Source organism: Streptosporangium sp. NPDC000563 (assembly GCF_040299985.1).
Classification (GTDB): Bacteria; Actinomycetota; Actinomycetes; order Streptosporangiales; family Streptosporangiaceae; genus Streptosporangium.
Window position 1 is genome coordinate 115,344 of record NZ_JBEPDA010000008.1, and the last position, 57,671, is coordinate 173,014.

Consider the following 57,671-nt stretch of genomic DNA (forward strand, 5'->3'; position numbering starts at 1 on the left):
CCGCAGCCCCCGTACGAGCGCCCCGCGCTCCCGCCGGCGCCCGCGCACAGTTCCACCGGAGCCCAGGAGGGATACGGCCGGCCGGAGGCGTCCCCCGCGCCGCAGGCCGGTGAGGGATACTCACAGGCCCCCTACCCGCCGCCCGCCGAGAACCAGTCCTACGCCGCCCAGCCCGGCCCCTACGCTCAGCCGTCCCAGCAGCAGGAGCCGCAGGGGTACGCGCAGCAGGAGCAGAACCACCCGCAGCCCGCCTCGCCTGTGGAGAGCTACACCCCGAACCCGTACGTCGCGGCGGACGTCCAGCCCTCGGCCCCTGCCAAGCCGTACGATCCCCCGGCCGCGGCCTACGACCCGCCGATCTACGCCGCCCCGGTGGAGCCGCACGCCCAGACGGAACCCCGTCTGCCGAGCTACCCGCAGTTCCCCGACTCCTCGTCGTACGGTCAGGAGTCGCAGGACTTCGGCAGGCAGGCTGAATCTCCGGCGTCCCCGGCGTTCCCGGAGTCCCCGGCCTCGCCGGTTCCCCCCGCGTACGGCCAGGAGGCGCAGCCGTCGGGATCCGGGCGGCACTCCAGCCCTCGGCTGCCGAGCTACTCCCAGTACTCAGAGCCCTCCCAGTACGCCGAGCCCTCGTCGTCCTCGTCGTACGGTCAGGGGACGCAGGACTTCGGCAGGCAGGCCGACTCGTCCGCGTACGGTCATCAGTCGGACCCGCTGCGCTCCGACTATGGGCAGACCGCTCCTTCCGGACAGTCCGACCCGCTCTTCGGACGCCAGGACGAGCCTCCGACGTCCCCGGTCTCGCCGGTTTCTCCCGCGTACGATCAGGAACCGCGGCAGCCGGGCTACCCGCAGCCCGAGCAGCCGAGCTACTCGCAGCCCGATCCGCAGGGATACCCGCCCGCCGACTCGCAGGGCTACCAGCGGTCCGAGGTCCCGGGCTTCGGCGGGCACCGGGAGTCGCAGTCCTACCCGCAGCCGGAGCCGCAGTCGCCCGGCTACGGGCACCAGCCCGAGCAGCAGGCCGAGGGGCACCAGGGCCGGACGGCGGACAGCCGGCAGCACCCGCCGTTCGACGGCCCGCCGCAGTCCTTCCCGCAGCCGCCGGAGAACTACGGCCAGCCGTTCACCGGTTACTCCGGCGCCGAGTTCGGCCGTCAGGGCGAGCAGAGCCCGGCATACCCGGCGCTCGACCCGGTGGACCTCAGGTCCCAGCAGATGGCTCAGGCGTACCAGCAGGCGGAGAGCTACCAGCAGCAGGCCCAGCAGGGCGGCACCGAGCCGCAGCTGCGCGTTCCCGAGTACGGTTCCCCGGGGTACGAGGGCCCGTTCGGGCACCCGCAGACCCCTGAGGCCCCGCGCCCCTCGCAGAGTCCCCAGCCCTCACAGACCCCTCAGGCTCCGCAGGACTCCCAGGCGCCGTACGGGTCCCACCAGTGGGACCCCCAGTCGGAGACGACGGTCCGGTTCGACCCGAGCGCCTACCAGGGAGACCCGCTGAGCGGTCCCTCGCCCGCGGCCAGGACGTGGGACTCGCAGCCGATAGACCCCACGGCGATCTACAAGCCCGAACAACGCCCAGGTCAGGTCACGGATGAGGAAACCACGGATAGAGAGAGGGTGGGCCCCGGTCAGGATCAGAACATGTCCTGGTACGGTTCCGACCGCCGAGAGCACTGAGCCCCTGGCGGTCGAAGCGATCACCTGGTGCAATTGCCGTCGTGGCAGGCACACGACCCACAACCGGGGAGAGCAGGTCTTTCCCCGGATACCAGCATGCCGCTTGACGCCACACCGAGCACACGCGTGTAATTACACACGTGTTGTTACGCCTTCCTCTGGGTGGGTAAGGGGGAGGCGTTCATAGGGGGGCTCCAATTTTGCGGGCTTGCGGCAGGGAGGTGTGCAGTGGCCGACCTGGTCATCGCACAGGAGAGCATCGCTGAAGAGCAGCTTGGCTGGCAGGAGCGCGCCTTGTGCGCGCAGACCGACCCGGAGGCGTTCTTCCCGGAGAAGGGAGGGTCCACCCGCGAGGCCAAGAAGGTTTGCCGCTCCTGCGAGGTGCGTGCCGAGTGTCTTGAGTACGCACTCGAACACGACGAGCGGTTTGGAATCTGGGGTGGGTTGTCGGAGCGTGAGCGCCGCCGCATCAAGCGTGAGGCGGTCTGAGCCGTCCGGAGACCGGGTGGCCGGAAGGCTTGAGCGCTCTGGCGTCCGGACGCTCTGGACGTCCGGGCACCGGCGAACACTATGAACACGACAAACACCATGAACACCATGAAAACCGATCGAGACCGAGGCGCCGAAGCGGTGGCGAAGAGGCTTGATCGGTCTGGCAGAAGTGCATGACGCCTCTCGGAGGCGTTTGACGAATATGTCCACGGGGTCACGTGACCGTCGGTCACGTGACCCTTTTTTCATGCCCGCGACCAGGTGTAAGACATAGTCCGACAGAGGGTGCCGTATCGTTAGCGCGCCGATTCCCGCCACTCCTGAACACGGGACATATGTCCATCACCGACCCCCCGCACCCCCAGCGCCCCCAGCACACCGTCACCGCGATCGTCGTCTCCCACGACGGTTCCCGCTGGCTGGGGGAGACCCTGGAAGCCCTGCTCAAACAGACCCGCCCGGTGGACCGGGTCGTCGGGGTCGACAACGGCAGCAGGGACGGCAGCGCCGCGCTGCTCACCGCGGCCCTCGGCTCCAGGGCGGTGCTCACCCTGCCGCGCTCGACCGGTTTCGGCGAGGCCGTCGCCGAGGTCCTCGACCGGCTCGGCCCCGGTGGCGGACAGGAGTGGATCTGGCTGCTGCACGACGACTGCGCCCCGGACGTCCACGCCCTGCGGCTCCTGCTGGAGGCCGCGGACGAGGACCCCAAGGCGGCGGTGCTCGGGCCCAAGCTCCGCGACTGGCTCGACCGGCGGCTCCTGCTGGAGGTCGGCGTCACCGTCGACCGTACCGGCCGCAGGGACACCGGGCTGGAGCCCCGCGAGTTCGACCAGGGGCAGTACGACGGGACCAGGGACGTGCTCTCGGTCTCCACCGCGGGCATGCTGGTCCGCAGGGACGTCTGGGAGGAGGTCGGCGGGCTCGATCCCGCCCTGCCGCTGTTCCGCGACGACCTCGACCTGTGCTGGCGCGTCAGGAACGCCGGACACCGCGTGCGGAACGTCACGGGGGCGGTCGCCTGGCACGCGGAGGCGGCCACCCGGCGGCGGCGCCGCATCACCGCGAGCGGGGACCACCCCCGCCGCCTGGACCGCCGCAACGCGCTCTTCGTCGTCATGGCGAACCTGCCCCTGCGCCCGCTGCTGTGGGCACTGGTGCGCAACGCCTTCGGGTCGATCTTCCGTACGGTGCTGTTCCTGGTGGCCAAGCAGCCCGCCAACGCGCTGGACGAGTTTCTCGCGTTCGGCTCGGTGTTCGGTCACCCCATCCGGATGATCAAGGCAAGGCGGGTGCGGGCGAAGGGCCGCAGGCAGGGGTACGCGGCGGTGAGCCGGCTCCTCACCCAGCCGGGCGCCGGTTACCGCCGGCTCGCCGACAGGGCACGGAGCTACCTGGCCGGGGGCGGGTTCGTGGAGTCCGCGGGACGCCACCACGCCATGGCGGCCTCGCCGCACGCGCAGGAGGACGGCGAGGAACTGCTCACCGACGCCGGGGTGATGCAGCGCGTCTTCGGAAACCCCGGCGTCCTGCTCTTCCTGGCGCTCGTCCTGGTGACGCTGGTCGCCGAGCGCGCGGTGACCGGCGGGGCCAGGCTGGGCGGCGGCGCGCTCGTCCCGGTGATCGGCGGGGCCTCCGACCTGTGGGACCTCTACCGCGCGAGCTACCACCAGGTGGGACTGGGCACCGACGCGTGGGCCCCGCCGTACGTGGCGGTGCTGGCCGTGCTCTCCACGCTGATGTTCGGCAAGACGTGGCTCGCGGTGTCGCTGCTGCTGCTCGGCTGCGTGCCGCTGGCGGGGATCTCCGCGTACGCGGCCACCCGGTCGATGATCCCCGGCCGCTGGACCAGGGTCTGGCTCGCCTCCTCGTACGCCCTCCTGCCTGTCGCCACCGGCGCGGTCGCCGCGGGACGGCTCGGCACCGCGGTGGTCTTCGTGCTGCTGCCCGTCTACGCGGCGCTCGCCACCGCCGTCCTCACCGCGGAGCGCCGTCGCGCCCGCCGCGCCGCCTGGGGCCTGGGACTTCTCCTCGCCGTCGGCACGGCCTTCGCCCCGCTGGTCTACCCGCTGACCGCGATCCTCGGCGCGCTGGCGGCGCTCGCCTTCCCGCGCAGGGGCGTCGCGGTCTCGATGCTCGTGGCGTTCGCCGTCCCCGTGGCCCTGCTGTTCCCCTGGCTCCTCCAGGTGGTCGCCGCCCCCGGGCAGCTGCTGCTGGAGGCCGGGCTGCACCAGCCGGAGCTGGTCGACCCCGCGCTGCCCGCCGGGTCGCTGCTGTTGCTCAGCCCCGGCGGTCCCGGCATGCCGCCGCTCTGGGTGACCGGCGGTCTCCTCGCCGCCTGCCTGCTCGCGCTGCTGATGCGCCGCAACCGGATGGTGATCGCGGTCGGCTGGGGCGTCGCGCTCTTCGGGGTGCTGGTGGCGATCCTGGTCAGCAGGACCACCGTCACCTCGATCAACGGCGACGTCGAGGCCCCCGCGTGGCCGGGGGTGCCGCTCGCCTTCGCCGCCACCGGCATGCTCGTGGTGGCCGCGCTCACCGCCGACAGGATCGTGGAGTTCCGGGCCGCGGGGGGAGTGCGCAGGCTCGCCGCGCTCGGTGTCGTGCTGGTCGCGTTCTCCACGCCGCTGCTCGCGGCGGGCATGTGGATCGTGAAGGGCGTGGACGGCCCGCTCCGAGGGACCGTACGCGACGTCATGCCGGCCCTCGCCGCGAACAACTCCTCGGGCGGCGAGCGGACCCTGCTGCTGCGCTCCTCGACGGGCGGTCTGCTCTTCACCGTGCTGCGCGGGCGCACCCCGGTGGTCGGCGAGGCCGACATCCCCGTCCCCGAAGGGCCCAGGGAGCTGGTCCGGCTCGCCGCGGCGGGGCTGGTGTCCGGCAGGGGCGGTGACGACGCCCGGGTCCTCGCGGCCCACGGCGTGCGGTTCGTCGTGGTGACCGCGCCCGTCGATCCGGAGATCAGCCACGCGCTCGACTCGCAGCCCTCGCTGGCGAGGATGAGCCTGTCCCGCTCGGTCGGCGTGTGGCGGCTCACCCAGCCGATCGCCCTTCCGGTGCCCCCGCCGGGAGACCCCTGGCACGGCCGCTGGCTCTGGGCCCAGGCCGCGCTGGTGCTGGTCGTCCTGGTCCTGGCCGCACCCGGGGCGCGTACCGAGTCCGACGAGCCCGCGCTCCCCCAGAACCTGCCCGAACCTCGCAGAGAGCTGGCCGCCCGGTGAAATCCCTGATCGAGAACCGGTTCAGCCTGCTGGTGCTGGTCCTGGTGGCCCTCCTCGCCCTGTACGGGGTGGCCTACGCCACCCAGCCGCAGGCCGTCGTCGTCACCGCCCCGGGGTTCGAGAAGGTGCCCGTCGCCTCGGTGACGGCCGTCTGCCCGGCGCCCGGAGACACCTCCGTCGGGGTGGTCGTCCCGCCGGGCAGCCGGGAGCCGGGCTCCGCGACGCTCGTCACGGGCGACAAGAGCCTCGCCACCGTCGACGTCCCCGGACGTCTCTGGCACGACGAGGTGCCGGCCTCGTCGCCGCCCCTCGTCGTCGCGGCCACCGGGAGCATGGCCGCCGGTCTGGAGATCTCGCAGACCCGCAGGGAGAAGTCGGGCGAGCAGCGAGGACTGGCGGGGACACGCTGCACGGAGCCGACGGCGAGCACCTGGCTGGTCGGGCCGGGGCCGGCCGCGGCGGACGTCACGCTGTACCTGACCAACGCCGATCTCGCCCCGGCCATCGCGGAGATCATGGTCTACACGGGCGAGGGGCCGGTGTTCGACGACTCGGGCGGCGTGTTCACCCTCAAGCCGGGCCAGAGCCGCTCGATCAAGGTCGTGGACATCGCCCCCTCGGCGCTCGTCGTGGCGATCCAGGTCCGTACCAGCGCGGGGCGGGTCACCGCCGCGGCACGGGCGATCATGAACGACGGGCGGGGCGTGGACTGGCTGCCCGCCTCCGCGCCCCCCGCCACCCGCGTCGTCGTGCCGGGCATTCCCGGCGGCGGCGGAAAACGCGAGCTGATCGTCGCCTCCGCAGAGGAGTTCGACACCCTGGTGGAGGTCAAGGCACTCACCCCCGAAGGGACGTACGCGCTCCAGGGCCGCGAACTCGTCGAGGTGCCCGCGGGTTCCGTGACGAGCCTCGACCTGTCCGGCGGGATCGGCGGCCAGCCGTCCGCGCTGGTGCTCACCTCGGACACCCCGATCGTCGCCGGGCTCGTCGCCACCGGCACCGGTTCGAAGACCGATGTGGCCTTCACGGCGGGGGCGGCCCCCATAGACCTGGGCAGCGTCGTCGCCGACAACCGTACGGGCGGCAAGGTGAGCTCCCGGCTGCTGCTGACCGCGCCGGACACGGCCGGCCTGGTGAGCGTGCAGGTGGTCCCGCGCGAGGGCGAGCCGGGCGAGCCGTTCCAGGTGGAGATCCCCGCCGAGCGGACCAAACAGGTCGCGCTCACCAAGGTGAAAGGGCCCTTCGCGGTGGTCGTGCAACCGCTGCCCGGGTCGGGACCGGTCTACGGGGGGCGCGTCCTGGAGGAACGGCTCAAGGGTGGGCCCGCGCTGACCGTGCAGCCGCTCGCCCCCGCCCGCCTGTGGGCGCTGGTCCCGCCGATCGCCGAGTCCGCCGCAACCGTCCTGCCCTGAACCGTCCTGCCCTGAACCGTTCTGCCCTGAACCGTCCTGTCCTGAACGGGGTCCTGCGCCGGAAGGCCACGGGAGCGTCGTGGTCTCCCGTGTCGTGCGGGGTCGGTCGTGGCCGCCTCGGGACACGGCGGGGACGGCCCTCTCCGGCGCGGCGGGTCAGTCGTGATCGTCGAAGCCGGGGTCGACCGACTCCGGGGAGAGCCCGAACAGGCCCGCGACCTGCTCGACCACCGTCTCGTGCACCATCGCGCCCAGGTGGTCGCGGTCGCGCGCCCTGCTCTCCAGCGGGCGACGGTAGATGATCACAACGGCCGGGCGGCTCCCCGCGGCGGGCTCCGAGCGTCCGAAGGGGATGGGGTCGCCGTTCAGCAGTCCGGGACCGTCGCCCAGCTCGCTGATCGGCGGGACCTCCTCGACCGCGAACTCCACGGCGGACAACTGCTTGGCCCACCGGGGCTTGAGCCGGTCGACGGCGTCCAGGACGAGATCGTCGAACCGCTCGCTGCGGGCCTTGGCGATCGGCACGTGCGAGGGCGCCAGCGGGCCGCGCAGGCCGCGACCATGCCTGTCGCGCCTGCGGGGAGGGCGGGGTCTGCCGGGTGCCGGGCTCACGGCCCCAGCTTAGACGTGACCCGGACCAGGGCGGGAGGTGCCGTGACCGGAGTGCGGGCGGACGGAAGGGGTGACGGCGGGGGCGCGGGTGACGGGGGATGCCGAGGAGAGGCGCGCGGACGACAGGAGTGATGTGGCGGAGCGGCAGGGGAGGGGCGCGGGAGGGAGGGGGCGTGCGGGAGATCCTGTCGTTCGCGTCAGGCGCACAGCGGTGGGACGAGAACCCCGTCGGGGAACGCCGCCCGCGGCGGCTCGTTGATCCTCCCGGAGAAACACCGGGAATCGGCGAACGGTTGTAAGCCGTACAGGCAGGTGGAACCCGGGACACGTGTCCGAATTGTGGCGACACGCTCGTTAAGAGCGCTCAGATAGTGGCGCCTCGGACGCTTACCGGATACGGTCCCACCGTGAGCCCCGTCCGCCGCTGTTCCCGCACCGCGTGCAGTCAGCCTGCCGTTTTCACGCTCACGTACGTCTACGCCGATTCGACCGCTGTTCTCGGACCCTTGGCGACGTACGCCGAGCCGCACTGTTACGACCTGTGTGCCGAGCACGCCGAGCGGCTCACCGCCCCCCGAGGCTGGGAGGTGGTGCGCCTGCCGACCGATGGCGCGCCGCCGAGCACGGACGACCTGGAGGCCCTCGCGAACGCGGTCCGCGAGGCGGCCAGGCCCACGCCGAGCGGCGGCACCGAGCCGGTCGGCCAGGGGGTCGAGGTCGGCCGCCGAGGTCACCTGCGAGTGCTTCGCTCCGCACAGCCCCAGCGCGACCGCTGACCCTACTAGGCTGGGAGCACGAGACACGACGCAAGGGGTGGAGCTGGAGTGGGCGACCTCGCCAAGATCTTCAAGGCGTACGACGTCCGTGGCGTCGTGCCGGACGAGCTCGACGAGGAGACCGCGGAGGCGGTCGGCGCGGCCTTCGTGGAGGTGACCGGGGCGAAGACCGCCGTGGTGGCGTACGACATGCGCGAGTCGTCGGTGCCGCTGGCCGCGGCCTTCACCCGGGGGGCGACCTCGCGGGGGGCCGATGTGATCAACGCGGGCCTGGGCTCCACGGACCTGCTCTACTACGCGAGTGGCAGCCTCGGCCTGCCCGGGGTGATGTTCACCGCGAGCCACAACCCGGCCCGCTACAACGGCATGAAGATGTGCAGGGCGGGCGCCGTGCCGATCGGTGGCGCCACCGGGCTCGTCGAGATCCGCGAGCGGGCCGCCGCGATCCTGGCCTCGGGCATCCTCGGCGGCGAGGGGGGCGGGAAGGTCTCCGAGCGCGATCTGCTGCGCGGCTACGCCGACCACCTGCGCACCCTGGTCGACCTGTCGGGCATCCGGCCGCTGCGAGTGGTGGTCGACGCGGGCAACGGGATGGGCGGGCACACGGTCCCGACGGTGTTCGAGGGGCTGCCCGTCGAGCTGACGTCCCTCTACTTCGAGCTCGACGGCACCTTCCCCAACCACGAGGCGAACCCCATCGAGCCCGACAACCTGCGCGACCTGCAGAAGGCCGTGCTCGACGTGGGCGCCGACATCGGGCTCGCCTTCGACGGAGACGCCGACCGCTGCTGGGTCGTCGACGAGCGCGGCGAGTCCGTCTCCCCGTCGACGATCACCGCGCTGGTCGCGGTCCGCGAGCTGGGCAGGCACCCCGGGGCCGCGATCATCCACAACCTGATCACCTCCAGGGGCGTTCCGGAGATCGTCGCCGAGCACGGCGGCCGTCCGGTCCGCACCCGCGTGGGGCACTCGTTCATCAAGGCCGAGATGGCCGCGACCGGCGCGGTCTTCGGCGGCGAGCACTCCGCCCACTACTACTTCAGGGACTTCTGGTTCGCCGACTCCGGCATGCTGGCCGCGCTGCACGTGCTGGCCGCGCTGGGCGAGCAGGAGAAGCCTCTCTCGGAGATCCTCGCCGAATACACTCGGTACGCGGCCTCCGAGGAGATCAACAGCACGGTCGCCGACCAGGATGCGGCGACGAAGCGGGTCCGCGAGATCTTCGCCGCCCGCGCAGGCGTCACCTTCGACGAGCTGGACGGCCTGACCGTCTCCGGCCCCGGATGGTGGTTCAACCTCCGTCCTTCCAACACAGAGCCGCTGCTCAGGCTGAACGCCGAGGCGGCCGACGAGATTCAGATGGCAGCGATCAGGGACGAGGTCCTGGCTGTCGTGAGGAGCTGAACGAGTGAAGATCGACGACTGGCTGCTGGAGATCCTTGCCTGCCCCAACTGCAAGTCCCCCCTGAGGGCCGATCCCAAGGTGGACGAGCTGTCCTGCACCTCCGCCTCGTGCGGCCTGGTCTATCCGGTACGGGACGACATCCCGGTCCTGCTGGTCGACGAGGCCCGGAAGTCGTGAACTGGGAGCCCGATCGGCTCGACGACCAGAAATGGCTGATCGAGGGAGACCCGGCGGGCATGTTACGGGCGGTGGCCGGCTCGGCCGCGCAGGTCCGCACCTCCCGCAGGGCCGCCCTGGAGTCGGGCCTGTCCTCGCTCGCCGAGGACGGCAGGCCCCGGGCGGTCGTGGTCGCCGGTATGGGCTCCTCGGGCATCGCCGGTGACATCCTCGACGTGGTGTGCGGCCACGGCGCCCCGCTGCCGATCGTGACCGTCAGGTCCTACCGGCTGCCCGGCTGGATCGGCGCGACCGACCTGGTGATCGCGGTGTCGCGTTCCGGCAGGACCGAGGAGACGCTCGCGGTCGCCGCCGAGGCCGTACGCAGAGGCTGCCGCCTGCTCGCCGTCGGCGGGCCCGACTCGCCGCTGCACGCGATCGCCAGGCAGGCGGGAGCGCCGTTCGTGCCCGTCGCGGGCGGCGGGCAGGCGCGCGCCGCGGTGTGGGCGGCGTCGGTCCCGCTGATCGTCGCCGCCGCCCGGCTCGGCCTGGTCGAAGCCGGGGAGGAGGTGTTCGAGGAGGTGGCCACGCGCCTTGAGGATCTCGCCCACCGCTGCCGCCCGGCGAGCGAGTCGTTCATCAATCCCGGCAAGTCGCTCGCGATGGAGTTCGCCGAGACCGTGCCGATGATCTGGGGATCCTCCCCGCTGGCCGCCGTCGCGGCCCGCCGGTGGGCCGGTGCGCTCAATACGAACGGTAAATACCCGGCGATGTACGGCGAACTACCCGGGGCCGGTCACGACCAGGTGGCCGTCCTCGACGGCCCGCTCGCCCAGCGGGACATTTTCGCCGACGAGAGCGGCAGATCGCTCCGGCTGTTCGTGCTCCGCGACGTGGAGGAGCACCCCCGGGTCGTACGGCAGCGGGAGGCGTCGGTGCGGCTGGCGGAGGATCGCGGCGTCCCGGTCACGCAGATCGCCGCGGAGGGGACGCATCCGCTGGAGCGGCTCGCGACATTGGTCGCGCTCGGAGATTTCGCGAGTACGTACCTCGCGCTCGGGTACGGGATCGACCCGGCAACTGTGTCGGCCATCACAGGACTCAAGGCCAGGGTTTCGCAATAGGATCCCTTGTCTTGTCTTTCCCTACCAACCAGCTGAGTGGAGGCTGCCGTGAGCGCGGGCGGCGGTACTAAGGCAATCATCGCGGCGTTGGCGGCCAACCTGGCGATCGCCGTGGCCAAATTCGTGGCGTTTCTCTTCACGGGCTCGTCATCGATGATCGCCGAATCGGTTCACTCGGTGGCCGACTCGGGCAACCAGGCGCTGCTGCTCCTGGGCGGCAAGCGCGCGCAGCGGGCGCGTACGCCCCAGCATCCCTTCGGATACGGCAGGGAGCGTTACTTCTACGCGTTCGTGGTGGCGGTGGTGCTGTTCACCATCGGCGCGGTGTTCTCGCTCTACGAGGGCTGGCACAAGATCCACGCTCCCGAGGAGCTCACGTCGCCTCAGTGGGCCTTCGGCGTGCTGATCTTCGCGATCATCGCCGAGGGGTTCTCGTTCAGGACGGCGATCATCGAGTCCAACCACGTCCGTGGAAAGCAGTCGTGGGTGCAGTTCATCCGCCGCTCCAAGGCGCCCGAGCTGCCGGTCATCGTGCTGGAGGACCTGGGCGCGCTGCTCGGCCTGATCTTCGCGCTCTTCGGCGTGACGATGGCCGTGGTGACCGGCGACCCCGTCTGGGACGGCATCGGCACCATGATGATCGGCGCCCTGCTCGCGGTGATCGCGGTGATCCTGGCGATCGAGACCAAGTCGCTGCTGATCGGTGAGAGCGCGGGGCCCGAGGTTCAGACCCGCATCGCGGACGCCCTGGAGAGCGCGCCCGAGGTGACCCGGGTCATCCACATGCGCACGCTCCACCTGGGGCCCGAGGAGATCCTGGTCGCCGCCAAGATCGCGGTGGACCACGACGACACGGCCGCCGAGGTGGCCCGCGGCATCGACGAGGCCGAGCAGCGCATCCGCGCCGCCGTTCCCGAGGCGCGCGTCATCTATCTGGAGCCCGATCTCGACAGGGCCGGCGTCGCCGACCGCGTCTGAGTCTCACCGGACGGTCCGGGGCCGTGAAAGGCTCCGGACCCGTGGGAGTCGTCCGGGATTCGCGGTGTCACCGCTGGGTGCGGCGCTGGAGCAGGCGCAGCGCCTTCTCCTTCTCGAAGTCCAGTGCCCTGCGGGGTGCCTGCAGGCGGCCGATCCGCAGCCCCAGGTCCCGTACGGCCTGTGCGACCGCGGGTTCGCTCAGTGTGCGCAGTGCGAAGGCGAGCTCGGCGGGGGAGACGTCGAACCGTTTCTCCAGCTCGACGCTCTGGGCGACGGCCGAGAGCTCCTCCGGGCCGAACCGCCGGTGCGCGCCCCGGTCCCTGATCGGGGGCAGCAGTCCGAGTGCCTCGCGGTAGCGGAGCATCCGGGGGGACATGCCCAGCTTTCTGGCGGCCTCGGTGATCCGCATGGTGCCCTCTTTCCGGTGATTTCCCAGAAAAGCTTACATTCTTGTGTCAGGTTACCCGCTCAGAGGGTGCGCGGAGCCGTTCCGGCCGCCTAAACTCCCAGACATCGACTGTTCCGATGGAACGGCGGGCCCGGCCCCAGAGCGAAGCACGATCGCGAGACGAGCGCGACGGGCGAGGGTGTGAGGCGAACGCCGCCCATCAACCAGAGGGGTAACCACATGGACTTCAAGGTCGCCGACCTTTCTCTCGCGGCCTTCGGCCGCCGGGAGATCCAGCTCGCCGAGCACGAGATGCCGGGCCTGATGGCCATCCGCAAGGAATACGCCGCGGCCCAGCCGCTGGCCGGTGCGAAGATCATGGGCTCGCTGCACATGACCATCCAGACCGCCGTGCTCATCGAGACCCTGGTCGCGCTCGGCGCCGAGGTCCGCTGGGTGAGCTGCAACATCTTCTCCACCCAGGACCACGCCGCCGCCGCCGTGGTCGTCGGCCCCGAGGGCACCGTGGAGGACCCGCGGGGCGTCCCGGTCTTCGCCTGGAAGGGCGAGACCCTGGAGGAGTACTGGTGGTGCACCGAGCAGGCTCTGACGTGGCCCGGTGACGACGGCCCCAACATGATCCTCGACGACGGTGGCGACGCCACCCTGCTCGTCCACAGGGGGGCCGAGTACGAGAAGGCCGGTGCCGTCCCCAGCGCCGACGAGAACGACCCCGAGGAGTGGAGCGTCATCCTCGACCTGCTCCGCCGCACGGTCACCGACGAGAAGCGCTGGACCAAGGTCGCCTCGCGCATCAAGGGCGTCACCGAGGAGACCACCACCGGTGTGCACCGCCTGTACGAGATGTTCAGGAACGGCACGCTGCTCTTCCCGGCGATCAACGTCAACGACTCGGTGACCAAGTCCAAGTTCGACAACAAGTACGGCTGCCGCCACTCGGTGATCGACGGCCTCAACCGCGCCACCGACGTGCTGATCGGCGGCAAGGTGGCGGTCGTCGCCGGATACGGCGACGTCGGCAAGGGCTGCGCCGACGCGCTCAAGGGCCAGGGCGCCCGCGTCATCATCACCGAGATCGACCCGATCTGCGCGCTGCAGGCCGCGATGGACGGCTTCCAGGTCACCACCCTGGAGGAGGTCGTCGGCATCGCCGACATCTTCGTCACGACGACCGGTAACTTCGACATCATCACGGCCGACCACATGGCCCGGATGAAGCACAACGCGATCGTGTCCAACATCGGTCACTTCGACAACGAGATCGACATGACCGGCCTGGCCCGGATCCCCGGCATCGAGAAGACCGAGGTCAAGCCGCAGGTCCACACCTGGCGCTTCCCCGACGGCAAGCAGATCATCGTGCTCGCCGAGGGCCGTCTGATGAACCTGGGCTGCGCCACCGGCCACCCCTCGTTCGTCATGTCCAACTCCTTCACCAACCAGGTGATCGCGCAGATCGAGCTGTTCACCAAGACCGACGACTACCCGGTCGGCGTCTACGTGCTGCCCAAGCACCTGGACGAGAAGGTCGCGCGCCTCCACCTCGACGCCCTGGGCGTGAAGCTCACCACGCTCACCAAGGCCCAGGCCGAATACATCGGCGTGGACGTCGAGGGCCCCTACAAGTCCGACCACTACCGTTACTGACATCCGCGGTCGAGTTTCGCCGGGCCCCCGCCGCTTCGCGGGGGCCTTCCGGCGATTTCGGGGTTCGGGTAGATCTGGGGAGAGATGTGGACAGCGCTGAGCGCGCCCTGGGGGCCGCGGGGGAGCTGAGGATCGGGTGGGCGGCGCGGGCGATGCCCGTGCTCACCGCCCTTGGCGAGCGGTTCGCCGCGGAGCGGCCCTTCGACGGGCTGCGGATCGCCGCGTGCCTGCACGTCACCGCCGAGACCGCCGTGCTCATGGGCACCCTCAAGGCGGGCGGGGCCGAGATCGCGCTGGCCGCGTCGAACCCCCTGTCCACCCAGGACGACGTCGCCGAGGCGCTCCGTGACTACGGCGTCGTCGTGCACGCGCGGGCCGGGGTGACCATGGACGCCTACTACCGCCACATCCACCAGGCGCTCGACATCGTGCCGGACATCGTCCTGGACGACGGCTGTGACCTCGTCAACATCCTGCACACCGAGCGGACCGAGCTGCTGGAGACGGTCTCCGGGGGGTGCGAGGAGACCACCACCGGGATCATCAGGCTCCGGCGGATGGCCGCGGAGAAGGCGCTCAGGTTTCCCGTGGTGGCGGTCAACGACACGCGGACCAAGCGGATGTTCGACAACCGCTACGGCACCGGTCAGTCGACCATCGACGGGATCATGCGCGCCACGAACACCCTGCTCGCGGGCAAGACCGTGGTGGTCGCCGGATTCGGCTACTGCGGCCGGGGCGTCGCCGAGCGGGCGAGGGGCCTGGGGGCGCGGGTCGTGGTGACCGAGATCGACCCGGTCAAGGCGCTGGACGCCTTACTGCAGGGCTACGACGTACGGTCGATGGCGGCCGCGGCCCGGGTCGGGGACGTGTTCGTCACGGTCACCGGCAACCGTGACGTGATCAGGGGTGAGCACCTGGCGGAGATGAAGGACGGGGCGATCCTGGCCAACGCCGGGCACTTCGACGTCGAGATCGACGTCCGCGCCCTGGACGACCTGGCGCACGCCGTCCACCGGGGGGTCCGCCCCAACACCGACGAGTACGTGCTCGCCGACGGCCGCAGGCTCCTGTTGCTCGCCGAGGGCCGCCTGGTGAACCTCACCGCCGCCGAGGGGCATCCCGCCGCCGTCATGGACATGTCCTTCTCCGCGCAGGTGCTCTCGGTGGCGTGGCTGGTCCGCGAGCGGGCGCGGCTGGAGCCGGGGGTCTACGACGTGCCGGGAGAGGTCGACGTGGAGGTGGCGCGGCTCAAGCTGGCCGCGGCCGGGATCGAGATGGACGATCTCACCGTTGACCAGGAGGAGTACCTCCACTCCTGGCGGCTCGGTTCCTGACCTCCTTTCCCTCGGTCACAGACGGGATACGCCGCGCACGCGGCCTCGGGCCGGGGAGAACCCCCTGCCACGACGATGTCACGATGACTTCTCCGGCTTGTTGCCGTACTGGGCGATCAGCTCGCTCGCCTCGCGCAGGATCGCGGCCTGCTGCTCGCGGCGCTTGCGGCGCCGGGAAAGCAGCGTCCGGGCGACGAGGAAGGCGAGAACGAGGAGGACGAGGAAGACGAGCTGCGGCCACGGCAACGCCCAGAGCGAGGTGTCGACCGTGGTCTGCTGGGCGGCGACGCCCTGGATCGACTCACCCACGACCGTGGGGGTCGCCACGACCTGCGAGGTGATCGGTCCCAGCGGCCAGACGCCGGTCACCTGTACGGTGAACTCGCGCCTGCCGCCCGGCATGACCTCTCTGGTCTTGGCGTCGGAGGTGTCCTTCCATCCGCTTTCGCCGACGAATCCGGACGTCTGGACATTCGTGTCCGCGGCCACCCGGACATTGCCTTCGTTGGTGACGGTGTAGGTCATGTCGATGGACCCCGAGGAGAACGGGTTCCACGATCCCTTGTACTCGGCCCGCAGGCCGGTCACGGCGACCTTGGCCACGTAGTCGCCGGTCACCCGGAGGTTCATCCGGACCCCCACCCGGTTCTGGACCCTGACCTGGCCGGAGATCGTGTCCACGGACGCCGTGACCCCCGCGGGGTGATCACCCGGCGTCGCGTTCTTCGGCACCGAGACCTTGACCGGCACGACGGCGGTGCCACCGGCGGGAATCGTCACCCGCTCGGGAATCTTGATCCATGCCCCGCCGTCGGTCGGCGTGGCGTCCGAGGGCCGCATGTCGAACAGTCCCTTGGCGGTCAGGTAGCCGTCGTTGGCGTCGATCGCGAAGGCGACCTCCTTGGTGGAGCGATTGGTGACCGCGATGTGCTCGGTCACCTCCTGCCCACCGGCGAGCTCGATGTCGATGGCGCTGCGGCCGTCGGGGCCCTTGGCGTCGGCCGGCGCGACCGACCAGGTGATGTCCCCCGGGCCCGCGGCGGCGGCCGGGAGGGCGTATCCCGTCAAGGTGGTCGCGCCGACAGCGCAGAGGGCGGAGAAGAGGGCGAGTGCCCTCCGCGAACTGCTCGTGAACAACGGTGGTATCTCCTGTTTCATGGTGAACATCCGGGACGTGTGGGTTAGGTTCGCACACGTCCCGGACACGCACAGCGGGGGGTGGCGTTCTGCCCCGCCATTGGTTCAGGACCGGTTGAACAAGATGGCGTTCACTGGTCGGCGTCGGGATCGGGTCAGCCGCAGCTGAGCGTGTTGTAGGTGGTGTCGTAGGTGGAGGTGGCCGGCTGGCCGTTGATGGTCGCGGCGCCCGTGACGGTCACGGTGCCGGCGGCGAGTTGCCCGGTCCGGGTGTTGAAGGACTGGTATGCCTGCTTGCCCGGGGCGACGTCGGCGACGGTCTTGGAGCCGTAGGGGGTCGACAGGGTGATGGTGGCGGGTGCGGTTCCGTTGTTGACGGCCGTGACCGCCAGGTGCGCCGTCGTACCCACGCAACGGGACTCCGCCGTCACGGTGAGCGGGAGCGTCGGGGCGACCGGCACCTCGACGGCCTTGATCTCCTCGACGTTCCCGGCCTTGTCGACGGCGCGGTACCGCACCTCGTGCTGCCCCTGCCCCGAGACGATGACCGTCCCGGTGTACGTCGTCCAGGCGCCGCCGTCCAGGGAGTACTCGATCTTCTCCACGCCGGACGTCTCGTCCGTCGCGGAGAGGGTGACCGGCACGCCGCCGTTGTCCTGCGAGCCGACCGCCGAGGTCGTCGTCGGCGCCGTCGCGTCGATCTTGACGGTGAGCGTCATGGTCGCCTCGACGTTGCCCCCCTTGTCGACGGAGCGGTAGGCCAGCTCGTGCGAGCCGTCGCCGGTGATGGCGACCGGCGCGGTGTACGTGGTCCAGGCGCCGCCGTCGAGCTGGTACTCGGTACGGTCGACCTTCTTCCCGTCCTTCCCGGGGGTCGCGGACAGCGTCACCGACACCGGACCGGTGAACCAGCCTCCGGCCGGCTGGGCCGGGGCGACCGTCGCGGTCGTCACCGGCGCCTTGTTGGTGACCTTCACGGTCTGCTTGCCGTAGTTGGCGCCGTTGCCTTCCGGCTTGTAGTTCCTCTCGACGTTGCCGGCGATGTCGACGGAGAACCAGGACACCTCGGTGGTCTTGTCGACCGTGATCTTCTGGGCCGCCTCACGCATGCCCGCCGCCCGCAGTTTCAGCGAGTCGAACGTCGGCCGCGTGCCGTCCAGCGTGTAGTACACGTTGGCGGGCTCGTTCACCTCGAAGGTGAACGTGGTGGAGCCTTCGGTCCTATCGGTGATCTTCAGGCTGGAGGTGGGACGCTTCTGGTCCTCGGCGAAGGCACGGGCGACCTCCAGGATGGCGATCTGACCGTTGGCGAACTCCATCGCCTCCTGGTGCCCCTCGCTGAAGGGCGGCTGGAAACCGACCGCGGTGAAGCGCTGGGTGGCCGGGTCGTAGATGTCCGCGCCGACCTCGAAGTCCCAGCCGATGATGCCCCGGTTGTACCAGTGCTCGTCGGCGCTGTTGCCGGCCGCCGAGTAGAGGACGTCGGTGACGGGACCGGTGCGGCCCGGCCAGATCGCCGTGCCGCGGTGGGTCTGCACCGCGGACAGGATGTGGTCGGAGGCGGACCAGAAGTAGTTCTCGGTACCGAAGTCGACCCGCGGCAGCACCTCGCGTCCGGCGGTCTTGTAGGCGCCGGGAGGCCACATGAAGTAGCCGCCGTAGGAGTGCGTGTTCATCGCGAACTTGATGTTCGGGTACTCGTTGGTGAGCCACACCTCGTTGCGGGCCTCCGGCTCCGAGAGCTTGGCGGGGCCGGCGTAGGTGTCGCTGGTGCAGGTCGCCGAGGCGCCGTTGTATCCGTCGGAGAAGGCGCCGACCGAGAAGTTGCGGTTCAGGTCCACCCCCCAGGAGTTGCGGCGCGCGGGGTCGGACGCGTTGTCGGCGCAGTGGTTGGTCATGTTCCTGCGCTGCATGTTGTAGTCGTACATCGAGTAGTGCGAGCCGTCGGGGTTGGTGGTCGGCAGCACGAAGATGTCGAGGTCGTCCACGAGCTTCTTGGTCTCCCTGTCCTGCGCGTAGTTGCGCAGCAGCCGCTCGGCGGCCTCCAGACAGGTGATCGGGGTGACCCACTCACGAGCGTGTTCCTGGCAGTAGAGGAACACGCCGGTCTTGGAACGGTCCCGCTTCTTGCCGATGCGAAGGACCTTCATCTGGAACGGGTCGCGTGACACGCTCGCCGGCGCCGTGAGGAAGTCGGTGAGCCGTACGGCCGCCGCGGCGGCGACCACGCCCGCGCCCGCGTTGCCGCGGTAGGTGTTCGCCGTCACCAGAGCGGATGCCGCCGAGTTGGCGTTGACGGCGTCCACCACCTGCTTGGCGGTGCTGGTGATCGCGCCGGAGGCGTCCGTGGCCAGGTTGACCACGATGTCCTTGCCGTTGACCGTGACCGAGAGCGGGGAGTCCGCGGCGTTCGGGTTGACGAGCGCCGCGGTGATGTCGTTGCCGCCCTCGCTGCCGTAGCTCTTGGAGTTCAGGTAGACGATGGAGGCCGTGGCCGTGCCGAACTGCGCCTGGGCGGACCGGCGGTAGCCGTTCGTCTTGTAGGGCAGGTCGACGATCTCCGAGATCTTCGGGAACTCGGCGGCGAGGCCGACGATCCGATCGGTGATCTCGGTCGGGTCCATGTAGCGGTCGACGAAGTCGGAGACGTAGTGCGGCTTCGGCGGCTTGCGCGTGGCACCCAGCCACTTGGTCACCTTCGCCGTCACCGAACCGCCGCGGTTGCTGGTGACCGTGACCTTGGACGGCTCCTTGTCGACCGCGAGCGGCGAGGTGAACCGGTGGTACATGTACTGGCCGGCGTCGGTGAAGCGGGACATCGTCGCCGTGCCGCCCGAGTCGGGGGCGGTGTTCTTGCCGCTGTCCCAGGTGGTGGTGAGGACGGTCTGCGCGTCGGTCGCGCTCGACTTCACCTCGACCGACAGGAAGCGCTGGTTGTCCACACTGGTGAACCACTCCGCGCGCAGGACCGTGAGAGTGTCCTCCGCGGCCTCGGCCGCGGTGCTCTTGGCGAGAGCCTTGGACCGCTCGACCTTGTTGGCGGCGAAGTCGCTCTCGTCGGAGATGACGCCGCGAAGGTCGAAGCCCTGGTCCCTGAGGCTGTCGGCCTCCTCGGGGCTGAGGACGGCGTGCACCTCGATGCCGTCGTCCAGGGGCTTCTTGTATTCGGCCAGGTCCACCCCCATGTCGGTCAGCCGGTCCACGTCGGACTGGTCGGGTACGACGATCCTGATCAGGGCGACGCCGTTCTGCTCGGTGGCGGGCAGCCGATCAGGAGCGACGTCGCTCACCGGCGGTCCCGGATCGGCGAGCACCGGGAGCGAGCTGACAGTGATCGCTATGGGTAGTGCGAGTAAGACGAGGGAACGTCGAACTCGTCTGCTGTAGGCAGCGCCTCTCACTGATCCTCCATCTGGCGTGCTGCCAGGTAGGGGGTCGGCCTGGCGGGGCGCACGCAAGTCGAAGGCAGTCTTTTGCAACGTTCCGTTTTTCGTCAAGCGGTCATATAGCCCGAATTTGGACTTTTAGATAACGGTATGGTTTCTAAGGATTTTTCGGTATATAGCGCCCTAAGGCCGTGTCGATGGTGCCGCACGAACCCCCGTGGACATGGGGGATCGAACGGTGCTCCCGGCTGGTGACCATGGAGCGCGCCCGGGGTGCGGACGGTCCGGTGTCAGGAAAGGCGGTGGCGCCGGTGGAACCGGGGGGTTCCACCGGCGCCGAGTCGTGACACGCCCGTCCAGCGGTGTCGTACCTGCCGGAAGGAAGGCCGGCGGGTATCGCGTCGGTTGTCGTCGGTCGTCATGTGACGGTGTGCCGGCGGGTGTGGGGGAGGTGCCGGATTCCCTCTCATGACTCGTCACGACAGTGGACGTGGTCTCGCCGCGGCGGGCGGAAACGGGCTACCCGTCGGCTCAGGACTGGTTGAACAGCGAGAGCGTGAGGGTGGAGTTGTACTCGCCGGCGGTGACGTCGACGGGGGTGCGCAGGGCGAGGTCGGCGTTGACCTCCCAGGTGCCGATCTCGTCGGCGGAGTTGGCGGTGGAGACGAGGAGTTCCTGTCCCTGGAGGCCGACGTTGGGGGCGCCGGTGCCGTCGGAGATGACGCTGGAGACGGGCTCGCCGGCGGCGACGGCTCCGGTTTCGGTTTCGCTGATCAGGCGGGGGGCCCAGCCGAGGTACTCGGGGCCGATGGTGGCGGTGCCGCCGGTGGCGGTGAACTGGCTGGCCTGGCCGACGACGGCCCAGAAGTCCCCGGCGGGGATCTCCGCGGGCAGGCGGGTGTCGGTGACGGTGACGGTGGGCAGGGTGCCGGTGAACTGGCGGGCGGCGGCGTTGGTGCCGTTCTCGGTGAGGGTGACGCCGTTGTTGTCGGCGACGGTCATGGAGACCTCACCGGGGACGCGGATGGGGTCGATGTTGACCGAGACCTCGATGCCCTCGTCGGGGTCGGCGGAGGCCATCGCGGGGGCGGCGGTGGCGGCGAGGGCGAGGCCGAGCAGGGACGCGGCGATGACCCGGGTGGTGCGGGTGGACTTCATGGGCTTGCTCCGTTTATGGGGGGCGGGGCCGGCCGGTCTGTCGGCCGGCCCCGGTTGAAAGTGGCGACGTTCAAGGGGGTGTGCTGTGTCGCCGTTGAGGTCGGGTCAGCAGCTGAGCGTGTTGTAGGCGGTGTTGTGGTCGGCGGTTACCGCCTGGCCGCCGATGGTCGCGGCGCCCGTGGCGGTCGCGGTGCCGGCGGCGAGCTGCGCGGTCCGGGTGTTGAAGGACTGGTAGGCCTGCTTGCCCGGGGCCACGTTGGCGAACGTCTTGGTGCCGTAGGGGGTGGACAGGGCGATGTCGGCGGGCACGGTGCCGTTGTTGACGGCAGTGACCGCCAGGTGCGCCGTGGTACCCACACAACGAGCCTGCGCGGTGAGGGCCATCGAGAGACCGGAGGTGAACTTCGTCTGGTTCTGCGGGTTGATCCTGTCGGTCTTCACGGCGGCCGCGGCGTTGATCTCGGCCTGGGTGAGGGACTCGCTCGGCTTCAGCTTGAAGGTGTCGAAACCGCGCACGATCTCGTTACCGTAGATGTGGCCGTTGTACCAGTAGGCGGACCAGAAGCCACCGGTGACCAGCGAGGTCGGGCTGACCGGGCCGCGGTCGAAGAACGCGATCTCCTTGGGGTTGGCGGAGTCGGTGAAGTCGAACACCGACAGGCCACCCTGGTACCAGGCCTGGACCATGACGTCACGACCCGGGACCGGGATGAGCGACCCGTTGTGCGCGACACAGTTCTCCAGCGTCGTCTGCGGCGCCGGGAGCTTGTAGTAGCTCTTGAAGACGAGCTTGCCGTCGACGATGTCGTAGATCGAGTTCGCACCCCACGACGGCAGGTCGGTGGTCCGGCAGCGCGCACCGGAGCCGCCGCCCCACTCGTCGGTGAAGACGACCTTCGTACCGTCGTTGTTGAAGGTGGCCGAGTGCCAGTACGCGTAGTTGGGGTCGGAGACCGCGTCGAGCCGCTTCGGGTTCGTCGGGTCCGAGATGTCGATCAGGATGCCGTTACCCGCACAGGCGCCGGCGGCGAGACCGATCTCCGGGTACGACGTGATGTCGTGGCATTGGTTGGTGACCGGTGACGGCGACCAGTTGGTGCCGGCCGGGTGCTGCGGGGTGGGCGGCGTGTTCTGCAGCCCGTTGATCGCGCCGGTCTCCTCGTTGGTGAAGATCCGGGGGTTGCTCACGACCGCGGCGTTCTGCGGAGCGGCGAGCGGAACCCGGATGACGTCGATCCGCCACAGCGAGGTGGCCGGGTCGGTCGCCGCCGTGTTGGCGCAGCCCGCGAGTTCCTGGCCGGAGCGCACGCTGGAGGTGCCGGAGACGTAGACGTACAGGTTCTCCGGCTCGTTCTTGCTGGTCACCAGCGAGTGCGTGTGCGAACCACGGCAGGTCTGCACCGCCGCCACCTGCGTCGGGTGCTCGATGTCGCTGATGTCGAAGATACGGACGCCGCGGAACCTGTCGGGGTTGACGGTTCCGGTGGCCCCCTGGGTGCCGCAGTCGATCCGACCGCGGGTCTCCTCGACCGACATGAAGAGCAGGTTCCCCTGCACCGACAGGTCGCCCTGCCCGCCGGGGCAGACCACCGACGTCTTCAGAACGGGCGTGCTGCCCGTGGAGATGTCGTAGATGTTGAAACCGTTGTAGTTACCGGAGAACGCGTAGTTCCCACTGAACGCCAGGTCGGAGTTGAGATACCCACCGCTGCCTGGGTTGGAGGGTACGTAGAAGCCCTCCGGCCTGTCCAGGTGAGCGGTCTTCTCCAGGTTGCTGATGGCTTCCTGGGCGTCCAACCATCCGGCACCAAGACCGATGCGGGGGTCGACGTCGGCCGCCGCGGAGGCCGTGGCCGGCAGGAGTCCTGCCAACACCGCACCTATCGCGATCATCCCGAGCTTTTGTAGTCTGGCACGTCCCCCACGCGCCGAACGGCTACCTCTCACGGGCCGCTTCCCTTTCTTTCGGGCATCCCCTCCCTAGGTGATCTATCGCGAAGGGCGACCCGGGATCTGCCGGTGCCTCTTTGTGACGCCAGCTGGGGGGGAGATCCACTTTGGTGTTACACGCCGAACTGTAACGGAAGCGGCCTTGATGTTCTATACCCTGACATATCTACTGTTCCGGATGGCCGCTACCTAGAAGGGTGCAAGGGGTTCACATAATGACTTCACTGCCCAAATGGCGAAATGTAAGCATGTTCGTGATCGCGGTCGGCATGCTCGCCGGATGCACCACGGAGTCGCCCAAGGCGTCGGCCGCTCCAGTGATCGTTCAGCCGGGAGCGCCGGGAGATCGCGGACAGACGCTCGCCGCCTCCTCGATGCCAACGGTCGCGGACACCCTGTTCACCGCCGCCGACGTGCTCTTCATGCAGGGGATGATCCCGCACCACGCCCAGGCGCTGCGGATGACCGACCTCGTGCCCTCCCGCAGCAAGAACCGGGACATCACCTTGATCGCCCAGCGGATGCAGGCGTCCCAGGAGGACGAGGTCGCGCTGATGCGACGCTGGCTCCAGGACCGCGACCAGAAGGTGCCGGACGCGAACCACGATCACTCCGGCGCAGGTGGGGAGCTCATGCCCGGGATGCTGAACGAGGAGCAGTTCGCCGAGCTGAAGAAGGCCACGGGCAAGGACTTCGACCGGCTCTTCGTGCAATACATGATCATCCACCACACGGGCGCGCTCCAGATGGTCGAGAAGCTGTTCGCCGACGGTGGCGGCCAGGAAACGGAGATCTTCACCTACGCCTCCCACGTCGACGCCGACCAGCGCATCGAGATCGACCGCATGCAGAAGCTCCTCGCCCAGCTGGGCGCTCCCGCTTCCGGCTGATCGTCGTTCCCCCTCCCGGCCGGGGCGCGTTCGCCCGGGGAGGGGGGCGGGAAAGGCGTGGACGGGCGGCTGTTTCGACGGCGGGGACAATGGTCACCGATCTTTGGTATTGACCGTCGCCCAAGCGGGGGCGAACAGGAAAGAAGGTGTCCTGTAAATTTTTTCCGAGGATCAAGTAAAGAGATGAATCAAATTTTGTTCTGACAAAGTCATGATTTGTCAGTCCAATTGTCGGTGCAGGTGATTCACTGATTCGCCGATTCGTGCTTTTTCCGTATCCGTTCCGTGTTCGTTCTATGCCTGTTTCGCGGCCGGGGCCGGTCCGATCAAGACGCTGGTCCCCCTGCCACAGGGCTGCGACGTACGGTCATGGCGACGGCGGTCCGCGCCGGGTGCGTGGTCAGGGGTGGTGCCAGGCGGAGGCGGGGTACGAGGACGGGACGGCGCGATCCTCGCGAGCCGTCCACGAAGGGGCGAGTCAGAGCTCGGCCTGCATCTCCCGCATCCTGCGGATCTCGGCGCTCTGGGTGACCGAGATGTCGTTGGCCAGTTCCTCGACCCGCACGTGTGAACCGGAGGTCAGGACCTGCTCGGACATCGCGAGCGCGCCCTGGTGATGCGCGATCATGAGCTGGAGGAAGAGCCGGTCGAAGTCCTTGCCCGAGGCGGCCTTGAGCGCGTCCATCTGCTCCGGTGTGGCCATACCGGGCATGTCGCCGTGCCCGGCATGGTGTTCGGGGACCCGCTGCCCCTGCTGCTGGAGCCAGGTGGTCATGAACTGGATCTCCGGCCCCTGCGCGTCCTTGATACGGGAGGCGAGGCCCTTGAGCCTGGTGTGCTCGCCCCTGGCCGGGGCGAGGGTGGCCATGTCGAGGGCTTGGCGGTGGTGGACGATCATGTCCTGGAGGTACTTCACGTCGGCCGCGTTCACGGTGGGCGAGGGTACGAGCGTGGCGGCCTCACTGGGGCCGACGGTCCTGGCGACCTCACCCGGCCTACCTGGGACGATCACCGGCGCCGAGGCGGCGGCCTCGGGGATCGCGGGGGCCTCCGGCTCCGAGGTGCACGCGCCGAGAGACAGGACGGCGACCACGGCGATGAGCGCGACGCGCACCCGGCCTCCTTCGTGAATGTTCATTACCGTCCTTCCGCGGCCCGGGGCTATCGGCTTCCGGGCCCGGCCGGATCCGCGATCCGCGGACCGGGCGCGCCTCAAGCTCCACGTGAACATCCACGCGAACGCGGCACGCCCTGTCCCGGCAGGAACGCCACGTCCATCATGTCCGCTGCGGATCACCCCAACCCTAACGGGTCGGGGTGATATGAGGAGAGAGACGTCGCGCGGGCGATGTGGGGTGTTTCGGGCTGTATGTCCAGTGCCGCAAGACCGTAACCCCTCCGGGTGGTGTTCGTAAAGACTGCATGTCGGAAACAGTTGCTGACACTGTGACGGCTTGCCTGACCGGCCGCGCAGGATGAACGATTCAGACATTTATGCACGCTTTATCAGTGCATGCAGCTAGGAGGTACAAAGTGTCCACCCCCCCAGGGAAGAGCCTGACCGGCCGCTTCCTGTTCGTGGCCGGCCTCGCCGTCGCCACGGTTCTGGCCGCGGTACCCGCGCAGGCCGCTGATATCCCGGCGCCTGGCGAGATCGCCAAGAGCGGGAACGTCGAGCACGTCACCAACGTGCCCAAGCCGGCCAACCTGACAGACATCAACACCGACATGGCGTTCCAGGGCGACTACGCCTTCGTCGGCAACTACAGCGGCTTCTCGATCTACGACATCAAGAACCCGAAGAAGACCTCGGTGGTCAGCTCGGTGGTCTGCCCCGGCGGCCAGATGGACCTGTCCGTCCATGGCGACCTGCTCTTCGCCGCGGTCGACTCCTCGCGCAACAACGACTCCTGCAGCAGCGTCGGCCAGAGCGCCGCGATCAAGGAGTCGTGGGAGGGTGTCCGGATCTTCGACGTCAGCGACAAGAAGAACCCCAAGTACGTCAAGGCGGTCGAGACCAACTGTGGCTCGCACACCCTGACCCTCGTCCCCGGCAAGGGCAGGGACAAGAAGAACGTCTACGTCTACGTCTCCTCCTACAGCCCGAACGCGTCGTTCCCCGACTGCCAGCCGCCGCACGACAAGATCTCGATCATCAAGGTGCCGGTGAAGAACCCGGAGGCCGCCGCGGTCGTCGCCACGCCGGTTCTGTTCCCGGACGGTGGTAACCCCGGCGAGAGCCTGCCGTACCCCTACCGCACCTCGGCGACGAGCGGCTGCCACGACATCACCGCCTACCCGGAGAAGGACATCGCCGCCGGAGCCTGCATGGGCGAGGGCATCCTGATGGACATCTCCAACCCGGTCGACCCGAAGGTCACCGCCACGGTCCGTGACGACGAGAACTTCGCGTTCTGGCACTCGGCGACGTTCAACAACAAGGGCACCAAGGTCGTCTTCACCGACGAGCTCGGCGGCGGTGGCGCGGCCACCTGCAACGAGGCGATCGGCCCGAACCGTGGCGCCAACGCCTACTACGACCTCCAGGACGGCCAGTTCGCCTTCAAGGGTTACTTCAAGATCCCCCGCCACCAGGCCGACAACGAGAACTGCGTCGCGCACAACGGCTCGCTCATCCCGGTCAAGGGCAAGGACATCATGGTCCAGGCCTGGTACCAGGGTGGCATCTCGGTCGTCGACTTCACCGACTCGGCCAACGCGCAGGAGATCGCCTTCTTCGAGCGCGGCCCTGACAGCGCCAACCCGCTCAGCGGTGGATTCTGGTCGGCGTACTACTACAACGGCCACGTCTACGGCAGCGACTTCAACCTTGGTCTTGACGTTCTGAAGATCAACGACAAGCGCCTCGACAAGGCGGACAAGGTCAAGTTCAAGGACCTGAACCCGCAGACCCAGGACTCCTACCAGCCCGACAAGGGTCACTGACCTCTGACGTGACGGTCGCCGGGCGCCGGACGGGCGCCCGGCGACCGTCGCTCATGCCGGAACCCCACGGTGAGCCACAAAAAAGGGGGAAGACACTAAACTTATCCGGAGAGTAAGTAAAGAGGTTGAATCAAATTTTATTGTGACAAAGTCATGTGATGTTGACTCGGGCGTCAAGGTGGACGGTTTGCTAATTTATGCATGCCTTATGTCCGCTTCAAGGAGGCACCCGCAGTGTTCGCTCCCCGAAGGGTCGTCCGGGCGTTGGCGGTGGTGGCCACGGCCGCCGCGATGCTGACGTCCACGGTCTCGGCCCAGGCCGCCGACATCCCTCCACCCGGCGAGGTCGTCACCAGCCCCAACGTGACACACGTCGGCACCCTGCCCAAGCTTCCCGGCCTTGAGACCACCGTCAACAGCGACATCGCCTTCCAGGGCAACTACGCCTACGTCGGCAACTACGGCGGTTTCTCGATCTACGACATCAGCAACCCGAAGCGCGCCAAGCTCGTCAGCGGTGTCCTGTGCCCCGGCTCCCAGATGGACGTGTCGGTCTACGACGACCTGTTGTTCGCCGCGGTCGACAACTCCCGCAGCGACGACTCCTGTAACAGCGTCGGCCAACCGGCCAGCGTCAAGGAGTCGTGGGAGGGTGTCCGGATCTTCGACATCAAGGACAAGAAAAACCCCAAGTACATCAAGTCGGTCGAGACCAACTGCGGCTCCCACACCCTGACCCTTGTTCCCGGTAAAACCGGGGACCGCAAGAACGTCTACCTCTACGTCTCCTCCTACAACCCGAGCGACACGTTCCCCGACTGCCTGCCGCCGCACGACAAGATCTCGATCATCAAGGTGCCGCTGCGCAACCCGACCGCCGCCGCCGTGGTCAAGACGCCGGTCATCTTCCCCGACGGGGGCAACGAGACGCAGCCGGGCCTGCTGTTGCCGACCAGCGGCTGCCACGACATCACCGTCTACGCGGAGAAGAACATCGCGGCCGGGGCCTGCATGGGTGACGGCGTCCTGTTCGACATCTCCGACCGGGAGAACCCGGTGATCACCGCGCGGACCACCGACCCGAACTTCGCGTTCTGGCACTCGGCGACGTTCAACAACAGGGGCGACAAGGTCATCTTCACCGACGAGCTCGGCGGTGGCGGCGCGGCGACCTGCAACGAGGCGATCGGCCCGAACCGCGGCGCCGACGCCATCTACGAGATCAAGCGCGGCAAGCTGGTCTTCAAGAGCTACTTCAAGATTCCCCGCCACCAGGCCGACAGCGAGAACTGCGTCGCGCACAACGGCTCGCTCATTCCGGTCAAGGGCAAGGACATCATGGTCCAGGCCTGGTACCAGGGCGGCGTCTCCTTCGTGGACCTCAGCGACCCGGCCCGCCCGAAGGAGATCGGCTACTTCGAGCGCGGCCCCGAGCCCGACGGCGGAGGCGGCGGCATCTGGTCGGCGTACTACTACAACGGCTACGTCTACGCCAGCGACTTCTACCGAGGGCTGGACGTCCTCAGGATCGACGACCGTCGCACCGACCCGGCCAAGAACGTCCGGATGGACCGGCTGAACGTGCAGACCCAGGCCTCCTACGGAGAGCACGGCCACCACTGACCGTCCGAGCGGCCGCCCCCGAGGGGACGCGGTCGCCCGCGAGACGTGCGTGAGGGGCGGCGGGCCTTCCCGCCGCCCCTTTTCCGTGCTCCGGCTCTGTGATCCGGCTCTGTGATCCGGCGCGACGCTCTTCACCGGCGTGAGTGCCCGCCTGCGGGGAGTGAGGGTGCGGAAGCCGTCAGTCAGGCGGGGGGGACGAAGCCGCCGGGCGTGGAGTCGGGCCGCCGCGCGGGAGGCGGGGACGTGGGCGGGGGAGGTGCCGGGTGGGGCGACCCCGCCGGAGGCGGCAGGGGGATCCGCGGCTGCGACGGCCGGTGGTCGGGCCGAGGCGCCGATCCGGGAGGCGCGTAAGGAACGGGGACGTACGGAGCGGCGTACGGGGCGGGAGGGTGCGGCTGACCTGTCCACTGCCGCTCCGGCCGGTGCCCGCCGGTTCGCCGAGCCAGGCGCGCCTGCTCGCGGCGACGGCGTTCGGCCAGGACGGCGGTCAGGTAGGCGAACGGCGGCACACCCGGCGGGGCGGGCGGGGAGACGAAGGCCGACATCTCGGTGGCGATGCGCACGCCCATCTCGTGCTGGACGGCCGGGGCGAGGTCGTGCCAGCGCATGAGGTACTGCCGTGCGGTGGCCGCCACCTGCTCGGGCAGCCGCGACAGCTCCAGCGTCGCCGCCCACGGGGCGAGCATCGGCGGCATGTCCAGCGGCGGCCCGTACTGCCGCGGGGCGCGCTCGGAGATCACGATGGTGCCGGAGAAGACGTCGCCGAGCCGCTTGCCCTTCTCCGAGATCAGCGAGCTGATCAGCGCGGGGGCACCGCTGAGCATCCAGAACTCCAGGACCCCCGCCAGCCCGCGGAACAGGGCCTGCCGGAACCGCTCGGGACCGCCGTCGTCGCTGACGACCCGCAGCCCCAGCGCGAGCTTGCCCAGGCTGCGCCCACGCGTGAGCGTCTCGAAGGTCACCGGGTAGCCGACGACCACGAGCACGGTGAGCACGATGTAGACCATCGTCGTCAGCGCCGGATCGTCCAGGAATCCCAGGTTGCCGACGAGGAGGGAGGCCCCCAGCAGGGTCACGATCTGGATCGCCATGTCGATCAGCAGTGCCGCGGCCCTGCTCGGGAGCTGGGCCACGCGGACCTCGACGACCACGGCCTCGCCGGTTACGACATCGGACACAACCAGCACCCTACCTTCGACTGGATAGGCTGATCGCGTGGACATCGACGCCTTTGTCACCGCGCACCGGCCCGCCTGGGATCGTCTCGAGGATCTGGTCCGGCGTCGCGGCTCGCTGGACGGCGCCGAGGTCGACGAGCTGGTCGACCTCTACCAGCGGGTGGCCACGCACCTGTCCCTCGTCCGCTCGGCCTCCGCCGATCCCATCCTGGTGGGCCGCCTGTCGGCGCTCGTCGCCCGAGCCCGCTCCGCGGTGACCGGGGCGCACACCCCGGCCTGGCGGGAGTTCGTCCGCTTCTTCACCGTCTCCTTCCCGGTGGTCGCCTACCGGGCCCGTCGCTGGTGGCTGGCCACGGGCGTCGCGTTCCTGCTGGTCTCCACGGTCGTCGCGGTCTGGGTGGGGGAGAACCCCGGGGTCCAGGCGGCGATCGCCACCCCCGAGGAGATCACCCAACTCGTCGAGCACGACTTCGCCGACTACTACTCGGAGAACCCGGCGACCTCGTTCGCCGGACAGGTCTGGGTCAACAACGCCTGGGTCTCGATGCAGGTCATCATGATGTCCGTCCTGCTCGGCCTGCCGATCCCGTACGTCCTGTGGGAGAACGCGCTCAACGTGGCCGTCTCCGCCGGGCTGATGGCCTCGCGCGGCAAGCTCGACATCTTCTTCGGGCTGATCACCCCGCACGGCCTGCTGGAGCTGACCGCGGTGTTCCTCGCCGCGGCCGTCGGCATGCGCCTCGGCTGGACGGTCGTCGACCCCGGTCCGCGCAGGCGCACGGAGGCTCTGGCCGAGCAGGGCAGGGCCGTGATGAGCGTGGCCCTCGGCCTGGTCGTGGTGCTGTTCGTCTCCGGGCTGATCGAGGGCCTGGTCACGCCCTCGGGGTTGCCCACCTGGGCACGGATCGGCATCGGGGTGGTCGCGGAGGTCGCGTTCCTCGCCTACGTGATCTTCTTCGGCCGCCGCGCCGTGGCCGCGGGCGAGAGCGGGGACATCGAACGTGCCCCCGACCTGGCTCCGAGCGCCGGCTGAGCGCGCCGGCTGAGCGTTCGGCCCCGGCGGAGTGCCCGGCCCAGGCCGGACTCCGGTGGCTCGGAGTGCCGCGTGAGCGCCACGTGGCCCCGGGCGTCGAACCCCCGCGGCTCCGGGCGCCGACTGGGCACCGGTGCGTGCCGGGGCGGCTCAGAGCCGCCCGGCCGCCTTCAGCGCCAGGTAGGCGTCGGCGAGGGCCGGGGCGATCTGGTCGGGGGCGGTGTCCACGACCTCCACCCCCTGACGGCGCAGCAGGGTGGTGATCCTGCGCCGTCCCGCGCGCAGATGCTCGGCCGCCGCCGCGCCGTAGACCAGCTCGGAGGTGCCGCGCCCGGCGGCCATCTCGGCCACCTGGGGGTCGGAGACGGCGGCCAGGAGCACCAGGTGCCGCGAGGAGAGGCGGGGAAGGACGGGCAGCAGCCCCTCCTCAAGCGCCGCCGGGTTGAGGTCGGTCAGCACGACGACCAGGCAACGTCGCCTGGCCCGCGCCATGACGGCCGCGACCATCCCCGCGGAGTCGGCCTCGACCAGTTCGGCCTCGATCGGGGCCATGGTGTTGACCAGGGACGACAGCAGCTCCGTACGGCCGGTGCCGGACACCCAGGCGCGCACCCCCCGGTCGTGGGCCATGAAGTCGACCCGGTCGCCCGCCCGGGAGGCGAGGGCGGCCAGCAGCAGCGCCGCGTCCATCGACCAGTCGAGGCGGGGCCAGCCGGGCACGACCCGCGCCCCGCTCCCGGCGCCGGTCCTCGGCACCTCCCCGGCCAACGGGATCGGGGCGGTGCCCACCCGTCCGGCCGAGGTACGGCCGGTGTCGAGCACGATCAGCACCCGGCGGTCGCGCTCGGGCCGCCAGGTGCGGACCACGACGTCGTCGCGGCGCGCGGTGGCCCGCCAGTCGATCGAGCGGACGTCGTCGCCGACCACGTACTCCCGCAGCGAGTCGAACTCGGTGCCCTGCCCCCGGATCATCGACGGGTGCCGGCCCTCCAGCTCCCTGAGCCTGGACAGCTTGGCGGGCAGGTGCTTGCGGCTGAGGAACGGCGGCAGCACCCTGACCGACCAGGGCACCCGGTGTGAGCCCTGGCGGGCCGCCACACCCAGCGGGCCCAGCGTCCGCACCGTCACCGTGACCGCCTCGCGGTCGCCCCTGCGGGTGGGGGTGAGCGTCGTGACCAGCCGGCGGCGCTCGCCGGGGGGAACGTCCAGAGGCAGGTGCCGGGGCGTGGCGCCCGCGGAGGGCGGCCAGGCGTCCCTGAGCACGCCGCGCACCCTGCGTGGGCCGGGGTTCTCCACGATCAGCTCGACCGTGACCGACTCGCCGAGCCGTACCAGCCGCTCGCCCGAGCGGGTGAAGCGCAGCGGGCGCACGCTCCCGGCCAGCAGCAGGTCGACCGCGACCAGCGCCACGATCAGCAGCGCCACCCCGGCCACGGCGAGCCCGGGCCGGGGGGCGAACAGCACGGCCAGGGTGCCCAGCAGCGCCAGCAGCGCGGCCCGTCCTGTCAGCGCCATGGTCAGCGGGGGACGGGGACGGAGGCGAGGATGGCGTCGATGAGGCCGTCGGCGGTCGCGCCCTCCAGCTCGGCCTCGGGACGTATCTGGATCCGGTGCCGCATCGCGGGCCTGGCCAGCGCCTTGACGTCGTCGGGCGTCACGTAGGTGCGGCCGGACAGCCACGCCCAGGCCCGCGCCCCGGCGAGCAGCGCGGTGGCGCCGCGCGGGGAGACACCGAGCTGGAGCGAGGGCGACTGGCGGGTCGCCCGCGCGATGTCCACGATGTAGCCGAGCACCTCGGGGCCCACGTGGACCTTGCCGACCGCCGCGCGTCCCGCGGCGAGGTCGGCGGCGCCTGCCACGGCCTTGACGTGCGAGAGGTCGCGCGGGTCGAAGCCGAGCGCGTGCCGCTCCAGCACCGCGATCTCCTGGTCGCGAGGCGGCAGCGGGACGGTCAGCTTGAGCAGGAACCGGTCGAGCTGCGCCTCGGGCAGCTGGTAGGTGCCCTCGTACTCGACGGGGTTCTGGGTGGCGGCCACGATGAACGGGTCGGGCAGCGCGCGCGCCGCCCCCTCCACGCTGATCTGACGCTCCTCCATCGCCTCGAGCAGCGCGGCCTGCGTCTTCGGCGGCGTGCGGTTCACCTCGTCGGCGAGCAGGAGGTTCGTGAAGACCGGCCCCTCGCGGAACTCGAACTCCGACGTCTTCGCGTCGTAGATCAGCGAGCCGGTGATGTCGCCCGGCATGAGGTCGGGGGTGAACTGCACCCGCTTGAAGTCGAGTGAGAGCGCCGCCGACAGTGTCCTGACGAGCAGGGTCTTGGCGACGCCGGGCACGCCTTCGAGCAGCACGTGGCCCCGGCAGAGCAGCGCGATCACCAGCCCGGTGACCACGGCGTCCTGGCCGACGACCGCCTTGGAGACCTCGGCGCGCAGGGCTCCCAGCGCCTCCCTGGCCTGGTCCGCGCTCTGCGCGGCGGGTACGGCGGATGCGCCGGGCGCGGTCCTCGCGACGGAGGCCGCCTCGGTGAGACCGTCGTTCCCCGGTGGTGTGGTCACGACTTTCCGACCTGCCTTTCCAAGATGTCCATGTATTCGGCGAGGGCTACCAGCCCCGCCTCGTCGACCGGCGGAGGTCCGTACAGGGCGGCGCCGACGTGCGACGCCGCCTGGCCGGTCCGCTCGGCGATCGCGTTCACCAGCGCGTCGGGGCCGGTCCCCGGTGGCAGCCCGAGGCGGGGGGTGACCCGGTCGGTGAAGCCCGCGCGCAGGGCCGCGGCGGCCCGGTCGCGGGCCCGCCGTGCCCGGTAGAGCCTGGCACGTCCCTCGACGGTCTCGGCCGCCCGCACGACGACGGGCAGCCGCTCGGCCACCACGGGACCGAGCCTGCGGCCCCGCCAGAGCGCGAGCAGCAGCACCGCGAGGAACACCTGGACCACGGCCCACTTGACCCCCGGGGGGACCAGGTCGTAGAAACCCTCCTTGCGGTCGCCCGCCTGGGGGGTGGCCTCGGGAGGCGTGAGCCAGAGCAGGGTGGGCCGCCCGCCGGCGAGGTTCGTCGCCAGCGCGGCGTTGCCGTCCTCGGCGAGCCGCAGGTTGGTCATGAACTGCGCGTCGCCCGCGACGGTGACCGTCCGGTCCCCCACGCCGTGGGAGACCAGGGTGGGCTTCCCGCCCGCCGGGTAGCAGCCGATCGCCCCGGCGGGCAGGGTGAGGGTCACGCCGCCGCTGTAGGCGCTGCCCGCCCTCGTCGCGGCCGGCAGCGCGCACCGGGGCTCGCGGGAGCGCGCCCGCGCCTCACCCACCGGGGCCACCCCGGGCGCGAGCAGGTCCAGGTGCTCGGGTACGCCCACCACCAGCAGGTCCGAGGGTGCGGCGGCGAGCAGCTCCGCCTCGTCCTCGTCGAGCGGGAAGGTCCGGCTCACCAGCAGGGTGCTGCCCTCGGGGCCCGCCTGCTCGGCCAGTGACGAGGCCTCCTCGGCCGAGGTGACCCGGGTGACCCGCACCCCGTTCGCCTGCAGCAGCCGGGCCAGGCCCTTGCCTCCCGAGAGCGAGGTGTCGGCGGGGTCGAGGGGTCTTTCCGGTCCGCCGGAGCCTCCGAGCAGCACGCCGGCGACGGCGACGGCGACCACGAGGAACGCCACCGGCAGGATGCCCCTGCCGCCGCGCCAGAGGCCGCCCGCGGTCGGCGAGGTGGAGGTCGTCGCGGAGGCGCGCGTCGCGTTCCCTGCGTTCCCTGCGTTCTCTGGGTTTCCTGCGTTCCCTGCGTCCTCGGCGGAGGCCGATCCCGTCCTTCCCGGCGGGGCGAGGCTCATGGCGCGTCCGCCCGTACGACGGGCGCGGGGCGGGCCGTGCGCAGGTGCTCGTCGAGGTCGCGCATGATCCCGTACGCCTCGGGGGTGCCGGGCACCTCGCCGTAGGTCACGTCGTCGAACACCCGCGCCGCCGCGGCGAGTTCGGAGGCGAGCGCGGGCAGGGCTCGGCCCGCCTCCACGGCGAGCTCGTCGGCGGTGCGGCCGGGGGTGTGGTCGATGATCACGCGGTCCTCCAGATCACGGGCGACGGCCCGGAGCCGTTCGCGGACCGCCTCGGCCCATCGGGCCTCCGCCGCCAGCCGCTCGGCGGCCTCGCGGTGCTCGGCGGCGCTGAGGCGGCGGTCGCCGAAGATCCCGCCCTCGCGGGTGCCGCCGCCCCCGGCGGTCCTGCGGGCGACCAGGAGCAGCGCGACGACGATCCCGATCACGATCACGAGCAGGGCCGCCCGTGCCGCCAGGCTGCCGACGGTGCCCATGGACTCCTGGTCGAGCAGGTCGCCGAGAAACTGGTTGATGTTGCGCCAGACGCGGTCGAGCAGGGACTCCTTGGCGTACTCGGATCTGAGCAGCTCCTGGATCGCCTGGCGCCGCGCCTCTTCGCGCCCGATGTCGACGGGGGACGTCAGGAATGGGGCCACGGGGCTCCCTGGCCGGGGGGCTCGTGCCGCGCGGGGCCCGCGGGTGTGATGGAGGGGTCCCACAGATCGTCGGCCGACGCGTGGACCCAGCCCTGTCGCCGCTGCTCGATCGCCGCGGTCTGGAGCACCAGGTCGAACGCCTCGGAGCGCATCCGCCGGTCGGCGTAGAGCAGGCCGTTCACCCCTGCCTGGAGGGGATAGGTGATCATCGAGCCGAGGGTGACGCCCACCGCGATGAGGATCGCCGCGGCGATCCGCGCGCCGTCCGAGCTCTCGCCGAGGAGTACGAGGAAACTCCCGCCCAGGACGAAGGGGAAGGAGAGCAGCTGGCCGACGAGGAACGCGATGATCTGGGTGAGGATCACGATGCCGAGCGTTCGCCAGAAGCCGCCGGAGACGAGGTGCCAGGACCTGAGCAACGAGTCGACGACGCCGCGCCGCTCCAGCACCGCGGCCGCGGGGGCGAGCACCAGCCGGGTGCTGACGAAGAAGGCGTAGGCCACGTAGGCCAATACCGCCACCACGCCCACGATCGCGATCACCCCGACACCGGCCCCCGCCGAGCCGAGCGCGAAGAACACACCGATGATCATGGCCATCGGTACGAGCAGGATCACGAGGTTGACGACGACGAGCCCGAACAGCGTGGGCACCCGGCTCCGGGTCAGCGTCCATGCCTCGCCGGCAGTCATCTTGCCGCCGAAGACCGCGCGGCCCAGGATGCGGGTGATCACGCCGGTGAGCAGCGTCACGGCGACGAACTGGATCGCGTAGGAGAGCAGGCTGCCGCCGTACTGGGAGAGGAAACTCCCCTCGTCGGGGGCCGCGTTCGGGTTCTCCAGGAGCGGGGTGATGGATTCGAGCGCGATCACCTGCCCGATCGCGAGGGGGATCGCGCCCAGCGCGGCGGCGATCGCCGACAGGCCCAGGACGCTCTTGGGGTTGGAGCGCATCAGCTTGATCGCCCCGTCGAGGATGTCGCCCACGCCGAGCGGCCGCAGCGGGATGATGCCGGGGCGCATCGCGGGAGGCGGCATGTGCGCGCCGTACGGCGGCGGCCCGTAGGGGCCCTGCTGGTACGGCTGCTGGTGCGGCGGCTGCCCGTATGGTGCCTGGCCGTGGGGCTGCCAGGGTCCCTGAGGGGGCCCCTGCGGCGGCGCGGGAGGATCGGGCGCGGGGCCGGGGGCGGTCCACGGGGATCCCTGGGCGTTGCCGTACGGCGGGGGTTGGTTGGACGCCCAGCCCGTGGGCGTGCCGGGATCGCCGGGACTGGAGCCGTGACCGTCTGACATATCCCAATCCTGGCATGTGGACACACCATCCGTGGTGATCGGGTGATCACACGAACGTTTCATCCCCCTGAAGGAGGGTGGAGATGCCGGAGGGATGGCCGAGACACCGTGGTTTACCGCAGACTGTGAACGTGGTCATCACCGCCCGGTGCCCGCAGTCACCGGGTCGGCGGCGGCCGTGGGGGGCGTAACTGCACGTTTTACGTTGAGTGCGCCTAAAATTCGTCAGTTGGACGCCCCGTCGTTGGCCGGTGTCATCCAGTAGGCGGACGAGGGTAATCTTCGATGATCGACCGATTTATCACGATAACTCCCGAACTGCGTAAACCGAATGAGGGGCCATGAAAGGACGCGTGCTGGTCGTCGACGACGACGCGGCTCTCGCCGAGATGCTCGGTATCGTGCTGCGCGGAGAGGGCTTCGAACCCTCGTTCGTCTCCGACGGCGACAAGGCACTCGACGCGTTCCGCGACACCCGGCCGGACCTGGTCCTGCTCGACCTGATGCTGCCGGGGGCCGACGGGATCGACGTCTGCCGCCGCATCAGGGCCGAGTCCGGGGTGCCGATCGTCATGCTGACCGCCAAGAGCGACACCATCGACGTGGTGCTCGGGCTGGAGTCGGGGGCCGACGACTACATCGTCAAGCCCTTCAAGCCCAAGGAGCTCGTCGCCAGGGTCCGCGCCCGGCTGCGCCGCACCGACGAGCCGACGCCGGAGATCCTGCAGATCGGCGACATCACGATCGACGTCGCCGGGCACTCGGTGAAGCGGGAGGAGGAGACCATCAATCTCACCCCGCTGGAGTTCGACCTGCTGGTCGCCCTCGCCAGGAAGCCCCGCCAGGTCTTCACCCGCGAGGTCCTGCTCGAACAGGTCTGGGGCTACCGCCACGCGGCCGACACCCGTCTGGTCAACGTGCACGTCCAGCGGCTCCGGGCGAAGATCGAGAAGGATCCTGAGCACCCCGAGATCGTCGTGACGGTCCGCGGGGTCGGATACAAGGCCGGACCGGCCTAGCCGCCCTCCTCCCCGGACCCCCGAGATGCCTCCCGCACCGAAGAAACGCCGTCGCACCCCGCGCCAGCTGCTGCGGGGTGTCCGGCGTCGTGTCCGGCGCGTCGCCGGCCGGGCGCGACGCGTCTTCTGGCGCTCGCTCCAGCTGCGCGTGGTCACCAGCACGATGGTCATCTCCATCGTGGTCGTCGCCGTACTCGGCGTCTTCCTGATGCAGCAGATCATCAGGACCACCCTGGAGACCAGGGAGAGCGCGGCCAAGAGCGAGGCGCAGGCCGACAGGAACGCGGTGCTCGGCTATCTCAGCCAGCCGGCGGCCGAGGCCGCCAAGCAGGCCGCGGAGCCGGGCCAGGCGCTGCAGCCGGTGGGAAGCAGCCCGCTCAGCCAGGCCACGGAGGCGCTCGCGCGGCGCGCGGGCTCGGCGAGCCGCTACTCGGTGATCATCCGTAACGAGACGCTGCCGGGGGCGTTCTACGGAACCACGGACATCGACCCCGTCAGCATCCCGCCCAGGCAGCGTGAGGAGCTGTTCAAGAAGGAGGCCGGCGAGGACAGCACCTGGTACACCCCGCTGTACTACAAGGGACAGCCGGAGCAGCCCGTGCCCGGCATGATCATCGGCACCCGCCTCGACTCGTCGTACGAGATCTACCACCTCATCCCGCTGGACAAGGAGGAGCAGACCCTCGCCTCGGTGCAGCAGATGATCATCCTTGTCGGCGCCGGCCTCGTGCTGCTGCTGGCCGTGATCTCCTCCCTGGTCACCCGCCAGGTCGTCACGCCGGTGCGGCTGGCCAGGCAGGCCGCCGAGCGGCTGGCCGCCGGGCGCCTGGACGAGCGGCTGAAGGTGCGCGGCGAGGACGACCTCGCCCGGCTGGCCGCCTCCTTCAACGAGATGGCCGCCAACCTGGCGCTGAAGATCCACCAGCTGGAGGAGCTCTCCCAGGTCCAGCGCCAGTTCGTCTCGGACGTCTCGCACGAGCTGCGTACCCCGCTCACCACCGTGCGGATGGCCGCCGACCTGCTCTTCGACGCCCGCGAGGACTTCGATCCGATGGCCGCCAGGTCGGCGGAGCTGATGCAGAACCAGCTCAACCGGTTCGAGGCGATGCTCGCCGACCTTTTGGAGATCAGCCGCTACGACGCGGGCGCGGCCGACCTCGACGTCGATTCCGTGGACGTCAGGGACGTGGTGCTGCGCGCCGTCGCCGACTCCGAGGCGCTGGCCGAGCGCCACTCCACCCGCTTCGACCTGCGCCTTCCCGGCGAGCCGTGCATGGCGGAGATGGACAGCCGCAGGGTCGAGCGCATCCTGCGCAACCTGCTGTTCAACGCGATCGAGCACGGAGAGGGCCGCGACATCGTCGTCTCGGTCGCCGCCGACAGGGACGCGGTGGCGGTGGCCGTACGCGACCACGGGGTGGGACTGAGAGCCGGCGAGGAGAACCTGGTCTTCGACCGCTTCTGGCGGGCGGACCCGTCCCGGGCGCGCACGATCGGCGGTACGGGCCTGGGGCTCGCCATCTCCCGCGAGGACGCCATCCTGCACGGCGGCTGGCTGCAGGCGTGGGGCTCGCACGGGGAGGGCTCGCAGTTCCGGCTCTCGCTGCCCAGGGTGGCGGGGGCGGTGCTGCGGGGCTCGCCGTTGCCGCTCGTACCCCCGGAGGTGGAGATGCGGCGCACCTGGCGAGGGCACATGACGCCGGTGCTGTCGCCGGCGGCGGCCGACGGGGGACGCGATGCGGACTAGGGCGGGCAGCACGGGCAGGACGGGAGGCGCGCGACGCCGGCCGGAGCCTGTGGGGAGCGCGACGCGGACCGTCGGCGGAAGGGCGCGGCGACGGCCCGAGCCGGTCGGTGGCGCCGCGCGGACCGGTGTCCGCGGGGGGCGGTACGCGGCGCTGAGGGGAGGCGCGCGGAACGCGGGGACGGTGATCCTCGCGATCGCCCTCGTCTACGCGGTGAGCGCCTGTTCGGTCATCCCCACCGGAGGCAAGTCCGTCGTCGCCGTCGACAACGAGCGCAAGGGCAACCCGCTGGGCGACCCGTACGCGCGGGTCATCGCGATGCCGCCGAAGGCCGGCTGGTCGCCGGAGGAGGTCGTCACCGGCTTCCGCGCGGCGATGGCGAGCCTCGACGACCCCGCCTTCCAGGTCGCCCGCGAATACCTCACCGGCGACTTCGCCGCCAAGTGGAACCCGCGCAGCGGCGTCACTGTCTACCGGCAGGGCACGTACGAGAAGTTCGCGCCCCCCCGCGACGAGGACAAGCAAGCCCAGGTGACGCTCAAGGGCAGCAAAACCGCGATCATCGACCAGGACGGTCGATACCGCCCGAGCGGCGGCACGCTGAACCAGGCGTTCACCCTCGCCAAGGACGCGAACGGCGAGTGGCGCATCAGCGCGGCCCCCGACGGGCTTCTGTTGTCCGAGGCCGACGTCGCCCGCGGCTACCTGCCCGTCGACCTGTACTTCCTCGACTCCCAGTGGAAGGGCCTGGTCGTCGACCAGGTGCGGGTGCCGATCGACCCGGCCGCCAACTTCGCCAAGACGACGGTCGAGCGGCTGATCAGGGGGCCGAGCAGTTCCCTCAAGGACGCGGTGCGCACCGCCTTCACCGGCACCGAGCTCATCGACGTCACCATCGAGAACAACCGGGTCGTCGTCGACCTCACCAGGCGGGTGGACTCCGACCTGATCGACCCGATGTCGGCCCAGCTCGCCGCGACGCTCGCCGCGCTCACCAAGGGCGGCTGGGGCTTCGAGGTCACCGTGAACGGCGAGTCGTACTATCCCGACGCGTCCCTCCAGATCGACGCTCAGGAGCATTCGAACTTCGACCCCTGGACGACCCCCGACGCCGTCTACCCGTTCTATCTCGCGGGTGGCGCGCTGCAGTTGCTGGACAAGGAGAACGTTGGGCGGTCCGTGCCCGGCAGGGCCGGTCAGAAGGGGGTGGGGACCCACCCCGCGATCAGTGGCCAGCCCGTACAGCAGGTGGCGGTGCTCTCGGGAGACGGCAGGAGCGTCTCCGTCGCGCCGCTCGCCGCGGGCGGTGAGTGGCGCGACTGGAGCACGGGGGTCTCCCTCGCCCCGCCCGCCTGGGACCGCTATCACACGCTCTGGACGGTCGACCGGCCCAACGACCACGCCTCGGTCATCACCCGGCACGACGGCGACAACAAACACCGGTACCGGGTGTCGGCCCCGGACCTGGAGACGTTGTACGTCAAGTCGCTCAAGGTCGCGCGGGACGGCGTGCACGTCGCCGTGATCGTCAAGGACGGGCTGGGCGAGCAGGTCCAGGTCGGCACCGTCATCGGAGAGCGGGAGAACACCCGCGTCACCAACCTGCAGACCGTGGTCAACGCCGACGGCAACCGGACGATCAAGGACATCGCCTGGAAGGACGGCAAGACCCTGTACGCGCTCACCGGCAAGTCGGAACTGCTCGAGGCCTCGGTCTCCGCCGAGCCCAAGTCGCTGCCCTTCGACTCCCGGATCGAGAGCATCACCGCCCTGGACAGCACCCTGCTCGCCGGGGCCAGGGACGAGCAGGGGGCCCGGCAGGTCCTGTTCTGGAACTCCACCAGGTGGGAGTCGCTGGTCAAGAACGAGACCGGGACCACGGACTTCACGGAGGACGGTCCCGCCTTCCCGGCCTTTCCCCTGAGCTGAGTCGAGCGACTCCTTCCATCGCCTCCGGTGGGGGACCGAACCCCCCTCCGGTACCCTGGGCTGGGCTTTTTTGTCGGTGCCGTATGCAACCTTGGATCCGTGACGACCGCCATGCTCGACCTGATCCTGCCGCCCCGCTGCGCCGGATGCGACGCGCTGGGCGCCCTCGTCTGTCCCCGCTGCGCGAAGGAGCTGCACGGGGCGCCCGCCCTCCGGATGCCGGACCCCGTTCCGCCAGGCACGCCCGAGTGCTGGTCGGCGGCCGAATACACCCCCGCCGTGCGGCGAGCGATCATCGCCTACAAGGAGCGCGGTCGCACGGCCCTCGCCCCTCCGCTGGCCGGGGCCCTCGCCCTCGCGGTGGCGACGGCGGCCGGCGAGCGGCCGGTGCTGCTGGTGCCGGTGCCCAGCGCCCGCCCGGCCCTGAGGCGCCGCGGGCACGACCCGGTGACCCGGCTCGCGACGCTGGCGGCCGGTTACCTCCGCGAGGCCGGCTGGCCCGCGAGCGTGGCACGGGTGCTCGCCCAGCGCCGCCGCGTCGCCGACCAGGCGGGGCTGAGTTCCCTCCAGCGGGCCGCCAATCTCTCCTCCGCCTTTACGGTCACGATCGGCCGCAACGCGCCTGTGCCGCGCTCCTGGGGCGGTACGGAGGCGATTGTGCTGGTCGACGACGTCGTCACCACCGGTGCGACGCTCGCGGAGGCGGCGAGGGCGATGCGGGAGGCGGGGCTCACGCCCTCCCTCGCCGCCACGGTCGCCGCGACACGCCGGAGATCGAAAACCGGTGATCGCGACGGATCGTGACGCAGGGTGAGGTGGTGACCCGATCGTGGGGTCACCTCGACGCCACACCTCACTGTCCTGACCGTCTCGACGATGCCCTCATGGCTGCTCAAGAACGTGAGAAGCCCTCGCCGCTCCCGCCGTCGCCTTCCAGGAGCGGGAGCCCCGGAGCCGCTCGCCCGGTCCTGGATTACGCAAAGTGATCCTTTGGTCCACGGTCAGGCTGACATTCGGCCGGGATGCGGATAGCGTCTGAGCCATGGCACCCGCTCGGGTCCGTGGTTGCACCGGACCGACCTCCGCGAGGAGGCCGGCCCGGCTAGCCGATGCCAGCCGCAGGCGAAACGGTCCACGTAAGACGACTTCTCGTCGATCGATCACGGTGCGGCTTAGAGGTAAGTCCTGCCTTCCCAGGGAGCCAGATGTTCCTTGCCAGAAGAGAAGGGCATGTAGTGGCAAAGAGCTGCGAAACCCTCAGCAGGCGGATGTGGGGACGAAGACCAGGTCGGCCGAGCGGGTGTCGCAATACCACCGTCGAGGTTCGAAGGGGGGCTGTGCATGGAGATCATCGTCAAGGGTCGGCACACCGGAGTGAGTGACCGATTCCGAGACCAGGTGAATACCAAGCTGGCCAGGATCGAGCGTTTGGACCACAAGCTCATCCGCGTTGACGTGGAGGTGTCCAAGGAAAGTAATCCGCGTATCGTCGACCAGCGGGAGCGCGTCGAGCTCACCATTCATTCACGTGGTCCCGCGATCCGGGCGGAGGCTTCGGCCGACGACCGATTCGCCGCCCTTGACATCGCACTCGGCAAGCTCGAAGGACGGCTGCGGCGGCTCGCCGACCGCAGGAAGATCCATCACGGCAACCACTGCCCGCCCTCGGTCGCCGAACTGACGGCCACCGCGCTCGCCGAATCCTTCGACACCGCCCCGGCTCATCTGTTCACCGAGCAGTCGCCGGCCGCGTCCAAGAGCGAGGCCGACGCCGACGTCACGGAGGACAAGAGCATCATCCCGATCCAGATGGACGGGGACGGTCCGCTGATGGTCAGGGAGAAGTTCCACGAGGCCGATCCGATGACCGTCGATCAGGCCCTTCTTGAGATGGAACTCGTGGGACACGATTTCTATCTCTTCCGTGACAAGGAGAGCGGGCAGCCAAGCGTCGTATACCTCCGACAGGGGTACAACTACGGCGTGCTGCGGCTCGTTGAGCCCTGAAGAACGCGTTCGAAGATCCTCTCCGACCAACCGAGGACCATGAAACCCGTGTAATCATGGCGGTCCACCGGCTCTGGCCCCCCGAGGAGGAGGCGTGACGGAACCCGACGACGCAACCGGCCCGTCCGGACACGGCGAACCGATCCGCGTGCTGATCGTTGACGATCACGCGTTGATCCGCCGCAGTCTGGAGATGGCGCTGGCCGCGGAGACGGACATCGAGGTTGTCGGCGAGGCGAGCGACGGGCAGGAGGCGGTCGAACTCGCCGACCGCCTCACCCCGGATGTCATGCTCATGGACGTCCGGATGCCACGGAGGAGCGGTATCGAGGCCACTCGTGAGATCAAGGCCTCGGTGCCGAGCACACGGATCATCATGTTGACGGTGAGTGACGAGGAGGAGGATCTCTTCGAGGCGATCAAGGCGGGTGCCACCGGCTATCTGCTGAAGAACGTCCAACTCGACGAGGTCCCGGAGGCCGTCCGCGGCGTCCACGAGGGACAGTCGCTGATCAATCCGGCGATGGCCGCCAAACTCATCAGCGAGTTCGCCAACATGAGCCGTAAGGAGGCCGAGCGCCCCCCGCAACTCCCCGTTCCGCGCCTGACCGACCGGGAGATGGAGGTGCTCCGTCTCGTCGCGAAGGGCATGAACAACCGCGAGATCGCCAAGCAGCTGTTCATCTCGGAGAACACCGTGAAGAACCACGTCAGAAACATCCTGGACAAGCTTCAGCTCCACTCCAGGATGGAGGCGGTGGTCTACGCGGTCCGCGAGCGGATGCTTGAGATCACCTGACGCGTGCCCGGTGCGGTGACCGCCCGGCGGTCACCGCGCCCGGCCCCGGGCATCACGTTCGCGGGCCGGGCCGCGAGGTCACCGCGCTCAGCCCTGGGCGCCGTCCTTCAGGGCGTCCTGCAGGGGGCCGGCCAGGAGAGGATCGACGCGCTCGACCCGGACGGCCTCGCAGCCGACCCAGCTCGCGGCCTCCCAGAGCGCTCCGGCCAGCGATGCGGCGCCCCTGGCCGGTGTGACATCGCCTTCGAGGCTCACCTGACGGGCCACCAGCGTGGCCCCCTCCCGGGCCGGGTCGATCCGCCCGATCAGCCGGCCCCCGGCGAGGACCGGCATCGTGAAGTAACCGTGGACGCGCTTCTCCTTGGGCACGTACGCCTCAAGGCGGTGGTTGAAGCCGAACACGCGGGCGGTGCGGGCGCGATCCCAGACCAGGGAGTCGAACGGGGAGAGCGGGGTCGTGCGGTGACGGCCCCTGGGCTCGGTCTCCAGCGCGGCCGGGTCGGCCCAGGCGTCGGCGGACCGCTCGGGCCACCCGGCGACGCGGACGGGCACCAGCCCGGTGGAGCCGTCGAGCAGGCACGCGTCGAGCAGCCGTGCCTCCGGGGCCTTCAGCCGCAGGAAGTCGACGAGGTCGGCACGGGTGGCCACGCCGAGCGCGACCCCGGCCATCCCGGCGAGACGGGTGACGCACTCGGCGTCGGACAACTCCTCGGCCAGCAGATCCGCTGGGACCGCGCGCTCCGCCAGGTCGTAGACGCGGCGCCAGCCCACCCTGCGCGTGCAGACGACCTCGCCGGTGTCGAGCAGCCACTCAATGGCGATCTTGGAGTCCGACCAGTCCCACCACGGTCCGCCCTTCTTGGCGCCGCCGATGTCGGCGGTGGTGACCGGGCCGCTCTCACGGACCAGGTTCAGCACCTTGTCGACGCTGTCGGGGACCTCGTGCCAGCGGAACTTCCTCGCGCGGAAGTATCTCCGTCTGAAGGCGTACAGCGCCCAGTCGCCGATCGGCAGGATGCAGGCGGCGTGGCACCAGTATTCGAAGGCCCGCGCGGGCTCGTCCCAGTAGGCCCGCTCGACCTCCTGCCTGCCGACGGCGCCGAGGCGGGCGTACGCGACCAGCTCGTGGGAGCGGGCCAGCACGGAGATCGTGTCGAGCTGGACGGCGCCCAGACGGCGCAGGGTCGCGGGGGCGCCGCCTCGCCGGGACTCGGCGCCCAGGAACCCCTGGGCGCGCAGGATGACGCGGCGGGCCTCGTCGGAGGAAAGGGAGAGCTGCATGACCGCCCCAGGGGGAGACAACACGTCGTGGGCCGAGGCTAGCGCCTGACACCGACAACGCGGCCACGCCGGTGTCAGGGGGGCGCGTCCGGAGCGGGCGGGGTGAACCCCGGGGCGGGCGGGGATGAGCGCGCGCCCGCCGCGTCCGGGGATGAACCGGGGCGAACCCCGCCGTGCCGGGCGGTCAGTCCAGGACGCTCCGGCCGGTTCCGCTCATCCTGCGAGGAGCCTCGACGACGATGTCCTGGAAGACGCGGAAGACCAGGATGAGAACGCCGCCCATGGCGCAGACCGCCGCACCCATCCAGAAGACGAACCAGTTGGGGCCCAGACAGAGGGCGACCCCCGCGACGGTGAAGCCCAGCAGGATCACGGTCACCGCGAGCCAGGACGACGCCCTTCCCCCGTGGCCCCCCGAGCCCTTGTGGAGCGCGGGACCGCCGTCGTCCCCCTGACCCTCGTGGGTCCCGCCACCTGCCGGACGTGTGTCCTCCGTCATCACGACTCCTCCTCCCAGGCAGTGACCAGGCATGGCGACGCGCCCGCGCGAATCCCTCGCGGACGCGGCAAAGAGCGACATACCCTATGAAGCTGGTCGTACTCTCTCAAAGAAGCGGGCAAGGAACTCCCAGGGCCACAAGAGCGTCTTTGAGGGTGGCTGTGTCTGGTGGCGGAACCGCCTACGATGGCAGCGGAGAACCATGTCTCGTCCTCAGCCGGGCCGGTCCGGCCGCGGAAGACCTGCGAGGAGCTTTACCTAAAGTGCCAGCCTTTCTCGATAGAATTCTTCGCGCCGGCGAAGGCAAGCTTCTGCGTAAGCTCAAGCGGATCGCCGACCAGGTCAACTCCATCGAAGACGACTTCACGAGCTTGACCGACGCCGAATTGCGCGCGCTCACCGACGACTACAAACAGCGTTACGCCGAGGGTGAATCCCTTGACGACCTGCTTCCCGAGGCGTTCGCCACCGTTCGTGAGGCGTCCAGGCGGGTTCTGGGCAAGCGTCACTTCGACGTGCAGATCATGGGCGGGGCCAACCTGCACATGGGCAACATCTCGGAGATGCGCACCGGTGAGGGCAAGACCCTCACCTGTACGCTGCCCACCTACCTCAACGCCATCTCGGGCAAGGGCGTCCACGTCATCACGGTCAACGACTACCTGGCCAAGCGTGACGGCGACGAGATGGGCCGTATCCACCGCTTCCTCGGTCTCGAAGTCGGCGTGATCCTGGCCAACATGCCGGCCGACGAGCGTCGCAAGCAGTACAACGCCGACATCACGTACGGCACGAACAACGAGTTCGGCTTCGACTACCTGCGCGACAACATGGCGTGGTCGCTCGAGGAGTGCGTCCAGCGCGGCCACCACTTCGCCGTCGTCGACGAGGTCGACTCCATCCTCATCGACGAGGCCAGGACGCCGCTGATCATCTCCGGCCCCGGCGAGCAGTCCGGCAAGTGGTACGCCGAGTTCGCCAAGATCGTCCCCCGGCTCCGCAGGGGCACCGAGGGCAAGGACGGCGAGGAGAACACCGGCGACTACGCCGTCGACGAGAAGAAGCGCACGGTCGGCATCTTCGAGTCGGGCGTGGAGAAGGTCGAAGACTGGCTCGGCATCGAAAACCTCTACAAGCCCGAGCACACCCACCTGGTCGGCTTCCTCAACAACGCGTTGAAGGCCAAGGAGCTCTACAAGAAGGACAAGGACTACATCGTCGTCGACGGCGAGGTCCTGATCGTCGACGAGTTCACCGGTCGAGTCCTGCACGGACGCCGCTACAACGAGGGCATGCACCAGGCCATCGAGGCGAAGGAAGGCGTCAAGATCAAGGACGAGAACCAGACTCTCGCCACGATCACGCTGCAGAACTACTTCCGCCTCTACGAGACCCTCTCCGGCATGACCGGCACCGCGGCGACCGAGGCCAACGAGTTCCACCAGACCTACAAGCTCGGCGTCGTCCCGATCCCGACGAACCGGCCGATGATCCGCAAGGACCAGGCCGACGTGGTCTACAAGACCGAGGACGCCAAGTTCCTGGCGAGCGTCGAGGACATCAAGGAGCGCTACGAGCGGGGCCAGCCGGTGCTGGTCGGCACCACGAGCGTCGCCAAGTCCGAGCGCCTCGCCAAGGAGCTCAAGCGCAAGGGCGTCAAGCACGAGGTCCTCAACGCCAAGAACCACGCCCGTGAGGCGGCCATCATCGCCGAGGCGGGCCGCAAGCACGCCGTCACCGTGGCGACCAACATGGCCGGTCGAGGCACCGACATCATGCTCGGCGGCAACCCCGACTTCCGCGCCGACCTGGAGCTGCGCAGCCGGGGTCTCGACCCGGTCGAGACCCCGGAGGAGTACGACAAGGCCTGGGGCGAGGCGCTGGAGAAGGCCAAGGCGGCCGTGCAGGCCGAGCACGACGAGGTCACCGAGCTCGGCGGCCTCTACGTCCTGGGCACCGAGCGGCACGAGTCGCGGCGCATCGACAACCAGCTCCGCGGTCGTTCCGGCCGTCAGGGCGACCCGGGCGAGTCGCGCTTCTACCTCTCGCTCGAAGACGACCTCATGCGCCTGTTCAACTCGGCGAGGGTCGAGATGATCATGACGCGTCTCAACATCCCCGACGACGTCCCGATCGAGTCCGGCATCGTCTCCAAGGCCATCGCCTCCGCCCAGCACCAGGTCGAGCAGCAGAACTTCGAGATCCGTAAGAACGTTCTGAAGTACGACGAGGTCATGAACCGGCAGCGCAAGGTGATCTACGCCGAGCGTCACCGGGTGCTGGAGGGCGCGGACCTGCACGAGCAGATCCGCGGCTTCGTCAACGACGTGATCGACGAGTACATCGCGGGCGCCACCGCCGAGGGCTTCGCCGAGGAGTGGGACCTCGACAAGCTGTGGAAGGCCCTCGGCCAGCTGTACCCCATCAGCATCACCGCCGAGCAGCTCATCGAGGAGGCCGGGGGACGCGAGGAGCTGACCGCCCAGTTCCTCGACGAGCGGATCAAGGCCGACGCGATGGCCGCCTACGACCGTCGCGAAGAGGAGATCAACGCCCAGGCCATGGACCCGGAGGCGATGCGGGTGCTGGAGCGCCGCGTCATCCTGTCGGTCCTCGACCGCAAGTGGCGCGAGCACCTCTACGAGATGGACTATCTCCAGGAGGGCATCGGCCTGCGGGCGATGGCCCAGCGCGACCCGCTGATCGAGTATCAGCGTGAGGGCTTCGAGATGTTCTCCCAGATGCTTGAGGGCATCAAGGAGGAGTCGGTCGGCTACCTGTTCAACCTTGAGGTCGAGGTCCAGAGCAACCCGATCGTCGAGGAGCACGACCACTCCGAGGACGCCGCGCTCGCGGAGACCCGCTCGATCATCGCCCGTGGCCTGCGCGGCCCGCAGCGTCCCGCCGAGCTGGAGTACACGGCTCCCGGCGAGAGCGGCGAGGTGGAGCACACCCGGGTCAGCACCAAGGCACAGCGCGACGCGTACGGCAACGTGGAGCGCAACGCCCCGTGCCCCTGCGGCTCCGGCAAGAAGTACAAGCGCTGCCACGGAGACCCCAAGAACGTCGAGGTCTGACCGTCGCCGGAGGGCCCGCACCACCACGGTGCGGGCCCTCCGGCATGTCCGGATCTCGTCCGCTCCGGGCGGAGTGCGGCGGGCCGGGGGCGGTGGCCGCACGGATTCCGGCAACGAGCGGTCACGGGCGTGGCGGGCTCCGCGTGGGAGCGGCCGGCCACGATTTCCTGGAACGAGCGACGCGTGCGGCGGACTCTGTCGCGAGCGGGCCGGTCAGGGGGTCGTCGGCTTCACGGCCTTCGGGGACGAGCTGCGGACGCGGCGGTGGGCCTGGGCGTCGCGGGCCCTCGGCGCGGGACGCGGTCGGGGGCCGTCTCGAACTCGGTGCACAGCCAGCGCACGCCCCTGCGTTCCAGCCGCAACGCCAGGACGCGCGAGCGGTCGCCGCAGTCGACCACGACGCACATCTCCACGATCCCGTCCTCGGGCTGGGAGACGTGGACCCTGCCGACCCGGGGCGGGCGCGCACTGTCGATGACCTTCCCGCTCCTGGCCAGCTCGGCCAGGACCCTGCCGGTCAGGTGGCGGGAGACGCTCGCCGGGGGGCGTCTTCCGGACAGGATCTCGGCGACGGCCTGCGCGAGGGCCCGCAGTCTCCGCTCGTCGGGGACCGCGCCGGGCGGGCCCCAGACCAGCGGTTTCCCGGCCGAGGAGCCAGGCTCTCGGGGATCGAGGGCGAGAGCGAGGGTGCCCTGCACGTACGGCGGTACGGCCGGGGCGTTCCCGGTGGGGCGGTCGTCGTCGTAGGGCGGTTCCGCGGCGGGGGAGGGGGCGATTCTGGGGAGTGCTGCCGGGCGTCGTGGGGGCGGCATGAGGGCTCCGATGTGCTGGTCCGGGGGCGGGGAAATCAACACATCAGGGAGTTTCCGGCCCGCTGTGCAGATACGCGGCCCGCCAACTTCCCGGAAATCGCGGTCGCTTCGTCCTGTTGGGCGGAGAAGGTCGCCTCAGGTTGGAGCGGTCGCCTCCGGTGATGAGGCGGGTTGTGGCCAGAGCCGTGATCGCCGACGGACGGCCGAAACCACTCGGCGCACCTCAGCAGGAGAGGGGCGGTCCGCTCTCCGTGTCTCCCCGTGCCCGGCCACCGTCCGCGCCTCCCCGCACCGGGGCGGAGGACTCCCCGGAGTCGACGTCGGGTTCGGGCTCGCGGCCGGGGGTCATGATGTTCAGTCTTCTGATCAGGAAGGTGAAAACGGTGTAGTAGATCACCGCGTAGAACAGCCCCATCACGATGATGATCGGTATCCCCCGGGCGTTGGGCGCGGTCCCGTACAGGCCGAGGTCGATCAATCCGGAGGAGAAGCTGAAGGCGAGTTTGGCGCCCAGGGCGGAGGCGACGGCCATGGAGATGCCGGTGAGCACGATATGGATCACGAACAGGACCGGCGCCACGAAGATGAAGGCGAACTCGATCGGTTCGGTGATCCCGGTGAGGAACGCGGTGAGCGCCGCGGAGATCATGATCGAGCCGACCGCGGTGCGGCGGTGCGGTGGCGCGGCCCGCCAGATGGCGATCGCGGCGGCGGGCAGGCCGAACATGAGGACCGGGTAGAAGCCGGCCTCGAAGCCGCCGTAGCCGACGGCGCCGTTGTTGAAGCAGATCAGGTCCCCGGCGAGCTTCTTGCCGTCGACCACGCACTCGGGCACCTGGGTCCAGATCACGTTGTTGACGATGTGGTGCATGCCGAGGGGGAGCAGGGCGCGGTTGATCATGCCGTAGATCCCGGCGCCGAGCTCGCTGTTGGAGGCGAGCCAGGCCCCCGAGGCGCGGACCCAGCCGCCCAGCAACGGCCAGACGAAGCCGAAGAGCACGCCGATCACGAGCCCGGCGAAGGCGGTGAGGATCGGCACCAGGCGACGCCCACCGAAGAAGGCGAGCCAGGTCGGCAGCTTGGTGCGGTAGTAGCGCTGCCAGAGCAGGGCCGAGACCAGGCCCATCACGATCCCCCCGAGCACCCGGGTCGGGTTCTGCGCGCCGAGGTTCAGCACCGTGTCGGGGACGCCGGGGTCGCTCCTGTCGAACACCTCCGTGGTGATGGGCCCCCTCAGATCGGCGTCGAAGAGGATGAAGAACATGTTCATGCTCACGGCGTGGAAGACCAGGTAGCCGACGAGTGCCGCCAGGGCGGTGGAGCCGTCGGCCTTGCGGGCGAACCCGATGGCGACGCCGATCGCGAACAGGATGGGCAGGTTGTCGAACAGGGCGCCGCCCGCGGTGCCGACGACCCGGGCCACGTCGTCGAGCAGCGCGCTGTCGGTCCGGCCGAGGAGGTCGTCCTGCCCGAGCCGGAACAGCAGACCCGCGGCCGGCAGGACCGCGATCGGCAGCATCAGGGACCGTCCCAGGCGCTGGAGCACGCTCATCGCCGCGGACCCGCGCGGGTGGGCGGCGGGCGGACCCGCGTCCGCCGAGAGAGGGCTCATCGGGCTTTCCTCCAGAGGCTGGAAGGGAGGAGGGCGGCGAAGGGGCGGTGGGCGGGGGGTGACGGTGGCGGTACGGGCACGGCGGATGGGACGTTGTCGGAGGGCGAGGTCGGAGGGCGAGGTCGGCGGTGGACGGGACGTGCGCGGGAAGTCGAGGCCGGTGGCCGGTCTCGGATGTGGTCGAGAAGCGGGATCGGTGGCGGGTCTCGGCTGTGGCCGAGAAGCGTGGTCAGCTGCGGCGGGTCGGTATCTCCAGGATCGTACGGAGCTGGTAGCGGTCGGCGCGATAGGTGGACACCCCGAGTTCCGCGCAGACGCCTCCCGCGAAGGAGCGTCGCTGGAGTAGCAGCACGGCCCCGCCGCGCGGCAGCTTCAGCAGGTCGGCGTCACCGGGATCGGCGATGCCGCCGTCGATGGTGAGCTCTCCGGCGTCGAGCACCAGGCCGTAGCGGGTCTCCAGAAGGGCGTAGAGGGAGCGGCCCGTCAGGTCGTGGGTGTCGAGGTCGGGCGCGAGGGAGACGGGAATGTGGGCCCGCTCGATGCACATGGGCTCGTCGGCCGCGGTCCGCAGCCGTTCGATGAAGTGAACCTCTTCGCCCGGCTGGATGCCGAGTTCCCGCGCCAGGTGCGCGCTCGCCCTGACCACCCGCCGGTCCAGGTCGCGGGAGCCGGGTTCCATGCCCCTGGCGCGCATCTCGTCGCTGAAGGAGGTGAGCCGCAGGGACATCTCGATCTTGGGGCGGGCCACGAAGGTGCCCTTGCCCGCCACCCGCTGCAGCCTGCCCTCGGAGACGAGGTGGTCCACGGCCTGCCGCACGGTCATGCGGGACAGTCCGAAGCGCTGGCAGAGCTCGCGTTCCGACGGGATCGCCGTGCCGATCGCCAGCTCGTTGTTCTCGATGAGATCGAGCAGGATCTCCCGGAGCTGGAAGTATTTGGGCACCGGGCTGTCCGGATCGATCCGGGCCACAGGATCCTCCCCCCTCGATCTGAGATGCCTCATGAGTTATGGTTCGTACTGGTCTAGTCCGGACTAGACCACAGGCCGGAAAAGGGTGTCAACGTACGGACCGGAGACGGATCGGTAACGGCCCGGTCTCGTCCGTCCGAACCGAAGGATGAGCGCGAGATGACGACCAAGATGCGCAGCGAGATCGCCGAGCAGCCCGCCGCGCTGCGAGCCACGCTCGACGCACTTCTCCCCAGGGTCGGGGAGGTGGAGCGGCTCGCCGGGCAGACCCGCCAGCTGCTGTTCATCGCCCGCGGCACCTCCGACAACGCCGCGGTCTACGGCCGCTATCTCGCCGAGACGCACACGGGCAGGCTCTCCACGCTCGCCGCTCCCTCGATCGCCACGACCTACCGGCGCAGGCTGGACCTCGACGGTGTGCTGGCCGTCGCCCTCTCCCAGTCGGGCAGGACCGAGGAGATCGTCGAGACCCTCGCCTGGGCGAAGGACTGCGGCGCCAGGACCGTGGCCATCACCAACGGCGGCGAGCAGACCCCCCTCGCGCAGGCCGCCGACCTCGCCCTGTGCACGGTCGCGGGCGAGGAGAAGGCCGTCCCCGCCACCAAGACCTACACCACCGCGCTCGCCGCGCTCGCCGTGCTCGCCCTCGGGCTCGGTGCGGACGTCGACGCCGCCGACCTGCGGCGGGTGCCGGACGCGGTCGAGAAGCTGATCGGTGACCCGGGCGACCTAGAGGCGATCGTCGAGGGCCTGGCCGACAAGCCGGGTGTCGTGGTCTCCGGCCGGGGTCTGGCCTTCTCCACCGCGCTGGAGGTGGCGCTCAAGCTCAAGGAGGCCTGCTACCTGCACGCGATGGGCCTGTCGTACGCCGACCTTCTGCACGGCCCGATCGCCGTGGTCGACTCCGACACCCCGGCCATCCTGGTCGCGGCGGGCGAGGGCCCGACCCTGGCGGGCACCGTGGCGCTCGCGGAGAGGGTGACCGGCGCGGGCGCCTCGGCGTACACGGTCGGCGGCGGCGATGCGCTCTCCTCGGTCGCCACCGCCGCGCTGAACGGCCCCGACCTTCCCGAGTGGGTCGCGCCGCTGGGCCTCATCGTCCCAGGTCAGCTGCTCACCGAGGCGCTCGCGCGCAGGCTGGGGATCGACCCCGACTCCCCCCGAGGTCTCAACAAGGTGACCCAGACCGACTGATCGTGACATGTCCTTTAGCCTGGTCATAGCCTTGGGGACAGGGTGATCACATCTGGAGGGCGACATGGCGGCCGACGCCGACGCGATCATCGCTGGACTCGGTGGGGCGGACAACATCATCGAGATCGAACCGTGCATCACCCGGCTCCGCACCGAGGTGCGCGACGCCTCCAGGGTCGACCAGGCCGCCCTGCGGGCGGCCGGCGTGCACGGTGTGATGGCGGCGGGCAACGTCGTCCAGGTGGTGGTGGGCCCCGAGGCCGACACGATCGCCAGCGACATCGAGGACATCATCGGCTGAACACGACCGACATGGACATGGGCACGGGCACGGGCCGATCAGGGCAGGGGAGGACGCTCTCACGGCGGGGGTGTGCCCGAACGGCCCGAACGGCCCGAGTGGTACGGGCGACGCGGGCGGCAGGGGCGGCAGGGTCAGGGACGGGCCGCCCTCGCGGGCGGCGGCAGGCCGAGGGGGGAACGGTGACCACAGTTCTGGCACCGGTCGCGGGGGTGGCCGTGCGGCTCGGCTCGGTGCCCGACCCGGTTTTCTCCGAAGGACTGGTCGGGCCCGGTGTGGCGATCGAGCCGGACAGGGCACCCGGCAGGGTGCTCTCTCCCATCGCGGGCACCATCGTCAAGCTGCACCCGCACGCGTTCGTGGTCGTCGGCGACGACGGCCGGGGGGTCCTCGTCCACCTCGGCATCGACACGGTCGAACTCAGGGGCGAGGGCTTCGAGACACTGGCCGCCGAGGGTGACCGGGTGAGCGCGGGGCAGCCGGTGGTGGCGTGGGATCCGGCCGGGATCGAGGCCGGCGGTCGCTGCCCGATCTGCCCGGTCGTGGCGCTCGACGCCGCCGCGAGTGCCGTCACCGGCCTCGCCACGGGGGCCGTCGACGCCGGGGACGACCTTTTCGAGTGGGACGATCCGGTCTGAGAGCTCGCGGAAGCGACCACGAGACACCGGCCGTGCGACACCGGCCGCGAAGCCGAGAGTGGGGACGAGAAGTGGCGACGACAGCGAGACCGCCCGTGAAGGCGGCACTCTTCGATCTCGACGGAACGCTGATCAACACCGAGCGGCGGAGCATGGCGATGTGGTCGATGCTGCTCGACAGCCACGGGGTGGTCCACGACGAGATCGTGCTGCGCGGATTCATGGGACGGCGTGGGCGCGACGTCCTGACGGAGCGCGCCCATCTCTTCCCCGGTAAGCGGATCGACGACCTGATCGAGGAGGTCTTCTCCTTCCAGGATCATCCAGGCCTGCCCGGCATCGTGCCGGTGCCCGGCGCCGCCGAACTGGTCCGCAGGGTCGCGGCGCACGGTTCGCCGGTCGCGGTCGTCACCTCCGCCGACCGTGACTGGGCGGAGGAACGGCTCGCGCAGGTCGGTGTCCGCGACCTGCTGGAGACGATCGTGTCCGCCCACGACGTGATCGTGGGCAAGCCCGATCCCGAGGGATTCCTCCTGGCCGCCGCACGCCTGTCGGTCGATCCGGCACACTGTGTGGCGTTCGAGGATTCCATTGCCGGGATCACGGCGGCGAAGGCGGCGGGCATGGCGTGCGTGGGCATAGCGACCACGCACGCGGGCACCGAGCTGGCCGGGGCCGATCTCGTGGTCACCGACCTGACGGGGGTCGCCTGGCCTCTGTCGCCCAACGATCTCGCGGTCTAGACCGCGAGAGGACTCTCGGGAGGAACACGTGGCCGAGCGCCAAGTCATCGTCAAGTCGGAGGTCGGCCTGCACGCCAGACCCGCCGCGACGTTCGTCCAGACGGCCGCCAAGGCGTCCCTGGACGTCACCGTCGCCAAGGGGGGCGGTGAGCCGGTGAACGCGAAGAGCATCCTGGGGGTCCTCTCGCTCGACGTCAGGGAGGGCGACACCGTGGTGATCAGGGCGGAGGGTGAGGGGGCCGACGAGCTCGTCGACCGGCTGGCCGACATCGCGTCGGCGCCGTGAGCACACTCACCGGGGTGGGGGTCAGCCCCGGGGTCGGTGTCGGCCCCGCCCACGTGCTCGCGTACGAGGCGACCGTCCCCGACCCTGACTCCCGGCACGGCGGGGACGCCGGGGACGCCGAGGCGGAGCTGGCCAGGGCCGGGCGGGCGCTGGAGCGGGTCGCCGCCGACCTGGAGGAGCGGGGGGTCCGCGTCGGAGGCGAGGCGAGGGAGATCCTCCAGGCGCAGGCCATGATGGCGCGCGACCCCGGCCTGGCCGACGGGGTGGCGAGGCTGGTCGAGGCGGGCACCTCCGCGGCCCGCGCGGTCTACGAGGCGTTCGGCCACTACCGCGACCTGCTCGCCGCGGCCGGGGGATACCTCGGCGCGCGCGTCGCGGACCTGGACGACATCAGGGACCGTGTCGTCGCGGTGATCGAGGGCAGGTCGATGCCCGGCGTGCCCACCGGCACCGGGCAGCCGTACGTCCTCGTCGCCCGTGACCTGGCGCCCGCCGACACGGCGCTGCTGTCTCCCGACGTGGTGGCGGCCTTCGTCACCGAGCAGGGCGGACCCACCGGCCACACCGCGATCCTCGCCCGCGCCCTGGGGGTGCCGGCCGTGGTGGCCTGCCAGGGGGTGACCTCGATCGTTCCGGGGACGCCGCTGCTGGTCGACGGTGCCTCGGGCCTCGTACGGCCCGAGCCCTCCGACGACGAGGTCCTCCGGGCGCGCGAGGCCGCCGCCGCGCGGAAGGCGGGACAGGCGTCCGCCAAGGGGCCGGGCAGGACCGCCGACGGGCACGCCGTGCCGCTGCTCGCCAACATCGGCGGGCCGCGCGACGTGGCCGCCGCGCTGGAGCACGGGGCCGAGGGGGTCGGGCTGTACCGGACCGAGTTCCTCTTCCTCGACCGGGCCGAGGCGCCCTCAGAACAGGAGCAGGAGGCCGCCTACCTGGAGGTGCTGGACGCCTTCCCCGGCGGCGGGGTGGTCGTGCGGACCCTCGACGCGGGAGCCGACAAGCCCCTCGCCTTCCTGCCACCGGGAGCGCACGAGCCCAACCCGGCGCTGGGGGAGCGCGGGGTGCGGCTGTTCAGGACGCACCCGGAGATCATGGACACCCAGCTCGCCGCGCTGGCCGCGGCGGCCTCCCGTTCGTCGGCGAGGCTCCAGGTGATGGCGCCGATGGTGGCCACCGCCGAGGAGGCCGCCTGGTTCGCCGCCGCCTGCGACGCGGCGGGGCTGCCGTCGGCGGGCGTGATGATCGAGATCCCGTCGGCGGCCCTGCGCGCCGCCGACCTGGCGGTCCGTGCCGCTTTCTTCTCCATCGGCACCAACGACCTCGCCCAGTACGCCCTCGCCGCCGATCGGCAGCTGGGCGCGCTGGCCGGGCTCCAGGAGGCATGGCAGCCCGCGCTGCTCGACCTGGTCGCCCTCGCCGCGGCGGGCGCCGCCGAGCGCGGGAGGCCGTGCGGGGTCTGCGGTGAGGCCGCGGCCGATCCCGCCCTCGCCTGTGTCTTCGTCGGGCTCGGGGTGACCTCGCTGTCGATGTCCGCCCCGTCGCTGCCCGCCGTGCGGGCCGCGCTGGCGCGCCACACGCGGCAACAGTGCCACCTCGCCGCCGTCGCGGCGCGGGCCGCCTCCTCCGCGGGCGAGGCGCGCGCCGAGGCGCGCTCGCACCTGCCCGGCCTCGCCGATCTCGGCCTCTGACGTGGGCGGATCCCCTTCACAGGTGGCGAGGACCCGGCGGGTGAGGGGCGTGGGGCCGGTGGTGACCGGGTGGATGCGGAGGCAGTGGTGCGCGAGCCCGGATAGCGTAAGCGGCATGGCTCGGTGGACACGTGTGGCGGGTATCGCAGTGATCGCGACGATGATGGCGGGATGCGCCGAGGCGGGGATGGCCGCTCCACCCACCTCGGGTGCCACCCGGGCGGACGAGACCCCCGCGAACGCCGACGCGGCGGCACCCACCGGCACGACCGCTGTGACCCCCGGGCCCCCCGGGGCCGCTGTGACCCCTGAGACCCCCGGTACCCCAGATCCCTCCGCTCCCCCCGCGGCCTCCGCGACGGCGGAGGCGCCGGGCGTGGAGGGCGTGCTCGCCGCGATGAGCGTGGAGGAGAAGGTCGGCCAGCTGTTCATGCCCGTGCTCTACGGCCCGTCGGCCGACACGGCGTCGGGGGAGAACCAGGCGAGGTTCGGCGTGGACACCCCGGCGAAGATGGTCGCCCGCTATCGCCCCGGAGGGGTGATCCTCTTTCCCTGGGCGGGCAACGTGAAGAATGTGCGGCAGGTCGTGGCGTTGACCAACGGGCTGCAGAAGGCGTCCCCCGAGATCCCGCTCCTGATCGGCATCGACCAGGAGAACGGCAAGGTCTCCCGCCTCGCCCCCCTGGTCACCCCCCTGCCCGGGGCCTCGGTCATCGGCGCGACCGGCGACGTCTCGCTGGCCCGCCGGGCCGCCAAGGTGACGGGCACCGAACTGCGCGCCCT

General features: G+C 70.3%; 47 protein-coding genes (2 of these 47 cut by a window edge). 29 read left to right on the top strand and 18 right to left on the bottom strand.

The window, feature by feature from the left end; genetic code table 11:
* The 4 genes from ABT352_RS20595 to ABT352_RS20610 all read left to right on the top strand — a co-directional run.
* A protein-coding gene (locus ABT352_RS20595) for a hypothetical protein (RefSeq protein WP_350946472.1) crosses the window boundary here: on the top strand, window positions 1-1,680 show its 3' portion. The gene continues 807 nt to the left of window position 1, outside the view; the window shows 1,680 of its 2,487 coding nt (coding positions 808-2,487); its start codon lies off the left edge, out of view; its stop codon occupies window positions 1,678-1,680.
* Window positions 1,681-1,908: 228 nt separating this feature from the next.
* The gene (locus tag ABT352_RS20600) at window positions 1,909-2,169 is read left to right on the top strand and encodes a WhiB family transcriptional regulator (RefSeq protein WP_037969494.1); all 261 of its coding nucleotides are present in this window, start codon (window positions 1,909-1,911) and stop codon (window positions 2,167-2,169) included.
* A 338-nt stretch (window positions 2,170-2,507) separates the two neighbouring features.
* A complete protein-coding gene (locus ABT352_RS20605; protein WP_350946473.1) occupies window positions 2,508-5,390 on the top strand; it encodes a glycosyltransferase in 2,883 nt (960 codons plus the stop codon).
* On the top strand, window positions 5,387-6,802 hold the full coding sequence (locus tag ABT352_RS20610) for a DUF5719 family protein (protein ID WP_350946474.1): 1,416 nt from the start codon (window positions 5,387-5,389) through the stop codon (window positions 6,800-6,802). The genes ABT352_RS20605 and ABT352_RS20610 overlap by 4 nt, the downstream gene beginning before the upstream one ends.
* 156 nt (window positions 6,803-6,958) lie before the next feature.
* Here ABT352_RS20610 and ABT352_RS20615 read toward each other — a convergent pair whose 3' ends face one another.
* Window positions 6,959-7,414 (bottom strand): metallopeptidase family protein, encoded by a 456-nt coding sequence (locus tag ABT352_RS20615; protein WP_350946475.1) that lies wholly within the window; start codon window positions 7,412-7,414, stop codon window positions 6,959-6,961.
* Window positions 7,415-7,821: 407 nt separating this feature from the next.
* Between ABT352_RS20615 and ABT352_RS20620 the strand changes: the two genes are divergently transcribed.
* The 5 genes from ABT352_RS20620 to ABT352_RS20640 are packed head-to-tail and all read left to right on the top strand — an operon-like array spanning window position 7,822 to window position 11,853.
* Window positions 7,822-8,190, top strand: a complete 369-nt coding sequence (locus ABT352_RS20620) for a DUF3499 domain-containing protein (protein ID WP_350946476.1) — start codon at window positions 7,822-7,824, stop codon at window positions 8,188-8,190.
* Window positions 8,191-8,238: 48 nt separating this feature from the next.
* The gene (locus tag ABT352_RS20625; protein WP_350946477.1) at window positions 8,239-9,594 is read left to right on the top strand and encodes a phosphomannomutase/phosphoglucomutase; all 1,356 of its coding nucleotides are present in this window, start codon (window positions 8,239-8,241) and stop codon (window positions 9,592-9,594) included.
* A 4-nt stretch (window positions 9,595-9,598) separates the two neighbouring features.
* Window positions 9,599-9,772: a Trm112 family protein gene (locus ABT352_RS20630; protein WP_350946478.1), complete on the top strand. Its 174-nt coding sequence runs from the start codon at window positions 9,599-9,601 to the stop codon at window positions 9,770-9,772.
* Window positions 9,769-10,875 (top strand): SIS domain-containing protein, encoded by a 1,107-nt coding sequence (locus ABT352_RS20635; protein ID WP_350946479.1) that lies wholly within the window; start codon window positions 9,769-9,771, stop codon window positions 10,873-10,875. Before ABT352_RS20630 ends, ABT352_RS20635 begins: the two co-directional genes overlap by 4 nt.
* A 48-nt stretch (window positions 10,876-10,923) precedes the next feature.
* Window positions 10,924-11,853 (top strand): cation diffusion facilitator family transporter, encoded by a 930-nt coding sequence (locus ABT352_RS20640; protein WP_350946614.1) that lies wholly within the window; start codon window positions 10,924-10,926, stop codon window positions 11,851-11,853.
* A 67-nt stretch (window positions 11,854-11,920) separates the two neighbouring features.
* Here ABT352_RS20640 and ABT352_RS20645 read toward each other — a convergent pair whose 3' ends face one another.
* Window positions 11,921-12,262, bottom strand: coding sequence for a MerR family transcriptional regulator (locus tag ABT352_RS20645; protein WP_350946480.1), 342 nt, complete (start codon window positions 12,260-12,262; stop codon window positions 11,921-11,923).
* A gap of 219 nt (window positions 12,263-12,481) precedes the next feature.
* Between ABT352_RS20645 and ahcY the strand changes: the two genes are divergently transcribed.
* Window positions 12,482-13,909, top strand: a complete 1,428-nt coding sequence (gene ahcY / locus ABT352_RS20650) for an adenosylhomocysteinase (RefSeq protein ID WP_350946481.1) — start codon at window positions 12,482-12,484, stop codon at window positions 13,907-13,909.
* Between the two features lie 86 nt (window positions 13,910-13,995).
* Window positions 13,996-15,246: an adenosylhomocysteinase gene (locus ABT352_RS20655; protein ID WP_350946482.1), complete on the top strand. Its 1,251-nt coding sequence runs from the start codon at window positions 13,996-13,998 to the stop codon at window positions 15,244-15,246.
* A 78-nt stretch (window positions 15,247-15,324) separates the two neighbouring features.
* Here ABT352_RS20655 and ABT352_RS20660 read toward each other — a convergent pair whose 3' ends face one another.
* From ABT352_RS20660 to ABT352_RS20675, 4 genes are all read right to left on the bottom strand, one after another.
* Window positions 15,325-16,383, bottom strand: coding sequence for a COG1470 family protein (locus ABT352_RS20660; RefSeq protein WP_350946483.1), 1,059 nt, complete (start codon window positions 16,381-16,383; stop codon window positions 15,325-15,327).
* Between the two features lie 155 nt (window positions 16,384-16,538).
* A complete protein-coding gene (locus tag ABT352_RS20665) occupies window positions 16,539-19,673 on the bottom strand; it encodes an OmpL47-type beta-barrel domain-containing protein (protein WP_350946484.1) in 3,135 nt (1,044 codons plus the stop codon).
* Window positions 19,674-20,300: 627 nt separating this feature from the next.
* Window positions 20,301-20,927 (bottom strand): hypothetical protein, encoded by a 627-nt coding sequence (locus ABT352_RS20670; protein ID WP_350946485.1) that lies wholly within the window; start codon window positions 20,925-20,927, stop codon window positions 20,301-20,303.
* Between the two features lie 105 nt (window positions 20,928-21,032).
* Window positions 21,033-22,820 (bottom strand): LVIVD repeat-containing protein, encoded by a 1,788-nt coding sequence (locus tag ABT352_RS20675; RefSeq protein ID WP_350946486.1) that lies wholly within the window; start codon window positions 22,818-22,820, stop codon window positions 21,033-21,035.
* Window positions 22,821-23,125: 305 nt separating this feature from the next.
* On the opposite strand from ABT352_RS20675, the gene ABT352_RS20680 reads away from it, so the two are divergent.
* Window positions 23,126-23,767, top strand: a complete 642-nt coding sequence (locus ABT352_RS20680) for a DUF305 domain-containing protein (protein WP_350946487.1) — start codon at window positions 23,126-23,128, stop codon at window positions 23,765-23,767.
* Window positions 23,768-24,245: 478 nt separating this feature from the next.
* Here ABT352_RS20680 and ABT352_RS20685 read toward each other — a convergent pair whose 3' ends face one another.
* Window positions 24,246-24,905, bottom strand: a complete 660-nt coding sequence (locus ABT352_RS20685; RefSeq protein ID WP_350946488.1) for a DUF305 domain-containing protein — start codon at window positions 24,903-24,905, stop codon at window positions 24,246-24,248.
* Window positions 24,906-25,300: 395 nt separating this feature from the next.
* Here ABT352_RS20685 and ABT352_RS20690 point away from each other — a divergent pair, with 395 nt between their 5' ends.
* Entirely contained in the window at window positions 25,301-26,713 is a 1,413-nt protein-coding gene (locus tag ABT352_RS20690) for an LVIVD repeat-containing protein (protein WP_350946489.1), read from the top strand.
* Between the two features lie 234 nt (window positions 26,714-26,947).
* Window positions 26,948-28,336: an LVIVD repeat-containing protein gene (locus ABT352_RS20695; RefSeq protein ID WP_502992878.1), complete on the top strand. Its 1,389-nt coding sequence runs from the start codon at window positions 26,948-26,950 to the stop codon at window positions 28,334-28,336.
* 182 nt (window positions 28,337-28,518) lie between these two features.
* Here the strand turns inward: ABT352_RS20695 and ABT352_RS20700 are convergent, their stop codons facing one another.
* Window positions 28,519-29,514 carry an RDD family protein gene (locus tag ABT352_RS20700; protein WP_350946490.1) on the bottom strand — a complete coding sequence of 332 codons (996 nt, stop codon included), beginning with the start codon at window positions 29,512-29,514 and terminating at the stop codon, window positions 28,519-28,521.
* A gap of 37 nt (window positions 29,515-29,551) precedes the next feature.
* Here ABT352_RS20700 and ABT352_RS20705 point away from each other — a divergent pair, with 37 nt between their 5' ends.
* Window positions 29,552-30,547 (top strand): stage II sporulation protein M, encoded by a 996-nt coding sequence (locus ABT352_RS20705; RefSeq protein WP_350946491.1) that lies wholly within the window; start codon window positions 29,552-29,554, stop codon window positions 30,545-30,547.
* A gap of 150 nt (window positions 30,548-30,697) precedes the next feature.
* On the opposite strand, the gene ABT352_RS20710 is transcribed toward ABT352_RS20705, so the two are convergent.
* From ABT352_RS20710 to ABT352_RS20730, 5 genes are all read right to left on the bottom strand, one after another.
* Window positions 30,698-32,062: a DUF58 domain-containing protein gene (locus ABT352_RS20710; RefSeq protein ID WP_350946492.1), complete on the bottom strand. Its 1,365-nt coding sequence runs from the start codon at window positions 32,060-32,062 to the stop codon at window positions 30,698-30,700.
* 2 nt (window positions 32,063-32,064) lie between these two features.
* On the bottom strand, window positions 32,065-32,988 hold the full coding sequence (locus ABT352_RS20715; protein WP_350946616.1) for an AAA family ATPase: 924 nt from the start codon (window positions 32,986-32,988) through the stop codon (window positions 32,065-32,067).
* A gap of 110 nt (window positions 32,989-33,098) precedes the next feature.
* Entirely contained in the window at window positions 33,099-34,358 is a 1,260-nt protein-coding gene (locus tag ABT352_RS20720) for a DUF4350 domain-containing protein (RefSeq protein WP_350946493.1), read from the bottom strand.
* Window positions 34,355-34,996, bottom strand: a complete 642-nt coding sequence (locus ABT352_RS20725) for a DUF4129 domain-containing protein (RefSeq protein ID WP_350946494.1) — start codon at window positions 34,994-34,996, stop codon at window positions 34,355-34,357. Before ABT352_RS20725 ends, ABT352_RS20720 begins: the two co-directional genes overlap by 4 nt.
* The gene (locus tag ABT352_RS20730) at window positions 34,981-36,288 is read right to left on the bottom strand and encodes a DUF7847 domain-containing protein (RefSeq protein ID WP_350946495.1); all 1,308 of its coding nucleotides are present in this window, start codon (window positions 36,286-36,288) and stop codon (window positions 34,981-34,983) included. Before ABT352_RS20730 ends, ABT352_RS20725 begins: the two co-directional genes overlap by 16 nt.
* 341 nt (window positions 36,289-36,629) lie before the next feature.
* Between ABT352_RS20730 and mtrA the strand changes: the two genes are divergently transcribed.
* The 6 genes from mtrA (at window position 36,630) to ABT352_RS20760 (ending at window position 43,787) form a co-directional block, all read left to right on the top strand.
* Window positions 36,630-37,307: an MtrAB system response regulator MtrA gene (gene mtrA, locus ABT352_RS20735; protein WP_030907316.1), complete on the top strand. Its 678-nt coding sequence runs from the start codon at window positions 36,630-36,632 to the stop codon at window positions 37,305-37,307.
* A 25-nt stretch (window positions 37,308-37,332) separates the two neighbouring features.
* Window positions 37,333-39,054: an MtrAB system histidine kinase MtrB gene (mtrB, locus tag ABT352_RS20740; RefSeq protein ID WP_350946496.1), complete on the top strand. Its 1,722-nt coding sequence runs from the start codon at window positions 37,333-37,335 to the stop codon at window positions 39,052-39,054.
* Window positions 39,055-39,235: 181 nt separating this feature from the next.
* On the top strand, window positions 39,236-40,981 hold the full coding sequence (locus ABT352_RS20745) for an LpqB family beta-propeller domain-containing protein (RefSeq protein ID WP_350946497.1): 1,746 nt from the start codon (window positions 39,236-39,238) through the stop codon (window positions 40,979-40,981).
* Between the two features lie 99 nt (window positions 40,982-41,080).
* The gene (locus tag ABT352_RS20750; RefSeq protein ID WP_350946498.1) at window positions 41,081-41,785 is read left to right on the top strand and encodes a ComF family protein; all 705 of its coding nucleotides are present in this window, start codon (window positions 41,081-41,083) and stop codon (window positions 41,783-41,785) included.
* 537 nt (window positions 41,786-42,322) lie between these two features.
* Window positions 42,323-42,988, top strand: coding sequence for a ribosome hibernation-promoting factor, HPF/YfiA family (gene hpf, locus ABT352_RS20755; RefSeq protein ID WP_350946499.1), 666 nt, complete (start codon window positions 42,323-42,325; stop codon window positions 42,986-42,988).
* 94 nt (window positions 42,989-43,082) lie between these two features.
* Window positions 43,083-43,787 carry a response regulator gene (locus tag ABT352_RS20760; protein ID WP_350946500.1) on the top strand — a complete coding sequence of 235 codons (705 nt, stop codon included), beginning with the start codon at window positions 43,083-43,085 and terminating at the stop codon, window positions 43,785-43,787.
* 87 nt (window positions 43,788-43,874) lie between these two features.
* On the opposite strand, the gene ABT352_RS20765 is transcribed toward ABT352_RS20760, so the two are convergent.
* The gene (locus ABT352_RS20765; protein ID WP_350946501.1) at window positions 43,875-45,068 is read right to left on the bottom strand and encodes a winged helix-turn-helix domain-containing protein; all 1,194 of its coding nucleotides are present in this window, start codon (window positions 45,066-45,068) and stop codon (window positions 43,875-43,877) included.
* A 184-nt stretch (window positions 45,069-45,252) separates the two neighbouring features.
* Window positions 45,253-45,567: an HGxxPAAW family protein gene (locus ABT352_RS20770; protein WP_350946502.1), complete on the bottom strand. Its 315-nt coding sequence runs from the start codon at window positions 45,565-45,567 to the stop codon at window positions 45,253-45,255.
* 263 nt (window positions 45,568-45,830) lie between these two features.
* Between ABT352_RS20770 and secA the strand changes: the two genes are divergently transcribed.
* A complete protein-coding gene (gene secA, locus ABT352_RS20775) occupies window positions 45,831-48,644 on the top strand; it encodes a preprotein translocase subunit SecA (protein ID WP_350946503.1) in 2,814 nt (937 codons plus the stop codon).
* Between the two features lie 230 nt (window positions 48,645-48,874).
* Here secA and ABT352_RS20780 read toward each other — a convergent pair whose 3' ends face one another.
* From ABT352_RS20780 to ABT352_RS20790, 3 genes are all read right to left on the bottom strand, one after another.
* Window positions 48,875-49,456 (bottom strand): Rv3235 family protein, encoded by a 582-nt coding sequence (locus ABT352_RS20780; RefSeq protein WP_350946504.1) that lies wholly within the window; start codon window positions 49,454-49,456, stop codon window positions 48,875-48,877.
* A 223-nt stretch (window positions 49,457-49,679) separates the two neighbouring features.
* Window positions 49,680-51,068 (bottom strand): PTS transporter subunit EIIC, encoded by a 1,389-nt coding sequence (locus tag ABT352_RS20785; RefSeq protein ID WP_350946505.1) that lies wholly within the window; start codon window positions 51,066-51,068, stop codon window positions 49,680-49,682.
* 229 nt (window positions 51,069-51,297) lie between these two features.
* The gene (locus tag ABT352_RS20790) at window positions 51,298-52,038 is read right to left on the bottom strand and encodes a GntR family transcriptional regulator (protein ID WP_350946506.1); all 741 of its coding nucleotides are present in this window, start codon (window positions 52,036-52,038) and stop codon (window positions 51,298-51,300) included.
* Between the two features lie 159 nt (window positions 52,039-52,197).
* Here ABT352_RS20790 and ABT352_RS20795 point away from each other — a divergent pair, with 159 nt between their 5' ends.
* The 7 genes from ABT352_RS20795 to ABT352_RS20825 all read left to right on the top strand — a co-directional run.
* A complete protein-coding gene (locus ABT352_RS20795) occupies window positions 52,198-53,232 on the top strand; it encodes an SIS domain-containing protein (RefSeq protein ID WP_350946507.1) in 1,035 nt (344 codons plus the stop codon).
* 64 nt (window positions 53,233-53,296) lie between these two features.
* A complete protein-coding gene (locus tag ABT352_RS20800; RefSeq protein ID WP_350946508.1) occupies window positions 53,297-53,533 on the top strand; it encodes a PTS sugar transporter subunit IIB in 237 nt (78 codons plus the stop codon).
* A gap of 182 nt (window positions 53,534-53,715) precedes the next feature.
* The gene (locus ABT352_RS20805) at window positions 53,716-54,171 is read left to right on the top strand and encodes a PTS sugar transporter subunit IIA (RefSeq protein WP_350946509.1); all 456 of its coding nucleotides are present in this window, start codon (window positions 53,716-53,718) and stop codon (window positions 54,169-54,171) included.
* Window positions 54,172-54,266: 95 nt separating this feature from the next.
* Entirely contained in the window at window positions 54,267-54,914 is a 648-nt protein-coding gene (locus ABT352_RS20810; protein ID WP_350946510.1) for an HAD family hydrolase, read from the top strand.
* 28 nt (window positions 54,915-54,942) lie between these two features.
* Entirely contained in the window at window positions 54,943-55,200 is a 258-nt protein-coding gene (locus ABT352_RS20815) for an HPr family phosphocarrier protein (protein ID WP_350946511.1), read from the top strand.
* Window positions 55,197-56,888 carry a phosphoenolpyruvate--protein phosphotransferase gene (ptsP, locus tag ABT352_RS20820; protein ID WP_350946512.1) on the top strand — a complete coding sequence of 564 codons (1,692 nt, stop codon included), beginning with the start codon at window positions 55,197-55,199 and terminating at the stop codon, window positions 56,886-56,888. The genes ABT352_RS20815 and ptsP overlap by 4 nt, the downstream gene beginning before the upstream one ends.
* A 115-nt stretch (window positions 56,889-57,003) precedes the next feature.
* Window positions 57,004-57,671 carry the 5' portion of a glycoside hydrolase family 3 protein gene (locus ABT352_RS20825; protein ID WP_350946513.1) on the top strand. Its footprint extends 736 nt past the window's final position, so the window shows 668 of its 1,404 coding nt (coding positions 1-668); it begins with the start codon at window positions 57,004-57,006; its stop codon lies off the right edge, out of view.

Coding starts and splice junctions, on each gene's coding strand:
- ABT352_RS20765 (WP_350946501.1), bottom strand. CDS start 45,068: ATGCAGCTCTCCCTTTCCTCCGACGAGGCCCGCCGCGTCATCCTGCGC.
- mtrB (WP_350946496.1), top strand. CDS start 37,333: ATGCCTCCCGCACCGAAGAAACGCCGTCGCACCCCGCGCCAGCTGCTG.
- ABT352_RS20605 (WP_350946473.1), top strand. CDS start 2,508: ATGTCCATCACCGACCCCCCGCACCCCCAGCGCCCCCAGCACACCGTC.
- ABT352_RS20780 (WP_350946504.1), bottom strand. CDS start 49,456: ATGCCGCCCCCACGACGCCCGGCAGCACTCCCCAGAATCGCCCCCTCC.
- ABT352_RS20645 (WP_350946480.1), bottom strand. CDS start 12,262: ATGCGGATCACCGAGGCCGCCAGAAAGCTGGGCATGTCCCCCCGGATG.
- ABT352_RS20800 (WP_350946508.1), top strand. CDS start 53,297: ATGGCGGCCGACGCCGACGCGATCATCGCTGGACTCGGTGGGGCGGAC.
- hpf (WP_350946499.1), top strand. CDS start 42,323: ATGGAGATCATCGTCAAGGGTCGGCACACCGGAGTGAGTGACCGATTC.
- ABT352_RS20680 (WP_350946487.1), top strand. CDS start 23,126: ATGTTCGTGATCGCGGTCGGCATGCTCGCCGGATGCACCACGGAGTCG.
- ABT352_RS20785 (WP_350946505.1), bottom strand. CDS start 51,068: ATGAGCCCTCTCTCGGCGGACGCGGGTCCGCCCGCCGCCCACCCGCGC.
- ABT352_RS20710 (WP_350946492.1), bottom strand. CDS start 32,062: ATGGCGCTGACAGGACGGGCCGCGCTGCTGGCGCTGCTGGGCACCCTG.
- ABT352_RS20685 (WP_350946488.1), bottom strand. CDS start 24,905: ATGAACATTCACGAAGGAGGCCGGGTGCGCGTCGCGCTCATCGCCGTG.
- mtrA (WP_030907316.1), top strand. CDS start 36,630: ATGAAAGGACGCGTGCTGGTCGTCGACGACGACGCGGCTCTCGCCGAG.
- ahcY (WP_350946481.1), top strand. CDS start 12,482: ATGGACTTCAAGGTCGCCGACCTTTCTCTCGCGGCCTTCGGCCGCCGG.
- ABT352_RS20675 (WP_350946486.1), bottom strand. CDS start 22,820: ATGATCGCGATAGGTGCGGTGTTGGCAGGACTCCTGCCGGCCACGGCC.
- ABT352_RS20670 (WP_350946485.1), bottom strand. CDS start 20,927: ATGAAGTCCACCCGCACCACCCGGGTCATCGCCGCGTCCCTGCTCGGC.
- ABT352_RS20770 (WP_350946502.1), bottom strand. CDS start 45,567: ATGACGGAGGACACACGTCCGGCAGGTGGCGGGACCCACGAGGGTCAG.
- ABT352_RS20795 (WP_350946507.1), top strand. CDS start 52,198: ATGACGACCAAGATGCGCAGCGAGATCGCCGAGCAGCCCGCCGCGCTG.
- ABT352_RS20730 (WP_350946495.1), bottom strand. CDS start 36,288: ATGTCAGACGGTCACGGCTCCAGTCCCGGCGATCCCGGCACGCCCACG.
- ABT352_RS20720 (WP_350946493.1), bottom strand. CDS start 34,358: ATGAGCCTCGCCCCGCCGGGAAGGACGGGATCGGCCTCCGCCGAGGAC.